The organism is Glycomyces albidus (genome assembly GCF_009451885.1).
Lineage (GTDB): Bacteria > Actinomycetota > Actinomycetes > Mycobacteriales > Micromonosporaceae > Glycomyces > Glycomyces albidus.
The window spans coordinates 1-55,664 of sequence record NZ_WIAO01000022.1 but is presented as its reverse complement, the minus strand read 5'-3'; the positions used below and the strand labels follow the sequence as shown (position 1 = coordinate 55,664).

The 55,664-nt window shown below is 71.7% G+C and carries 48 protein-coding genes, 2 tRNA genes and 2 pseudogenes (1 of these 52 running past the window's edge); 26 read left to right on the top strand and 26 right to left on the bottom strand.

What is annotated here, in order from left to right:
- A protein-coding gene (locus GFD30_RS17290; protein WP_153026443.1) for a CarD family transcriptional regulator crosses the window boundary here: on the bottom strand, positions 1–282 show its 5' portion. Its footprint begins 216 nt before the window's first position; only the first 282 of its 498 coding nucleotides appear in the window; its start codon is at positions 280–282; its stop codon lies beyond the left edge, outside the window.
- Between the two features lie 406 nt (positions 283–688).
- Here GFD30_RS17290 and GFD30_RS17285 point away from each other — a divergent pair, with 406 nt between their 5' ends.
- Positions 689–1,450, top strand: coding sequence for a hypothetical protein (locus tag GFD30_RS17285; protein WP_153026442.1), 762 nt, complete (start codon positions 689–691; stop codon positions 1,448–1,450).
- 65 nt (positions 1,451–1,515) lie between these two features.
- Here the strand turns inward: GFD30_RS17285 and GFD30_RS17280 are convergent, their stop codons facing one another.
- Positions 1,516–2,193 (bottom strand): exonuclease domain-containing protein, encoded by a 678-nt coding sequence (locus tag GFD30_RS17280; RefSeq protein ID WP_153026441.1) that lies wholly within the window; start codon positions 2,191–2,193, stop codon positions 1,516–1,518.
- 133 nt (positions 2,194–2,326) lie between these two features.
- Between GFD30_RS17280 and recD2 the strand changes: the two genes are divergently transcribed.
- Positions 2,327–4,543, top strand: coding sequence for an SF1B family DNA helicase RecD2 (recD2, locus tag GFD30_RS17275; RefSeq protein ID WP_153026440.1), 2,217 nt, complete (start codon positions 2,327–2,329; stop codon positions 4,541–4,543).
- 14 nt (positions 4,544–4,557) lie between these two features.
- Here the strand turns inward: recD2 and GFD30_RS17270 are convergent, their stop codons facing one another.
- Positions 4,558–4,746, bottom strand: a complete 189-nt coding sequence (locus GFD30_RS17270) for a hypothetical protein (RefSeq protein ID WP_153026439.1) — start codon at positions 4,744–4,746, stop codon at positions 4,558–4,560.
- A complete protein-coding gene (locus GFD30_RS17265) occupies positions 4,747–5,238 on the bottom strand; it encodes a YajQ family cyclic di-GMP-binding protein (RefSeq protein ID WP_153026438.1) in 492 nt (163 codons plus the stop codon).
- 266 nt (positions 5,239–5,504) lie between these two features.
- Between GFD30_RS17265 and GFD30_RS17260 the strand changes: the two genes are divergently transcribed.
- Positions 5,505–5,589: transfer RNA gene (locus tag GFD30_RS17260), tRNA-Tyr, on the top strand.
- Between the two features lie 86 nt (positions 5,590–5,675).
- Here GFD30_RS17260 and GFD30_RS27585 read toward each other — a convergent pair.
- Positions 5,676–6,884 carry a sensor histidine kinase gene (locus tag GFD30_RS27585; protein WP_153026437.1) on the bottom strand — a complete coding sequence of 403 codons (1,209 nt, stop codon included), beginning with the start codon at positions 6,882–6,884 and terminating at the stop codon, positions 5,676–5,678.
- A 224-nt stretch (positions 6,885–7,108) separates the two neighbouring features.
- On the opposite strand from GFD30_RS27585, the gene GFD30_RS17250 reads away from it, so the two are divergent.
- The 4 genes from GFD30_RS17250 to GFD30_RS17235 all read left to right on the top strand — a co-directional run bounded on the left by GFD30_RS17250 (position 7,109) and on the right by GFD30_RS17235 (position 11,767).
- On the top strand, positions 7,109–7,912 hold the full coding sequence (locus tag GFD30_RS17250; RefSeq protein WP_153026436.1) for an ABC transporter ATP-binding protein: 804 nt from the start codon (positions 7,109–7,111) through the stop codon (positions 7,910–7,912).
- Positions 7,909–9,876, top strand: coding sequence for an FtsX-like permease family protein (locus GFD30_RS17245; protein WP_153026435.1), 1,968 nt, complete (start codon positions 7,909–7,911; stop codon positions 9,874–9,876). The genes GFD30_RS17250 and GFD30_RS17245 overlap by 4 nt, the downstream gene beginning before the upstream one ends.
- Positions 9,877–10,442: 566 nt before the next feature.
- Positions 10,443–11,291 carry a siderophore-interacting protein gene (locus GFD30_RS17240; protein WP_153026434.1) on the top strand — a complete coding sequence of 283 codons (849 nt, stop codon included), beginning with the start codon at positions 10,443–10,445 and terminating at the stop codon, positions 11,289–11,291.
- Between the two features lie 218 nt (positions 11,292–11,509).
- The gene (locus GFD30_RS17235) at positions 11,510–11,767 is read left to right on the top strand and encodes a hypothetical protein (RefSeq protein WP_153026433.1); all 258 of its coding nucleotides are present in this window, start codon (positions 11,510–11,512) and stop codon (positions 11,765–11,767) included.
- Between the two features lie 207 nt (positions 11,768–11,974).
- Here the strand turns inward: GFD30_RS17235 and GFD30_RS17230 are convergent, their stop codons facing one another.
- The 4 genes from GFD30_RS17230 to GFD30_RS17215 form a co-directional block, all read right to left on the bottom strand.
- Positions 11,975–13,084, bottom strand: a complete 1,110-nt coding sequence (locus GFD30_RS17230) for an LCP family protein (protein ID WP_153026432.1) — start codon at positions 13,082–13,084, stop codon at positions 11,975–11,977.
- Between the two features lie 114 nt (positions 13,085–13,198).
- Positions 13,199–14,320 (bottom strand): LCP family protein, encoded by a 1,122-nt coding sequence (locus GFD30_RS17225; protein WP_153026431.1) that lies wholly within the window; start codon positions 14,318–14,320, stop codon positions 13,199–13,201.
- A 75-nt stretch (positions 14,321–14,395) separates the two neighbouring features.
- On the bottom strand, positions 14,396–15,547 hold the full coding sequence (locus tag GFD30_RS17220) for an LCP family protein (protein ID WP_153026430.1): 1,152 nt from the start codon (positions 15,545–15,547) through the stop codon (positions 14,396–14,398).
- A 183-nt stretch (positions 15,548–15,730) separates the two neighbouring features.
- Complete coding sequence (locus GFD30_RS17215; protein ID WP_153026429.1) at positions 15,731–16,663, bottom strand: hypothetical protein; 933 nt, start codon at positions 16,661–16,663, stop codon at positions 15,731–15,733.
- Between the two features lie 162 nt (positions 16,664–16,825).
- Here GFD30_RS17215 and GFD30_RS27995 point away from each other — a divergent pair, with 162 nt between their 5' ends.
- On the top strand, positions 16,826–18,448 hold the full coding sequence (locus GFD30_RS27995) for a GGDEF domain-containing protein (protein WP_153026428.1): 1,623 nt from the start codon (positions 16,826–16,828) through the stop codon (positions 18,446–18,448).
- Here the strand turns inward: GFD30_RS27995 and GFD30_RS17205 are convergent.
- Together GFD30_RS17205 and GFD30_RS17200 are read right to left on the bottom strand one after the other, a co-directional pair.
- Positions 18,376–19,317 carry an endo alpha-1,4 polygalactosaminidase gene (locus tag GFD30_RS17205; RefSeq protein WP_227996519.1) on the bottom strand — a complete coding sequence of 314 codons (942 nt, stop codon included), beginning with the start codon at positions 19,315–19,317 and terminating at the stop codon, positions 18,376–18,378. The genes GFD30_RS27995 and GFD30_RS17205 overlap by 73 nt on opposite strands.
- 44 nt (positions 19,318–19,361) lie before the next feature.
- Complete coding sequence (locus GFD30_RS17200; protein WP_153026427.1) at positions 19,362–20,186, bottom strand: P1 family peptidase; 825 nt, start codon at positions 20,184–20,186, stop codon at positions 19,362–19,364.
- Positions 20,187–20,510: 324 nt separating this feature from the next.
- Here GFD30_RS17200 and GFD30_RS17195 point away from each other — a divergent pair, with 324 nt between their 5' ends.
- Positions 20,511–20,729, top strand: a complete 219-nt coding sequence (locus GFD30_RS17195) for a hypothetical protein (RefSeq protein WP_112134239.1) — start codon at positions 20,511–20,513, stop codon at positions 20,727–20,729.
- A 288-nt stretch (positions 20,730–21,017) separates the two neighbouring features.
- Here the strand turns inward: GFD30_RS17195 and GFD30_RS17190 are convergent, their stop codons facing one another.
- Together GFD30_RS17190 and GFD30_RS17185 are read right to left on the bottom strand one after the other, a co-directional pair.
- Positions 21,018–22,589, bottom strand: coding sequence for an LPXTG cell wall anchor domain-containing protein (locus GFD30_RS17190; protein WP_153026426.1), 1,572 nt, complete (start codon positions 22,587–22,589; stop codon positions 21,018–21,020).
- A 194-nt stretch (positions 22,590–22,783) separates the two neighbouring features.
- Positions 22,784–24,058, bottom strand: a complete 1,275-nt coding sequence (locus tag GFD30_RS17185; protein ID WP_153026425.1) for a serine hydroxymethyltransferase — start codon at positions 24,056–24,058, stop codon at positions 22,784–22,786.
- A 190-nt stretch (positions 24,059–24,248) separates the two neighbouring features.
- On the opposite strand from GFD30_RS17185, the gene GFD30_RS17180 reads away from it, so the two are divergent.
- Positions 24,249–25,538 (top strand): hypothetical protein, encoded by a 1,290-nt coding sequence (locus GFD30_RS17180; protein ID WP_153026424.1) that lies wholly within the window; start codon positions 24,249–24,251, stop codon positions 25,536–25,538.
- Between the two features lie 48 nt (positions 25,539–25,586).
- Here GFD30_RS17180 and GFD30_RS17175 read toward each other — a convergent pair whose 3' ends face one another.
- Complete coding sequence (locus GFD30_RS17175; RefSeq protein ID WP_153026423.1) at positions 25,587–27,083, bottom strand: glutamate-cysteine ligase family protein; 1,497 nt, start codon at positions 27,081–27,083, stop codon at positions 25,587–25,589.
- 254 nt (positions 27,084–27,337) lie between these two features.
- Here GFD30_RS17175 and GFD30_RS17170 point away from each other — a divergent pair, with 254 nt between their 5' ends.
- Positions 27,338–28,039, top strand: coding sequence for a CDP-alcohol phosphatidyltransferase family protein (locus tag GFD30_RS17170; protein ID WP_322633352.1), 702 nt, complete (start codon positions 27,338–27,340; stop codon positions 28,037–28,039).
- Between the two features lie 107 nt (positions 28,040–28,146).
- Here GFD30_RS17170 and GFD30_RS27990 read toward each other — a convergent pair whose 3' ends face one another.
- Positions 28,147–29,307 carry a glycosyltransferase family 4 protein gene (locus tag GFD30_RS27990; protein WP_322633351.1) on the bottom strand — a complete coding sequence of 387 codons (1,161 nt, stop codon included), beginning with the start codon at positions 29,305–29,307 and terminating at the stop codon, positions 28,147–28,149.
- Between the two features lie 229 nt (positions 29,308–29,536).
- Here GFD30_RS27990 and GFD30_RS17160 point away from each other — a divergent pair, with 229 nt between their 5' ends.
- From GFD30_RS17160 to GFD30_RS17145, 4 genes are all read left to right on the top strand, one after another.
- Positions 29,537–31,108, top strand: coding sequence for a sugar transferase (locus GFD30_RS17160; protein WP_407649082.1), 1,572 nt, complete (start codon positions 29,537–29,539; stop codon positions 31,106–31,108).
- An 82-nt stretch (positions 31,109–31,190) separates the two neighbouring features.
- A complete protein-coding gene (locus tag GFD30_RS17155; RefSeq protein ID WP_153026422.1) occupies positions 31,191–32,159 on the top strand; it encodes a UDP-glucuronic acid decarboxylase family protein in 969 nt (322 codons plus the stop codon).
- Between the two features lie 69 nt (positions 32,160–32,228).
- The gene (locus tag GFD30_RS17150; protein ID WP_153026421.1) at positions 32,229–33,389 is read left to right on the top strand and encodes an LCP family protein; all 1,161 of its coding nucleotides are present in this window, start codon (positions 32,229–32,231) and stop codon (positions 33,387–33,389) included.
- Between the two features lie 208 nt (positions 33,390–33,597).
- Positions 33,598–34,416: an SAM-dependent methyltransferase gene (locus GFD30_RS17145; protein ID WP_153026420.1), complete on the top strand. Its 819-nt coding sequence runs from the start codon at positions 33,598–33,600 to the stop codon at positions 34,414–34,416.
- Positions 34,417–34,548: 132 nt separating this feature from the next.
- Here the strand turns inward: GFD30_RS17145 and GFD30_RS17140 are convergent.
- A pseudogene (locus GFD30_RS17140) lies at positions 34,549–35,425 on the bottom strand (helix-turn-helix domain-containing protein).
- Positions 35,426–35,539: 114 nt separating this feature from the next.
- Complete coding sequence (locus tag GFD30_RS17135) at positions 35,540–35,785, bottom strand: DUF397 domain-containing protein (RefSeq protein ID WP_153026419.1); 246 nt, start codon at positions 35,783–35,785, stop codon at positions 35,540–35,542.
- 470 nt (positions 35,786–36,255) lie between these two features.
- Here GFD30_RS17135 and GFD30_RS17130 point away from each other — a divergent pair, with 470 nt between their 5' ends.
- A complete protein-coding gene (locus GFD30_RS17130) occupies positions 36,256–36,609 on the top strand; it encodes a hypothetical protein (RefSeq protein WP_153026418.1) in 354 nt (117 codons plus the stop codon).
- A 231-nt stretch (positions 36,610–36,840) separates the two neighbouring features.
- Here GFD30_RS17130 and GFD30_RS17125 read toward each other — a convergent pair whose 3' ends face one another.
- The 3 genes from GFD30_RS17125 to GFD30_RS17115 all read right to left on the bottom strand — a co-directional run bounded on the left by GFD30_RS17125 (position 36,841) and on the right by GFD30_RS17115 (position 41,251).
- Positions 36,841–38,106, bottom strand: coding sequence for a helix-turn-helix domain-containing protein (locus GFD30_RS17125; protein WP_153026417.1), 1,266 nt, complete (start codon positions 38,104–38,106; stop codon positions 36,841–36,843).
- Between the two features lie 5 nt (positions 38,107–38,111).
- A complete protein-coding gene (locus tag GFD30_RS17120; protein WP_153026416.1) occupies positions 38,112–38,411 on the bottom strand; it encodes a hypothetical protein in 300 nt (99 codons plus the stop codon).
- Positions 38,412–39,112: 701 nt separating this feature from the next.
- Entirely contained in the window at positions 39,113–41,251 is a 2,139-nt protein-coding gene (locus tag GFD30_RS17115) for an MMPL family transporter (RefSeq protein WP_153026415.1), read from the bottom strand.
- A gap of 112 nt (positions 41,252–41,363) precedes the next feature.
- Here GFD30_RS17115 and GFD30_RS17110 point away from each other — a divergent pair, with 112 nt between their 5' ends.
- Both GFD30_RS17110 and GFD30_RS17105 read left to right on the top strand, forming a co-directional pair.
- Positions 41,364–42,068: a response regulator transcription factor gene (locus tag GFD30_RS17110; protein WP_153026414.1), complete on the top strand. Its 705-nt coding sequence runs from the start codon at positions 41,364–41,366 to the stop codon at positions 42,066–42,068.
- Positions 42,068–43,138 carry a HAMP domain-containing sensor histidine kinase gene (locus GFD30_RS17105; protein WP_153026413.1) on the top strand — a complete coding sequence of 357 codons (1,071 nt, stop codon included), beginning with the start codon at positions 42,068–42,070 and terminating at the stop codon, positions 43,136–43,138. Before GFD30_RS17110 ends, GFD30_RS17105 begins: the two co-directional genes overlap by 1 nt.
- A 122-nt stretch (positions 43,139–43,260) precedes the next feature.
- Here the strand turns inward: GFD30_RS17105 and GFD30_RS17100 are convergent, their stop codons facing one another.
- The 3 genes from GFD30_RS17100 to GFD30_RS17090 all read right to left on the bottom strand — a co-directional run bounded on the left by GFD30_RS17100 (position 43,261) and on the right by GFD30_RS17090 (position 46,780).
- Complete coding sequence (locus GFD30_RS17100; RefSeq protein ID WP_153026412.1) at positions 43,261–43,656, bottom strand: hypothetical protein; 396 nt, start codon at positions 43,654–43,656, stop codon at positions 43,261–43,263.
- Between the two features lie 1,261 nt (positions 43,657–44,917).
- Positions 44,918–44,993 (bottom strand) — tRNA-Arg (locus tag GFD30_RS17095).
- A 14-nt stretch (positions 44,994–45,007) separates the two neighbouring features.
- Positions 45,008–46,780: a glycerol-3-phosphate dehydrogenase/oxidase gene (locus GFD30_RS17090; RefSeq protein ID WP_153026411.1), complete on the bottom strand. Its 1,773-nt coding sequence runs from the start codon at positions 46,778–46,780 to the stop codon at positions 45,008–45,010.
- Between the two features lie 69 nt (positions 46,781–46,849).
- On the opposite strand from GFD30_RS17090, the gene GFD30_RS27075 reads away from it, so the two are divergent.
- The 6 genes from GFD30_RS27075 (at position 46,850) to GFD30_RS17065 (ending at position 51,743) form a co-directional block, all read left to right on the top strand.
- Positions 46,850–47,533 carry a hypothetical protein gene (locus GFD30_RS27075; RefSeq protein WP_227996517.1) on the top strand — a complete coding sequence of 228 codons (684 nt, stop codon included), beginning with the start codon at positions 46,850–46,852 and terminating at the stop codon, positions 47,531–47,533.
- A gap of 68 nt (positions 47,534–47,601) precedes the next feature.
- On the top strand, positions 47,602–48,000 hold the full coding sequence (gene folB, locus GFD30_RS27070; RefSeq protein WP_322633349.1) for a dihydroneopterin aldolase: 399 nt from the start codon (positions 47,602–47,604) through the stop codon (positions 47,998–48,000).
- Positions 47,997–48,530, top strand: coding sequence for a 2-amino-4-hydroxy-6-hydroxymethyldihydropteridine diphosphokinase (gene folK / locus GFD30_RS17080; RefSeq protein ID WP_153026410.1), 534 nt, complete (start codon positions 47,997–47,999; stop codon positions 48,528–48,530). The genes folB and folK overlap by 4 nt, the downstream gene beginning before the upstream one ends.
- A 12-nt stretch (positions 48,531–48,542) precedes the next feature.
- The gene (locus GFD30_RS17075; RefSeq protein WP_153026409.1) at positions 48,543–49,100 is read left to right on the top strand and encodes a DUF3180 domain-containing protein; all 558 of its coding nucleotides are present in this window, start codon (positions 48,543–48,545) and stop codon (positions 49,098–49,100) included.
- 125 nt (positions 49,101–49,225) lie between these two features.
- Complete coding sequence (locus GFD30_RS17070; RefSeq protein ID WP_153026408.1) at positions 49,226–50,458, top strand: hypothetical protein; 1,233 nt, start codon at positions 49,226–49,228, stop codon at positions 50,456–50,458.
- Positions 50,459–50,525: 67 nt separating this feature from the next.
- Positions 50,526–51,743, top strand: a complete 1,218-nt coding sequence (locus tag GFD30_RS17065) for a hypothetical protein (RefSeq protein WP_153026407.1) — start codon at positions 50,526–50,528, stop codon at positions 51,741–51,743.
- A gap of 108 nt (positions 51,744–51,851) precedes the next feature.
- Here the strand turns inward: GFD30_RS17065 and GFD30_RS17060 are convergent, their stop codons facing one another.
- A complete protein-coding gene (locus tag GFD30_RS17060) occupies positions 51,852–52,448 on the bottom strand; it encodes a TetR/AcrR family transcriptional regulator (RefSeq protein WP_322633348.1) in 597 nt (198 codons plus the stop codon).
- A 69-nt stretch (positions 52,449–52,517) separates the two neighbouring features.
- On the opposite strand from GFD30_RS17060, the gene GFD30_RS17055 reads away from it, so the two are divergent.
- On the top strand, positions 52,518–52,892 hold the full coding sequence (locus GFD30_RS17055) for a nuclear transport factor 2 family protein (RefSeq protein ID WP_153026405.1): 375 nt from the start codon (positions 52,518–52,520) through the stop codon (positions 52,890–52,892).
- 81 nt (positions 52,893–52,973) lie between these two features.
- Here the strand turns inward: GFD30_RS17055 and GFD30_RS17050 are convergent, their stop codons facing one another.
- Complete coding sequence (locus GFD30_RS17050; RefSeq protein WP_322633347.1) at positions 52,974–53,759, bottom strand: DeoR/GlpR family DNA-binding transcription regulator; 786 nt, start codon at positions 53,757–53,759, stop codon at positions 52,974–52,976.
- Positions 53,760–53,954: 195 nt separating this feature from the next.
- On the opposite strand from GFD30_RS17050, the gene GFD30_RS17045 reads away from it, so the two are divergent.
- Positions 53,955–55,073: an N-acetylglucosamine-6-phosphate deacetylase gene (locus GFD30_RS17045; RefSeq protein WP_153026471.1), complete on the top strand. Its 1,119-nt coding sequence runs from the start codon at positions 53,955–53,957 to the stop codon at positions 55,071–55,073.
- 49 nt (positions 55,074–55,122) lie between these two features.
- On the opposite strand, the pseudogene GFD30_RS17040 reads toward GFD30_RS17045, so the two are convergent.
- Positions 55,123–55,664, bottom strand: a pseudogene (locus tag GFD30_RS17040) (hypothetical protein); the annotation flags it as partial.

Below are 55,664 nucleotides of genomic sequence, written 5' to 3'. Positions count from 1 at the left end.
CTCGACATTCGCCTTGTACCGCCGGGACCAGTTGGTGGGTTCCTCGGTGTGCGGGGCGCGCAGCACGTCGAAGACCTCGCTGAGGCCCTCCGCGCCGACGACTTCCCGGACGCCGACGAGCTCGACGTTCTTGGCTGGAACCTTGACCGTGAGGTCACCCTGTTCGACGCGCAGTACGAGGTATTCCTGTTCGATACCGCCGACGACGCGAGTCTCTACAGCTTCAACGAGTGCGGCCCCGTGGTGGGGGTAGACAACGGTCTCGCCGACACTAAAACCCATAGGATCGAAACCCCTTTCGCTGTGTCTAGCCTAACACGGGATCGGGGTTTTCCCCGACAGCGGATCGCCACGAATTCCCTGGTCAATTGGTATGTGACTGATTACTCTACGGCACCTTGGAGATTCGGGCGGCCTCCGGATGAGGCGAATGAGGCCCAGGTCGCTCCCGGATGCGGGGCGACTCCGCGGGGCCCGCGGGCGCGGCCGGACCCGCACCATCTGACCGGGCCGCGCCGCTCCGCGCCCGGCCGGCCCCCGCCCGCCCGGCCGGATGCCGTTCGCCCGCAACGGCTCCCGCAGCGCCGTGAGACCCAGGTTCCACCGCCGCACCGGCCCGGGCGAGAGGTGAGAGCGAGTCGTCTACGCTGTCGTCAGCATTCCTGTCGGAACTCGGAGAGGACCAGCAGTGGCCAAGGGGATCAGGACGGCGACCACGACCCGCCGCGCGGCCGCCATCGCGATCGCGGGCGCCGCGGCCGCGGCGCTGTCGGCGTGCGGCGCGGGCCAGGAGACCCAGACCGACATGAAGGTGTCGGCGATCGCCGGGGTGAACATCGACGAGGGCGACCTCGCGCTGCGCGACCTCCAGGTCGAGTTCGACTCCGCCGAGGGCTACGAAGCCGGCGACGACGCCGCACTGCGCGCGTGGATCGCCAACGAGGGCACCGACGAAGCCCGCCTCACCGGCGTCTTCGCCTACGCCACCGAAGAGGACGCGCTCGCCGACCCCGACGAGAACCTCGCCGAGACCTGGGCCGGCACCGTCACCTACGTGGACCCCGCCGCCCCCGACACCGAGACCCCCTCCGAGAGCGCCGCCGAGACCCCGTCCGGCGACGCCGCCGAGACCGGGACCGCGGCCGAGACGCCCTCCGGCGACGCCTCCGAGTCCCCCTCGGCCGAAGTCCCCGCGTTCGAGGGCGACACGGCCATCGACGTCCCGATCGCGCCCTCCGAGTACGTGCGACTCGACCAGGGCGTCGAGGACGGCGCCTACCTGCTCGTCGAAGACCTCGCGATCGACCTCCCCGTCGGCGCGCAGCTCTGGGTGAAGTTCGTCTTCGCCGACGGCACCGAAGCCCTCGCGGCCCTGCCCACCGGCCAGGACCTCACCGGCGACGAAGAGCGCGAGTACTACGAGCCCGAGGAAGAAGCCGAAGGGCACTGAGCGGCACTCCGCCGCCCCAAGTCACATCGAGGCCCCGGTCCCGCTCGGACCGGGGCCTCGCCCGTTCACCGGCACAGCGGCCAGCGCCGGTCCACCGTCTCCTCGCGCCCCTTCCGCTTGAAGTACGCCTCCAGGCTCGCCGCGTCCTCGGCGTGCCACCGGATCTGCGACACGTGCAGCTCCTGCGGGGTGAGGTCGCCGACCTCCGGGTAGAGCGCCCCGATCGCGCGCGCGAGCGCCACCGTCGCGGCCGCGTCGCCCGCCGCCGAGTGCGCCCCGTCGTGCACCACGCCGTAATGCAGCGACGTCGCCCCCAGGGTGCGCTTGCCGCGCCGGTACCGGTCGACGCGCTTGTCGAGCACCGACGGGTCGATGATGGACATCCGCTCCCACGCCGGCTGCTCGATGCCGTGCCGCTCCAGCTCGTGCGACAGGAGCGTGCAGTCGAACGCGGCGCGGAACGCCACCACCGGGGTGCCGACGTCGACGGCCGCCCGCAGCGCCGCCGCGACCTCCGCGAGCGCCTCCGCCGCGGGCCGCCCCTCGGCCTTGACCCGCTCGTCGGTGATGCCGTGGACGCGGGTCGCCCCCGGCGGGATCGGCACCCCCGGATCGATCAGCCACACCAGGTCGCCGGTGCCGGTCACCAACGCGGCCTGCACGATCCGGTCGTGCTCGACGCTGACACCGGTCGTCTCGGTGTCGAACCCCAGCAGGGGCCCCTCAAACCATCGCTCGCTCATGGTCCACACCGTACCGGCGGGCTCCGACATTCACGCCGATGCGCCTCCACCCGCGATGAACGGCCACGAACGACGCATACCCGACCCGGTGTTCGAAAGGGCGGTTGACGGACCCGCCGTCTACCGTTGCCGCATGGCGGACAACCGAGGCCCCGCGGCGGCGGGCACCGTCCTGGAGGCGGTGCTCGAACGCGTCACGTACGCGAACGAGGAGACCGGGTACACGATCGCCCGCGCCAGCCCCGCCCGCGGCGGCCAGGACCTGGTCACGGTCGTCGGGCCGCTCCTGGGCGCGCAGGTCGGGGAGTCGCTGTCGCTGACCGGGCGCTGGTCGAGCCACCCCAAGTACGGCCGCCAGTTCGAGGTCTGGTCGTACCGGACCGTCCTGCCCGCCACCGTCCAGGGCATCGAGCGGTACCTCGGCTCCGGCCTGGTCAAGGGGATCGGGCCCAAGACCGCCGCGAAGATCGTCGCGCACTTCGGCACCGACACCCTCGACGTGATCGACGCCGACGCCTCCCGGCTCGCCGAGGTGCCCGGGCTCGGCCCCAAGCGCACCAAGGCGATCGCGGCCGCCTGGGAGGAGCAGCGCGCGATCAAGGAGGTCATGGTGTTCCTCCAGTCCGTCGACGTCTCCACCTCGCTCGCGGTCCGCGTCTACAAGCAGTACGGGGACGCGTCGATCGGCGTGGTCAAGAACGAGCCGTACCGGCTCGCGAACGAGGTGTGGGGCATCGGGTTCAAGACCGCCGACGCGATCGCCCGCGCCGTCGGCATCCCCGAGGACTCGCCCGAGCGGATCAAAGCGGCCCTCCAGTACACGCTGTCGCAGGCCTCCGACTCCGGGCACTGCTTCCTGCCCGCCCCGAACCTCGTCGCCGACACCGTCGAGCTCCTCGGCCTCCCGGCCGGGCCCGTCGCCAGGGCGCTCGCGGAGCTCGCCGAAGCGGGCGAGCGCGTCATCGCCGACGACGTCCCGGTCGGCGGCTCCACCGTGCCCGCCCGGTACCTCGCGCCGTTCTTCCACGCCGAGCGCGGCCTCGCCGCCGGGCTCCTCGCCCTCCTGCGCGCCGACGAGGACCGCCTCGCGGCCTTCCGCGGCGTCGACTGGGACAAGGCGTTCGCGTGGCTGCGGCGCCGCAGCGACGCCGAGCTCGCGCCCGAGCAGGCCGAGGCCGTGCGGCTCGCGCTCACCGAACGGGTCGCGGTCCTCACCGGCGGGCCCGGCTGCGGCAAGAGCTTCACCGTCTCGTCCATCGTGGCGCTCGCGAGGGCCAAGGGCGCCAAGGTCATGCTCGCGGCCCCCACCGGTCGCGCCGCGAAGCGCCTCGCCGAGCTCACCGGGTTCGAGGCGCGCACCCTCCACCGGATGCTCGAACTGCGTCCCGGCGGCGACGCCGCCTACGACCGCGACAACCCGCTCGACGTCGACCTCCTCGTCGTCGACGAGTCGTCGATGCTCGACACGATCCTCGCGAACAAGCTCGTCAAAGCCGTCCCGCCCGGCGCCCACCTGCTCCTCGTCGGCGACGTCGACCAGCTCCCCAGCGTCGGCGCCGGCGAGGTCCTCCGCGACCTCCTCGCCGCCGAGGCCGTCCCCCGCGTCCGGCTCACCCGGATCTTCCGGCAGGCCGCCGAGTCGGGCGTGGTCGCCAACGCCCACAAGGTCAACCAGGGCCGATTCCCCGACCTCGAGGGCTACCAGGACTTCTTCTGGTTCGCGTGCGACGACAACGACCTCGTCGCCGACCGGGTCGTGGAGATCGTCGCCCGCCGCATCCCCGCCCGCTTCGGCCTGCACCCGGTGCGCGACGTCCAGGTCCTCACCCCCATGCACCGGGGCGGGCCCGGCGCCGGGAACCTCAACGCGCGGCTCCAGGAGGCGCTCACGCCCGCCCGCGACGGCCTGCCCGAGCGCCGCCACGGCGGCCGCGTCTTCCGCGTCGGCGACAAGGTCGTGCAGATCCGCAACGACTACCAGAAGGGGAAGGCCGGGGTGTTCAACGGCACCGGCGGCATCGTCCACGGGATCGACGCGGTCGCCCAGACCGTGACGGTCCGCACCGACGAGGACGAGGACGTCGAGTACGAGTTCGCCGAACTCGACGAGCTCCAGCACGCGTACGCCGTCACCGTCCACCGCTCGCAGGGCTCCGAGTACCCCGCCGTCGTCATCCCCGTGACCACCAGCGCGTGGACGATGCTCCAGCGCAACCTCGTGTACACGGCGATCACGCGCGCGAAGCGGCTCGTGGTCCTCGTCGGCTCGAAGCAGGCGCTCGGCGTCGCCGTCCGCACCGCCGGGACCGGGAAGCGCCACACCGGGCTCACGCACCGGCTCGACGCCTAGCGGCCCGGGGCGCCCTAGTCCTCCTCGAGCGCTTCGGGCGGTCGGGGGGCGACCGCCTTCTCGCCCTTCGCGGTCGGGTACACGACCCAGTACTCGGAGCGCTCGTCCTTCTTGTACGAGCGCTGCGTGACGACGACCATGAGCGCGACCAGGAGCCCGCCCACGACGAACAGGGCGAGCGCGACCTGGTCCGAGACGTCCACCTAGCGGTAGTTCGTGAACTGGAGGGCGACGTCGAGGTCCTTGCCCTTGAGGAGCGCGATGACCTCCTGCAGGTCGTCGCGCTTCTTGCCGGTGACCCGCAGCTTGTCGCCCTGCACCTGCGGCTTGACGCCCTTGGGGCCCTCGTCGCGGATGATCTTCCCGATCTTCTTCGCGTCCTCGGTGGAGATCCCCTGCTTGAACGCGACGTCGATCTTCGTCTCCTTGCCGGACTGGCGCGGCTCGGACGCGTCGAGGGCCTTCAAGGAGATCCCGCGCTTGATGAGCTTCTCCTTGAGGACCTCCAGGGCCGCCTTCGCGCGGTCCTCAGTCTCGGCGGAGATCACGGCCGCCTCGTCGCCGCTGCGGTCCACCTTCGCGCCGGTGCCGCGGAAGTCGAACCTGGTCCCCAGCTCCCGCTGGGCCTGGTTGATCGCGTTGTCGAGCTCCGCGAGATCGATCTCGGAGACGATGTCGAACGAGGCGTCGGCCATGGCGTCCGGTCCTTCCAGTGTCGGTTGCGGCTCAGCGTCGGCGCGCGGCGTCGAGGGCGCTGCGGTCGAGGGGCACTGTGACGGAGCACAATGCAAGGGGCGCGACCGCCAAGCTTAGTCCGGACCCGCCGACGCGCTCGACCGCGCCCGGGACCACGGCCGCCGCCGGGGCGGCGGGCGCGGCAGTGAACGCGGTCTCAACGGGGGAGAACCCGCTTGCGGACCCCCTGGGAGGGGACGCTATCCTTGCTCTCGCTACACGCCACGGCAGGTTACCCAAGTGGCCAAAGGGAGCTGACTGTAAATCAGCCGTCATCGACTTCGCAGGTTCGAATCCTGCACCTGCCACCAGTAGCGAGCGGCCCTCGTCCGGATCCGGACGAGGGCCGCTCTGCTCGCGCGTCGCGCTCACCGCGTCGCGCTCACCGCGCCGCCGCTCAGACCTCGACCGGCGCCGCCTCCCGCGGCAGCCACGCCGCGGTCTCCCAGCCGCCCTCCGGGCGCTCCTGCGCCCGCAACTGGCCCCCGACCGCCTCGATCCGCTCGCGCAGGCCCACCAGGCCCAGGCCCGCACCCGACTGGGCCAGCGACTCGCGGCCGAACCGGCCGCGCGGCGCCCTCCCGTCGTCGCGCACCGACACCTCCAGGCCCTGACCGCTCGCCGCCGCGACCACCACCCGCACCCGGGTCGCGCCGCGCGCGTGCTTGCGCACGTTCGTCAACGCCTCCCGCACCACCCGGTGCGCCGTCGCCGCGATCTCCGGCGCCACGGCGCCGCCGGCGAGCTCCGGCGAGATGAAGCACGTCGCGTCCGTCCCCTCCCGGCTGAACCGGTCCACCAGGTCCTCGATCTGCGACAGGTCCCCGAGCGGGTTCACCCCGCCGCCCGTGTCGTCGGCGCGGAGCATCCGCACCATCCGCCGCATCGACGCCAGCGCCGCCAGACCCGCCTCCTCGATGTCCGCGAACGCCTTCCGCGGATCCGTGTCCGTCACCTGGCCCGCCTGCGCGAGCACGACCATGCCCGTCACGTGGTGCGCCACGAAGTCGTGCATCTCCCGGGCCAGTTCGAGGCGCTCGGCCCGGCGGACCTCCTCCTGCGTCTCGCGGCGCAGCTTGTCCATGCTCCGCAGGTAGGCGCCGAAACCGATGACGCTGAGCATCGCCATCACGACCATCGCGGTGCCGCCGACGTCCGAGCCCTCGTATGTGAACAGCCTGACGCCGCCGATCAGCAGGATCGCCGCGCCGAGCACGAACGCCACCCACCTGCCCGGCGCCGCGTCCCAGTGGCGGATCGCGAACAGCAGCAGCAGCCCCATCGCCAGCAGCTCCGCCGTGCCCACCCCGCGCACGACCTGGTCGTACACCGCGTCGATCCCGGTCACGACCAGCGACGCGACCGCGACCGCGGCGATCCACCGCTTGCGGCCCGGCCGGTACCAGGCGTACACGGCGATCGCGAGCATCGAAGTCGCCCATTGCACCCAGGCCAGCCACGAGAACATCGGGGGCTTCTCGCCGCTGTTGTGCGACAGCATCTCGGCGAGGAGGATCACCAAGAGCACCGACACCAGGCCGAACTTGAGCAGGCGCATCAGGAGCCGGTTGAAGCGGCCGCTCATCGCCGCCTTGGGTGCGTTCATGAGCTCGAAGGTAGCCCGGATTCGGGCGCCCTCGGTCGAACGGCCGACCCGCGGCGGCCCGAACCCGTCGCCGAGCCGAAGCAGGACAGTGCCTGCGCGGGCGAAGCTGGCGTCATGAACGGATTCTTGGAGATCGGCACCGCCCTGGGCGTGGTGCTCACGGCGGTGTTCCTCATTGCGGGCGTGGCCCTGCCCTTCCTTCCCGACCACCGAAAGGTACGCCGATGAGGCCCCCCATGCTCAGCGCCCGCGCCCTCGTCAAGCACTTCGGGACCGCCCCCGCGCTCGACGGTGTCGACTTCGCCGTCGCACCGGGCGAATCGGTCGCCGTCACCGGGCCCAGCGGCTCCGGCAAATCGACGCTCCTGCACTGCCTCGCCGGGATCATGCGCCCCGACTCGGGGGAGGTGCGCCTGTTCGACGAGCGCATCGACACCCTCTCCGAGCGGGCGCGCAGCCACCTGCGGCGCACCCGGTTCGCGTTCCTGTTCCAGTTCGGGCAGCTCCTGCCCGAGCTGCCCGCCGAGGAGAACGTGGCGCTGCCGCTCATGCTCGACGGCACCCCGCGGCGGGCCGCGCTCGAACCGGCCCGCGCGCAGCTGCGGCGGCTCGGCCTCGAAGGCAAGGAAGGGCGGCGACCCGGCGAGCTGTCGGGCGGTGAGGCCCAGCGGGTCGCGCTGGCGCGGGCCCTGGTCATCTCGCCGGCGGTGGTGTTCGCGGACGAGCCGACCGGGGCGCTCGACCAGGCCACGGGCGACCAGGTGATGGGCGTCCTGCTCGACACGGTCGCCGCGCTCGATGCGGCGCTCGTCGTCGTCACGCACGACCCGCGCATCGCGGCCCGGTGCACGCGCACGATCGAGCTGCGCGACGGGCGCGTGCCGCGCGGCGACGACCGCCTCTCCGCCGCCCCGCGCGCCGGCTTCGACGGGTTCGCGCCCGCCGGGAGCCAACCGGCCGGGCAGCGTCCCGCGGTCTCCGGTGACGGCCGGTTCGGTCCCGAGCCGGCCGCGGAGGTGCGGCGATGACCGAGCTCGCCTGGCGCCTGACCCGGCTGGGCGGACGCAGCGCCCTGCTCAGCACCGGTCTGACCGCGCTCGCCGTCGCGGTCGCGACGCTGCTGCTCCAGTTCGCGGTCGCCGGGAACTTCGCGTTCGACACCCGCGCCGACCGGACGTCGTGGCGCGACGCGCCCGCCGCCGACGGCAGCGGTACGGCGGTCCTCGCGACGGCCGTCGACCACCTCGGCGGGGAGTCGATCACCCGCATCGACCTCGCGGCGCTCGACGGCGGCGCGCCCGCGCCGCCCGGCATGGACGCGTTCCCCGCGCCCGGTGAGGTGTGGCTGTCACCGGCCGCGGCCGACCTGCTCGAGGGCGTGCCCGAGTCCGAATTCCTCTCCCGCTACGGCGATGTGAAGGTCGCCGGCGAGCTCGGCGAGGAGGCGCTCGCGCACCCGAACGAGATGGTCGCGGTCGTGGGCCGCGCCGCGGACGACCCGGCGCTGAGCGCCGAGCGGTTCAACGCGGACGCGGTCTCGCCGCGCGAGATCGACGGCTTCGACGGGGGCCAGGCGGACGCGGTCTACGGCTTCTACATGATCCTCATGATCCTGGCGGCGATCCTCATGGCGGTGCCTGCGGCGGTCTTCGGCGCCGCGGCGGCCCGGCTCACGGTGTCGCGCCGCGACGAGCGGCTCGCGACCCTGCGGCTCATCGGCGCGACCCCCGGGCAGGTGATGCGGTTGACGCTCATCGAGACGGTGCTCGCGGCGGCCGCCGGGTCGGCGGTCGGCACCGTCGCGTGGATGCTCGCGACCCCGCTGGTCGCGCTCATCCCCATCGACGGCGGGCGCTGGTACGTCGCCGACCTGTGGGCCGGCGCCCCTTGGATGCTCGCGGTCGCCCTCGCGGTGCCGGTCCTCGTCGCCGCCTCGGCCCTCATCGGTCTCCGCGGCGTCGTGATCAGCCCCCTGGGTGTGGCCCGGCGAGTCAAACCCAAGGGCCTCAAAGCGATCCGCGCTCTCGTCTTCGCGGGCCTCTCGGTCGCGTTCCTGATCGCGACCCAGCTCGCCGGCGGCAGCATGATCGCGGTCGCGATCCTCGTCGTGCTCTTCGCCGCGACCCTCGCCGCGGTGAACCTCATCGGTCCCTGGACGGTGCAGCGCCTCGGCCGGATCCTGGCGCGCACCGCGAAGGGCCCTGCCCGGCTCCTCGCCGCCCGCCGCCTCGCCGAAGACCCGAAGGCCGCCTGGCGCACCGTGTCGGGCGTCGCGATCGCGGGGTTCGTCGCCGGCTCGGTCGCGCTCTTCCCGATGATCGTGGCCGACACGAGCATCCAGTCCACTGAGACCATCGCCGCGGTCGTGCCCGAAGCGGACGCCGAGGCCCTCGCGGCGACACTGTCCACCGAACTCGGCGGCAGGGCCGAAGTCGCGGTGGTCGACAGCAGCGGGTTCCTCACCGCGGACGAGGGCGCGGCCGTCATCGAGGCGACCACTTCGGGCGCGGAACTCGAGTCGGTGCGCAGCACCATGACCGCGCTCCTCCCCGGCGACCCGCCCGAGCGGGAGATCGACTCGAGCATCCTGTCGAACCGCCTCGTGGGCTCGGTCCGCACCGGGGTGACCGTGGTCCTCGCGGTGGTCTTCGTGACCGCGGCCGTCTCGGCCGCGATCAGCGCGGTCGGCTCGGTGCTCGACCGCCGCCAGACGTACCGGCTCCTGCACCTCGCCGGCACCCCGCAGCGGGTCCTCGACCAGGCCCGGCGGCAGGAGACCCTGCTGCCGTTGGCGTTCCTCGGCGGGGCGTCGGTGCTGACCGGGATGCTCTTGACCGCCCCGGTGATCGGCGGCATGGGCTTCGACGTCAGCGGGGCTTTGATCCTGGCGGCGACCCTGGCGGTCGGGACCGCTTCGGTGATCGCCGCAGGGGCCCTGTCGCGGCCGCTGCTTCGGTCGGTGATGCGGGATGTGAGCCCTCGGCCCGACTGATGCGCTGTCGGGGCGTCGGCGGTCCTCTCGGTTCTGCCGGCGCTTCGTGGTCCGGCCGGTCGGTGGCCTCGGTTTGTTGGTGCGGGCGCGTCGGCTGGTCGCCGACGCGCCCGCGTCTTGTTCCTCGCGAGGTGTTCTGGCAGGAGCCGCGCGGGAGTGCACTCCCGCGCGGTCTTCGGGGGCGGCCCCCGGGGTATCCCACATTCGCCGCCAGTCCTGCCAGAACCGGCACCACCTCCCTCCTCCTCCAACCACCACCAGGAGGAAGGTGTTTTTGCTACTAACGATCACAGATCAGGCAACCCCTGTACAGGAGCGATTCCGCGCCTGTGGATAACTTTCATTGCGGCTGGTGACGGGCGTTTTCGGGCGTGAGGTCCGATTAAAGGCGGGGCGGACCGGTTGGATTCGAGCGGGTCGGGGTAGGCGGAGTAGTGAGGTGACAAGGTACAACTGAGGGTGTGATGGTTAGGGGAACCTAACCGTTCCCGTCTTGACGAGGCCGACCTCGCGGCTCGAGGGCTTCGCCGAGGGGACGTGTGAGCCGCTTGATCGAAGGAGCCGGTATGGCTGAACGCCGTGGACGCAGGAGCCCGAACCTGACGACCGCCGAGGTGGTGCGGACCGAGCGGGTCACGCCGCACATGATCCGGGTGGTCCTCGGCGGGGCGGGGTTGGCGGACTTCGCGTGCGGCGAGTTCACCGACCACTATCTGAAGCTCCAGTTCCCCGTCGAGGGCGTCGAGTACCCCGAGCCGTTCGACCTCGGGAGGATTCGCGAGGAGTACCCGCGCGAGCAGTGGCCGGTCACCCGCACCTACACCGTGCGCCGCTGGGACGCCGCGGCCCGGGAGCTGTGGATCGACTTCGTCTACCACGGCGACGAGGGCGTCGCCGGCCCGTGGGCCGCGAACGCCGAGCCGGGGGACCTGCTGCGGTTCGCCGGGCCCGGCGGCGGGTACGCGCCCGCGTCGAGCGCCGACTGGCACCTGCTCGCCGGGGACGAGAGCGCACTGCCCGCGATCGCGTCGGCCGTCGAGCGGCTCTCGCCCGGCGCCCGCGCCCACGTGTTCCTGGAAGTCGAAGGGCCCGAAGAGGAGCAGCAGCTCAAGTCGGTCGGGGACGTCACCGTGACCTGGCTCCACCGGGGCGGCGGGCCGGTCGGCTCGAAGCTGGTGGACGCCGTGCGCGGCTTCGAGTTCCAGCCGGGGGACGTGCAGGCGTTCGTTCACGGCGAGGCAGGGTCCGTCCGCGAGATCCGCCGCTACCTGCGCTTCGAGCGGGAGGTCCCGCGCGAGCGGCTCTCGATCTCCGGATACTGGCGGGTCGGGCACAACGAGGACGGCTGGCAGTCCGCCAAACGCGAGTGGAACGCCGTCGACGAGGCCGAAGAGGCCCGGGCGGGCCGCGAGTAGGCGGAGCGCAGCCTCCAAAGGAGAGCAGTCGGCGTCGGCGGGTGAGACCGCCGAACTCGCGGTCGGCGGAACGCGGGTGCCCGCGGCGGGCGTCCCGTCCGTCCATCTTGGGCGCGCGCGTTGGGGGCTGCGCCCTCGGCCGGATTCGGGTAGTGTCGCCGGTGCTGAACGTGCGCAACGCGGGCGGCGCCCGCGACCCTGAGAGAAAGGCCCCGACAGTGGCGAGCATCGATGAAGTCCTCACCTCGATCAGCGCGAACGTCGATGCGGTGAACGAACTCCAGGGTCAGATCGAGGCCAGCAAGGCCCAGGTCGACGAAGTCCTCGGCCAGCTCCAGTCCCTCGGGATCGAGGCGGCCGCGAACGCCCTCAACGTCGGCAAGGAGCAGCTCGAGGAGTCCAGCGCCATGGCCGCCGCCCTCGTCACCAAGCTCGAAGAGGCCCGCAACTCCGCCGAAGCCGCCAAGCACTCGTAGCGCGGCGCGCGCCCGGGCCTACCCCGGGCGCTACGGACCTGTTGCGCGACGCGCTTCGGCCCTTCCGGCCGCGGACATCCGCGACGCACCCCGAGTCTCCTACCTCGGGACACCCGCGGCGCACCCGACCGGTCGTGCCGGTCGCCGACCTGATCAGGCGACTTCGCGGGGCCGGTCCTTCAGGGCCGCCCCCGCTCCGTTCCACCTTCAGTCGGCCGCGGTCGACGCCGTCTCCGCGGGGTCGGCCACGGCATCCGGGTTCGCGGCGTCGCTCTTGACCCACTGGGGGTTCGCGGCCATCCACGCCGCCATCGTGTCGTTCTGCAGCGCCTCCCACAAGGACGCGGCCGCTTCGGCCTCGGCGCCCTCGTGGATCAGTTCGATGTCGCCCCATTCGGTCTCCGGCTCGGAGCTGGCCGGGACCCGCACCGTGGTCATCGATTCCGGGTCGATGTCGCGCAGGTTCACCACCAGGTCCGCGATCGACAGGTCCTCGGGGCGGTGCAGGGTCACCTTGTCGCCGAAGCCCTCCAGGAGCTCGCTGAGCTTCGTCGGGTCCTCGAGGAACCCCTGCTCCTTCGCCTTCTTCAGCAGCGACTTGATGGCCTGCTGCTGGAAGTTCTGCCGCGCGTAGTCGCCATACAGGCCCAGGTCGTAGTCGATCTCGTCGTAGAACTGGTAGCGCTGGCGCACCAGGTCGAGGGCCGCCTCCTTGTCGTACTCGTGGCAGCCCTCCTCGAAGACCCGCTCGGTGTGGTGGGACTGGAACTCCTTCCACGTGCAGATCTCGACCGTGCCGACCAGGTCCACCATCTCGACGAACCCGTTGAAGTCGGCCGTGGCGCCCAGGTGGAAGTCGAGGCCGGTCAGGTTGTGGACGGTGTCCACGACGTTCACGCGCGTCACCTCCCAGTCGTCGGAGATCGACGCCGCGTGGTTGAGCTTGTTCTGGCACGGGTTGTTCGAGTACCCCGGCCCGCAGTCGGGGATCTCGACCAGGAGGTCGCGCGGCAGCGAGACCATCGTGGCCTCGGTGAGGTCGCCGTTGATGTGGACGACGATCATCGTGTCCGACCGGGTCGAGCCGCCCTGCTTGTCGGTCCCCAGGACCAGGATGTTCAGGGGCCCTTCGATGTTGTCGACGTCGAGCTCGGCCTGGTGGTCGCCGAGGATGTCCTCCTCGGCGATCGTGTTGTCCGCCGTGTGGACCGCGTACTGCGCCACCGCCGCGGTCGCGCCGGCGACCACCAGGGTCACACCGCCCGCGTACGTCATGACGTGCGCCCACCAGGGCGCGCCGCCGCTCTTGCCGGCCATGCAGCTCCAAGGGTCGGTTCGGGTTCGTCCGAGTAAGGGCGCCCCGGGAAGCCGGTCCGGTTGCACGGAGACGGGGCCGCCCGGAAAGGGCGGCCCCGCTGCACGGTTCGGGCGTCAGTCGGTGGTGGGCTCGGAGGCCCCTTCGCCGGCCGGCTCCTCGCCGGCCGGCTCCTCGGCGGTCGTGTCGCCGCCGGTCTGCTTGACCCACTCGGGGTACTGGGCGATCCACTCGGTCATGGTGTCGTTCTGGAGCGCGGCCCACAGCGCGTCGGCCGCGATCTGCTGCTCGCCCTCGGCGATGACCTCCGAGGATCCGACCTCGGTCTCCTGCGAGGTCGCGGGGACGCGGATCGACGTGATGTCCTCCGGGTTGAGGTCGCGCAGGTTCAGCGCCAGGTCGATCGCGCTCAGGCCTTCGGGCAGGTCGAGGGTCAGCTTGCCCTCCAGGCCCTCGAGGACGTCGTTGAGGCGCGTCGGGTCCGAGGCGTAGCCGTCGGCCTTGAGTTCCTTGATGAGGGCCTTGATCGCCTGCTGCTGCATCGCCTGGCGGCCGTAGTCGCCCCACAGGCCGCGCTCGTAGTCCTCGGGCTCGTCCCACGGGTAGCGCTGCCGGATGAGGTCGAGGGCCTCCTCCTTGTTGTAGTAGTTGCAGCCCTCGGGGAAGACGCGGTTGTCGCCGTGGATCGAGGTGATCTCGTGCCAGGGGCACAGCTCGATCTCGCCGACGAGGTCGACCAGGTCCATGAACCCGTTGAAGTCGACGGTCGCGCCGATGTGGAACTCGACGCCGGTGAGGTTGTAGATCGTGTCGACGACGTTCGCGCGGGTGACGTCCCAGTCGTCGGAGATCGACGCGGCGTGGTTCAGCTTCTGCATGCAGGTGTTGTTGCCCCAGTCGGGGCCGCAGTCGGGGATCTCCACGTACAGGTCGCGGGGGAGCGACACCATCGAGACCTCGGTGAGCTCCTTGTTGATGTGCACCATGATCATGGTGTCGGAGCGGGTGGAGTCGCCCTGCTTGTCGATGCCGAGCACGAGGATGTTCAGGGGGCCCTCGATGTTCTCGACGTCCATCTCGCCCCGGTTGTTGATGATGTCCTCTTGCTCGATCGTGTTGTTCGCCGTGTGGAGGGCGTACTGGGCGATCCCCGCGGTCGCGCCGGCGACGACCATGGTCACGCCGCCTGCGTACATCATGAGGTGGGCCCACCAGGGTGCGCCGCTCTTCACTGCCATGCTTCTCCCAGCGTCAGGTCGGCATTATCCCGTCTGATAACGCTTCGGCAACGCCCCCGAGCGCCCCGATCCAGGCTAATCGGCGGTCTCCGAGGATCCGTCGGTAGGGGTCTCCGCAGTGGCGTCCGCGGTGGCGCCGCCCGTGACCGCCGTGCAGTCCGGCGCGGAGTCCCCGCTCAGCCAGTCGGGGTGCTCGCACGCCCACTGCTCGACCGTGTCGGTGGCGATCGCCTCCCACAGGGCCTCGGACGCGACCTCCTCGTCCGTGCCCTCGTGGATGAGGACGTACGAGGTGCCGTTGATGCTGCCCTCCGAGGACGGCGTGCCGATCGACAGGATCTCGTTCGGGTCGATGTCGCGCATCTGCGTGATCATGTCCACCAGGTTGTACCCGCCGACGTCGACCGTAAGCGCGTCGCCGAACGAGCCGAGCAGCTCCACGGCCTTCGCCGGGTTCGTCGCGTAGCCGTTCTCCTTGGCCCGCTCGAGGATCTTCTTGATCGCCTGCTGCTGCATCTTCTGGCGCCCGAAGTCCCCCCATGTGCCGTTCGCGTAGTCCTCGTCCCAGTCCCAGCCGTACCGCTGGCGCACCAGGTCGAGCGCGTCCTTCTTGTCGTACTCGGCGCAGCCGGCCGGGAACGTCTTGTCCGTGTGGATCGAGGTGATCTCGTGCCAGGGGCACAGCTCGATGCTGCCGAGCTCGTCGACCATGTCGAGGAAGCCCTCGAAGTTCGCGATCGCGCCGCCGTCGAACTGGATGCCGGTGAGCTCGGTGATCGTCTCGGCCGTGTTCTGGAACGACTCGCCCCAGTCCTCGGAGTACGCGAACGCCTCGGTCAGCTTCGTCTGCTCCGCCGGGACGCCCGAGGGGACGTCGACCAGCAGGTCGCGCGGCAGCGAGATCATCGACACCTGCGTCAGGTCCGCGTTGACGTGCACGATGATGTTCGCGTCGGTGCGGGCCTCGCCGCCCGCGTCCACCCGCTCGTCGGTGCCGAGGACGAGGAAGTTCATCGGCCCCTCGATCGCGGCGCCCTCCTCGGTCTCGACGCGCTGGTCGCCGAGGAGGTCCTCCTGGTTCACCGAGTTGTTCACCAGGTTCAGGCTGACCTGTGCGGCGACGGCGCCGCCGCCGGCGACCACCATGACCATCGAACCGCTGATGACCATCGCCTTCGCCCACCAAGGCGAGGTCGCCTTGGCGGCATGCTTGCGCGGGTTGCCCATGAGTCTTCTCCCGGGAACAACGTCAGGTGGGGTGTCGCGGCGCAGCCGGGGGAGGCTGGCCCGCTCTGCGGTGAACACGCGTGGTCCACCGGCGCGGTTGCGTTCACCAGACAGTAGTTCATGTTCACCGGGTAGCCGCCTCGCATACCATCCCGCCCGGCCGTCGGTGAGGAAGTACGCGAATCAGCCGAGCGAAAAGAACATGATGCTCGCCACAATCGCGGCGATCGCGAGCGCGGCCGCGAGCTTCGGCCCGCTCCACGGGCGCCCGGCCACCACCCGGCCGGTCTCGCCGTGCACCGCGACCATCCGCCGCCGGCCCCGGTGCGGGTACGACGCCAGCCACACCGGCAGCAGCACCAGCCGGTAGGACAGGCCCGTGTACGCGGTGTCGATCACCGGCACGTGCTGCGCGTCCCCGCCGATCCGCTCCCGCACCTCCCGCTCCACCTCGGCCGCCATCCGCGCCTTCGCGAGCGCCAGCCCGACCTCAGGTTCGAGGTCGTACCGCTGCACCCACCGGCCTTCGAGGCGGCCGGGCGCGAACGGGACGGCGGCGCCGAGGTCCCAGTCCCGCATGAGGTCGGCGAGCATGCGCGCTTCGAGGAGGACCGTCGCCGGGACGGCGATGTCGGCGAAGGCGCGGTCGACGGCGCCCGCGGCGGGGCGCCAGAGCATGGCGCGCACGCGGGCGCCCTGGGCGGTCTGGGTCCAGTGGACGTCGCCGCGGGCCGCGCGGTACCGCGAGTGCGTCCAGGCGCTCCACACCCAGTACGGCAGGTAGGCGGCCCGGAACGAGGGCGATTGGTCGACGCGGCGGAACGCGGCGGGGGCGAACCAGCGGCGGCGGGCGCGTTCGCGCAGGAGGCGCCGGGCTTCGCGCCGTTCGACGTTGAAGGGGACCACGGCGTCGGGGACGATGACGGCGTCGGGGGTGTCGTCGGCGTAGCGGGCCGTGGCCTTGGGCGGCAGGGCGGCCCAGTCGGGGTCCACGAGGCGCCGCGCGGCGGGGCGGCCGTGGTGGGCGGTGCCGCACGCGTCGCAGGCGAGCACGGTCGCGCCGGGGGCGTCGGGCAGCGGCTCGCCGCAGGCGGTGCATGGACACGCTGGGACCAAAGCGCACCATCCTTCCATTTCGGGCAATGCCCCAACTGTAAGGGCCGAAGCCGCGCGGCGGAGGAAAACGGTTCGGGCCCATGCGCATCCGGGGGACGGGCGGTCCGGGGCCGGCACCTGCGGCACTGGATATATCGCCGCGGCGGTGGCAGGATAGAGCGCGTGACGCCACGGAGGGAGCTCACGTCAGCGCGTGATTATGCCGACCAGTACCGGCGTCTGCGCGGACTCATGCGGTCCGGCCAGGTGGCCGAGGCCGTCAGCGAGGCGACCTGGATCGTCTACAACTCCGAGACCGCGCAGCAGCGGGCGCAGGCGTGGCTGTTCATCCTCCAGGGCCAGATCAACCAGCGGGCGATCGACAAGATCCCGAACACGATCGACCAGGCCGGGACGGCGGTGGCGCGCTGCCGGGACCCGCGGCTGGACGGGAAGTACCACGCCCTGGCGGCCTGGTACTACCACCACCACATCAAGTCGCTCGACTTCACGGCGCAGCGGCTGGTGCTGTCCTCGCGCGCGCTGCGGTCGATGACCGAGTCGAGCCAGGCGGCGGTGGACGCGTGGTACGACCTGGCGGTGATCCTCTCGAACTGCGGGTACCAGCAGCAGGCGGCGGGGGCGCTGGACCAGTGCCACACGCTGGCCGAGCGGGCCGGGGTGATGCGGTCCTCTGTGGAGGGCGTGGAGATCCGGGTGCGGGACGCGCTGCTGCGGTACTACACGGGCGATCCGCGGGCGTGCACGGGACAGCTGCGGCAGGAGCTGCGGCGCGTGAAGCCGAACCTGCACGACCTGGACACGCGGGAGCTGGAGTGGGTGCACTACGCGCTGGCGCGGCTCTCGCTGCTGGGTTTCAGCGAGCAGTGGTCGGTGGAGCACCTGCTGCCGGAGGAGACGTCGTCGGTGGAGGCGATGGACCTGCGGACGATGGCGCGGGCGTCGCGGCTGATCGCGCAGGCGCGGGGCCTGGAGGCCCTGGAGGTGCTGGAGGCGCGGGAGATCGGGGACGAGACGCTCGGGGTGATGGAGCCGCAGCACCTGCGGTCGCTTGCGCTCGTGGCGAAGGGCGACCACGCGGCGTCGATCCTGGCGGCGCACGCGACGACGTACGCGCTGTACAAGCAGATCAACGAGTTCCACACGATCTACCTGGCGTCGGCGGCGGCGCTGGTGGACCACGACCAGTTGCGGCGGGCGGCCGCGGGCTGGGCGGACCGGGCGAACACGGACGAGCTGACGGGGCTGCCGAACCGGCGCCGCCTCGACGCGTTCCTGGCGGAGGTCGACGGGGACGGGATGATCGCGGTGCTCGATCTGGACGGGTTCAAGGCGGTGAACGACACGCACGGCCACCAGGCCGGGGACGCGATCCTGCAGCGGCTGGCGGCGCTGCTGTCGAGTGTGGTGCGGTCGGGGGACCTGTTGGCGCGCACGGGCGGCGACGAGTTCATCATGGTGCTGCCGGGCGCGACGGAGTACGACGCGGACGCGGTGTCGCAGCGGATCCGGGTGGCGGTGGCGGCGGAGAACTGGGAGTACTCGGTGCCGGGGACGCCGGTGGACGTGTCGATCGGGTGGGCCCGGCTGGCGGCGGGCGGGAACCCGGCGCAGACGCTGTGGGCCGCGGACCAGGCGATGTACCAGATGAAGCGGTCGCGGAAGGGCCTTTTAACGCCGGGTCCCCTCAAGGCGCGGTCGGTCGGCGGGGTCTACTGGCAGGGCTCGTGGACGGCGTCGAGGTCGACGCCGGCGACGGCGCCCGCGAAGCCCTCTTCGGCGTAGTGGGCGCAGGCGGCGGCCCGGTTGGCGGGGTCGGCGGCGTAGTCGACGGCGAGGACGGTCTTTCCGGCGTCGCGGACGGCGCGGGTGTTCGCGAGGTTCTCGGCGCACCACTCCTCGGTGCAGGGGATGTCGGTGTCGAGGAACCAGAGGTCTTCGATGCCGATGCCGTCGATGGCGTCGAGGTACCCGGTCTGCTCGATGAGCTCGGGGGAGTTCTGGGGGAGGATCGCGAGCCGGTCGGCGGTGTAGGCGTCGGCGGCGATGACGAGGTCGGCCATCTTGCGGGCGAGGGTCTCGCGGGTCTCGCCGGGGACGAGGGCGAGGTCGATCTCCTCGTAGGCGTTGGTGACGTCGAGGTAGACGCCGTCGAATCCGGCGGCGAGGGCCTGGTCGAGGCGGGGCTGCATGACGAGGTCCCACCAGCGCTGGTCCCAGTACCGCACGAAGTACTCGTCGGGCCAGTCGCCCCACTGGTTGAGGACGAGGTCGGTGCCGGCGACGGCGCCGTACTCGGGCCGGTAGGTCTCGATGGAGCCCATGGAGAAGTAGGCGTAGACGGTCTTGCCGGCGTCGTGGAGGGCGGCGATCTCGTCGGCGGTGAAGTAGTCCTCGCCGCCGTCGCGGGCGAGGTCGATGACGACGGTGGGCTGGGGCGCGGCGGCGACGGCGTCGAGCGCGTCGTTCTCGTAGCCGGTGAGCTGGTAGAGCCAGCTTTCGGGCGCTTCGGCCGCGGCCGTATCCTCGGTGCCGGGCCCGGCGGTGTCCTCGGCGGCGGGTTCGCCGGCGTCGGACTCCTGCGTGCACGCGGCGAGGGCGCCGGCGGCGAGGAGGAGCGGCAGTGCGAGCATCGCGGCCCGGGAACGTCTCATGTCCGGCAGCTTAGGGCCGCGGCGCCACCGGTCGGGGCGGCCGCTCAGTCGTAGTCGGCGATCGCCTCGGCGACGGCCTCGACGGCGAGGGCGCGCACGACGTCGACCGAGGCGGGGACCGTGCCGCAGGAGGCGGCGATGAACGCGTCGCCGTCCATCCGGGTGTGGACGGGGCTGATCGCCTTCGCCAGCCCGTCGTGCGCGCCCTGCGAGACGAGCGCGCATTCGACCTTGTCGAGCCTGGCGTTCGTGGCGACGACGCCGATGGTGGTGTTGCGGCCGAACGCGCCGGCGGCGAAGCCCTCGGGCTGGAGCAGGTCCCGGTCGAGCGGCCCGGGCTCGCCGAAGGCGTTGACCGCGGCGAGCGCGGTGACCACGACCGGTCCGGCGTTCACGGTGGCGGTCCGCAGCCCTGACGGGAGGGTGGCCCCGCGCCACTGGCCGACGGTGGCGCCGCGGCCGGCGCCGATCGGGCCGTCGAGGGCGGGCTCGAACGGGGCCATGGCGGCGTCGCAGGCTTCGTAGCCGTGGGCGGCGGCGGGGACGTTCCCGGATCCGTCGAGGTCGTAGAGGCCGAGGGCCGGGACGATCGGGACGGTCCCGCCGGAGGTGGGGACGCCGCGGCCGCGTTCGGCGAGCCACTGCATGACGCCGTCGGCGGCGGCCAGGCCGAAGGCGGAGCCGCCGGTGAGGAGGACGGCGTCGATGCCGGTGTTGGAGCGGAGGGGGTCGAGGAGCTCGATCTCGCGGCTGGCGGGGGCGCCGCCGCGGACTTCGCCGGAGGCGAGCACCGCCTCCTCGAACAGCAGCACCGTGCAGCCGGTGTGCTCGCCGGTCCAGTGACCGACGCGAACTCCCAAGTCCCGCATCAGGACAGCGTACCGCCACGGGCCCGAAACCTGCTCGTCGAATTCGATAACCGAACGGTAACTAAGTGCTTTGTAGACAGTGTCGCGGGCCACCTGTGACCCACGCGAAATCGCTGGATTTCCCTCGTCAGGCGGGCTTAACATTGATGCAGAGGCCCAGAGAGGCGGAGCCGGAACGGCGAACCCGAACCGATTCCGCGAGCGGCCTCCCGAAGCGGTCCAAGGCGATCGCAACGGTTCCCCGCCGTCGACAATGGCGTCATCGACGAGCGGTTCCCCCTTCAGAATCCACGATCCGGCGCACCCCGCCGGGAAGGAATCATCATGCACGAATTCGTAGGTGCTTACCTCGCAGTCGACGCCGCCAACACCGTTGCCACCTCGGCCCTGCCGAACGCCCCGGTCGTTGACGACGGTCGGGCTGACAAGCCGTATGCCTTCGGCGTCACCCGTCCCGAGAAGGTCCGCCTCTCGACCGCCGGCGTCCTGCGCCGCGTGGCCGACCGCGTCGAGGGCCGCGCCCTCGCCGGCCTGGCCCGCTAGGTCCGAGCGGCGAGCGCGCCCACAAGGCGCCGAGCCGAGACTGCACAATTCCAACACACTGACGGCGACGCGTCGCGGCCTCCGGGCCCGGCGCGTTTCGTCCGCCCGGACACGGGCAAGGGCCCTGGCCGCCCCGCGGCCGGGGCCCGCTTCGTCGTCCCTGACGGCGTTCGACCGTCCGGCGAAGCCGGGAGTCCGCCGGCGTTTCCGGGGCCGCGGTATGCGACGAGCGCCCGTCCGGCAGGACGGGCGCTCGCGGGTGTTTCCTGGTGAGGGTGGTTCGTGCGGCTACTCGGCCGGGGCGGCCTTGCGGCGGCGGGTGGCGATGAAGAGGACGACGCCCAGGACCAGGGCGGCGGCCGCGCCGGCGAGGATCCACGTCATCGACGAACCGGTCGTCGGGAGTTTCCCGGAACCGGAGCCGGTGCCGTTGAGGACCAGGTCGGCCCGGTTGTCGTCGAGCTCGACCTCGATCGCGCCGGGGTAGCCCTCGTTCTGGAACGCGACGATCTGGAGGACGCCCTTGGCGTTCGCGTTCTCGTCGGTGACCTTGACCTTCAGCTCGACCTCGTACGAGGCGTCCTTCGGGATACTGGTGAAGATGCAGACGAAGTCGGCCGCGTCGCGGTCCTCGATCGCGGGGAGGGTCTCGCCGACGAATTCACCGGTGAACTCCCGGCAGTACGCCGAGTCGTCGGAGGCGACCGACACGAACTCGGTGCCCTTCGGCAGCTCGCCGACGAGTGCGTACGAGCCGGGGCCGTCGAAGAAGCTCCAGGCGTCGGCCGGGCCGGCGTTCTCGACCGGGATGGTCACGGTGACCTGGTCGCCGTTGTCGCCCTTGATGTTCGCGTCATCGACGGCGAGGTCGTACGGGTGGTTCGGGGAGGTCGTGATCTCGATCGAGCCGTACTCGTCGAAGTCGTCCGGGTCGTGGGACCCGTCGGCGATGCCCAGACCGAACAGGTCGCCGGTGGAGGGCACGTCGCCGAACTCGGCTTCGAGCTCCTCGGCGTTCACCGCGCGGACCTCGAAGAAGCAGCCGCAGAGCTCGACCGGTCCGGGGACCTCCTTGAACACGGTGAACGAGATCGGCTGGGTGGTCACCATCGCGGCGCCGGCCTGGTCCGGGAAGTCGGTGACGACGCACGTGACGCCGGGGCCGCCGGCGAACCCGTCGAAGCAGTTGTCGTACGGCGCGGTCACCTCGGCCGTGCCGCTGAGGATGTAGTCGGGGGCGGAGACCCCGTAGACCAGCGCGGCCGTGTCGGCCGGGAGATCGCCGTCCTGGAGGTACATCGGGCCGGCGTCGACGGTGCTGCCGGACTCGATCTCGAGCGACAAGGGGGCGTAGCGGAACGGCGAGTCGCCGGCGTCGGGGGAGACGACCTCGACGGTGCCGCTGACCGGGTCGAGCACGGCGTCGTCGACGGCGACCAGCAGGGACCAGTCGTACTCGCCCGGGGCCACGTCGGCGGTGGTGTAGTCGAACGCGAACTCGATCTCGGCGTCGGCGGCCTCGGCGGTGCAGTTGACCGCCTGGGGCGGGACCATCTCCATCAGGCAGGCGCCGTCGCCGGTCTCGCCGTCGGCGAGCTCCCAGCCGTTCCCGTAGACGCTGAGCTGCGCGAAGACCTCGTGCTCGCCGGGGGTGAAGTCGTCGCCGAACTCGAGCACGATCGAGCCGGTCGCGAAGTCGGCGCCGGCTTCGACGGGCTCGCCGAACACGACGGTCGCCTCGGGTTCGGGCGTCTGGGCCTGGGCGGGGAGCGCGAACGCCCCGGCGCCGACGGCGGCGGCGCCGATGAGGGCGGCCAAGCGCGTCGGGACGCGCTCGACCAGGGACTTGGGTGCAGGCATGGCGGTTTCCTTGAATGGTGTGAGTAGACAGTCCCTTGTGGTTTTCACTCTCGGGACCCGATGACTACTAGACGCACCTCGGTCCGCACCTGATGCACCCGATCCGAAGATTTTTTCTCTATGTAGCGCAGCGCACACGGAAGGGGCGCCCCTCCGGTGGAGAGACGCCCCTGTTCGTCCGTGCTCGTACCGCTTTAGGCGTGCCACCCCGGGATGGGGAACGCCTTCGTGTACTCGCGGATCTCGCCCGCGATCTGGTCCAGCTCGGCGTCCTTGCCGTCCTTCGCGGCCGACACGGCCCGGTCGATCCAGCCCGCGATCGCGTCCATGTCGCCCTCGGCCATGCCGCGGGTCGTCACCGCGGCGGTGCCGATGCGCAGACCCGACGGGTCGAACGGCTTGCGGGTGTCGAACGGGACCGTGTTGAAGTTCAACTCGATGCCCGCGATGTCCAGGGCCTTCGCCGCCGGCTTGCCGCCGATGCCCTTGCTCGTCAGGTCCGCGAGGATCAGGTGGTTGTCGGTGCCGCCCGAGACGAGGTCGAAGCCGCGGTCGGTGAGCGCCGACGCGAGCGCCTTCGCGTTCTTCACGATCTGCGCCGCGTAGTCCTTGAACGACTCCTTCGCGGCCTCGCGCAGCGCGACCGCGATCGCCGCGGTCGTGTGGTTGTGCGGGCCGCCCTGGAGGCCGGGGAACACGGCCTTGTCGATCGCCTTCGCGTGCTCCTCGTTCGCGAGGATCATCGCGCCGCGCGGGCCGCGCAGGGTCTTGTGCGTGGTGGTGGTGACGACGTCGGCGTGCCCGACCGGCGTCGGGTGCGCCCCGCCGGCGACGAGCCCGGCGATGTGCGCGATGTCGGCCATGAGGACCGCCCCGACCTCGTCCGCGATGGCCTTGAAGCCCGCGAAGTCGATGGTGCGGGGGATCGCGGTCCCGCCGCAGATGATGAGCTTCGGGCGCTCCCGGCGGGCGATCTCGGCGACCTCGTCGAGGTCGATCAGCCCGGTGTCCTTGCGGACCCCGTACCGCGGGTTGTTGAACCACTTGCCCGTCGCGGACACGGCGTGCCCGTGGGTCAGGTGCCCGCCCATGTCCAGGGCCATGCCCAGGACGGTGTCGCCCGGGTTCAGGAACGCCAGGTAGACGGCCAGATTGGCGGGGCTCCCCGAGTACGGCTGGACGTTCGCGTGGTCGGCCCCGAACAGCTCCTTGGCCCGGTCGACGGCGAGCTGCTCGATCGGGTCGATGAACTGCTGGCCCTCGTAGTAGCGCTTCCCGGCGTACCCCTCGGAGTACTTGTTGGTCAGGATCGAGCCCGTCGCCTCCATGACCGCCTGGGACACGTAGTTCTCGGACGCGATGAGGCGGATCTTCTCGGACTCGCGGCGACCCTCGGCCTCGATGAGCCGTTCGATCTCGGGGTCGGCGGCCGCGAGTTTCGCGGTGAGGGCCTCGTAGGCGTCGGACATGCAATGCTCCTCGCTGATCGGCATGATCTCGCACGGCGACCGGGCAGGTGGCCTTGGTGATGCGAGCATAGCCCGGGGGACCGGCCGGGGGCCGGGACGTTTCCCTGCGTGTGAGACGGCCCGAGGCCCTCCGCGCTCACCGGATCGGCCGTTCGAGACTCCATTGCGTACACGCAGTACGGTGCGACGTATGTCACCTAGATCCGCCGCGAAGACCGTCGGCGCCGGGTTCGCGGTCGCGGCGCTCGCCGCGCTCGCCCAGCTCGGCCTGGCCTACGGCTTCGGGCTCCTCTCCTGGGCCGACGCGGCCCCGGGTGCCGCCGACCCCGTCCTCGACTACCGCTGGAACGCCAACCGCGCCTGGGTCGCGTGGTTCTCGGCCGTGTCCTGCATCGTCGGGGGCCTCGCCTCCGGCGCGATCGGCTCCCGCGCCGCCGCGAACGCCACCCCCGCGACCCGCGTCGCCGCGGTCGTCGCGAGCGCCGCCGGCGCCTTCGCCGTCGGCCCGCTCGTCGCCCTCTCCGCCGAGCAGGGCGCCGTGTCCTCCGGACTGCCCGCCGGGCCGCTCGTCGCGGCCGGGCTCGGCGCGGCCGTCGGGTTCGCGCTCGCCCTCATCGGGCTGTCGTCCCGGTCGGTCGCCGTCAACGTGGGCGCCTCCGCCGCGCTCGTGTGGCTCCTGGCGGTCCTCGCCGTGTTCTGGGACGTCGGCGAGCGCGTCACCCCCGTCACCGAACTCGCCGTCTGGGGCTCGTGGGCCGGCGCGGACACGTTCCTGGGCACGAGGGGGCTCTCCATCGCCGTCCCGTTCGTGACCGGATCCCTGCTCATCGGGGCCGTCGTGGCCGCGTGCGCCCGCCGCAGCCACATCTCCAGCTCGGGGTACCGGATCGCCGCGGCCTCGGGGATCGCCGGGCCGCTCATCGTCACCGTCGCCCACCTGGTCGCCGGGCCCTCCCGCGTCGACAACGCCGAATCGCTCGCGATCATCCTCGTCGGCCCGTATGCCGCGATCGCGGGGCTCCTCGGCTCCCTCGTGGTCTGCGCGCTCCCGAAGGCCGGGGGCCAGGTCGACGACCGCGCCGACGTGCCCGAGCACCGGGAGCCCCCGGAGGGCCTCGTCGAGTCCGCCCCCGGCTGGACGGTGCCCGCCCCGGCCTCCGCGTTCGACGACGACGAGACCCGCGACCTCCCGGCCGCGCCCGCGAAGCCGAAGCGGCCGACGCGCCGCGAGCGGCAGATCGCGAAGGACAGCGAGCGCGCCGCCAAGCAGGAGGCGCAGAAGCGCGCCGAATGGGAGCCGCAGGCCGGCGACGACGCGCCGAACCCGGACGTCGACTGGGTGCAGGAGCTCAAGGCCGTCGACGCGGCCGAGCAGCCGGAGGAGCCGAAGCCGGACCCGAAGCCGGCCGCGAAGCCGCGGCGCAAGACCGCGGCGAGCCGCCGCAAGCTCACCGGCGGCCAGGACGGGACGCCGTCCTAGACCGAACGGAGGCGGCCGGGCCCCGGACGGGCCCGGCCGCTCACGCGTTCAGACGTCCCATTCGTGGACGGGCCGGCCGTCGGCCGAGCGGGCCGCGTAGTCGAGGACCATCGCCCGCAGGGCGTCCCGCCGCTCCAGCCGCTGCCGGTGCTCGCCGACCTGGACCCGCGCGACCTGCCAGGTCGCGCCGTTCACGCCCCGGCGGCACCGCGCCTCCACGACCCCGAGGTAGCGGTCCACGTCCCGGCCGCCGACCCCGAGCGACGCCAGCCCCTCGGCGGCCTTCGGCAGGAGCGCTTCGAGCACGAGCCGGCGCACCGGCACCAGGCCGAGCCCGGGCCACTCCTGGTCGGCGTTGATCCCGTGCCGGGCCGCCGCGCGGAAGTTCGCCGCCGCCGTCGCGAACGGGAACCGCTCGCTCAGCGGCACCCGCGCCTCCGCGAAGTACGCGACCAGGCCGTAGAACAGGGCCATGTTCGCGCAGATGTCGACCGCCGTCGGGCCCGCCGCGACCACGCGGTTCTCCACCCGCACATGCGGGCGCCCCCGGTGCACGTCGTACACCGGCCGGTTCCAGCGGTAGACGGTCCCGTTGTGGTACCGCAGTTCCTGGAGGGTCGGGACGCCGCCGACGGCCATGACCGCCTCGGGGTCCTCCTCGTCGCACAGCGGTAAAAGGGGCGCGAAGTGCCGGTAGTTCTCGTCGAACAGGTCGAGGACGCCGGTGATCCACCGGTCCCCGAACCAGGCGCGCGGCTTCGCGCCCGCCGCCCGCTGCTGGGGCCGGCGCGTGTCGGTGCCCTGCTCGAACAGGATCACCCGCGTCTCCGCCCAGAGCTGCCGCCCGAACAGGTAGGGCGAGTTCGCGGCGGTCGCGACCTGCACGCCGGCGACGGCCTGCGCCGCGTTCCAGTACCGCGCGAAGTCCTCGGGCGACACCTGGAGGTGGAACTGGACCGAGGTGTTCGCCGACTCGGGGGCGATCGTCGAGGACGTGAAGTCCACCGACTCCGCGCCCTCGATCTCGATGCGCAGGTCCTCGCCGCGCTGGGACATGATCTCGTCGTTGAGGATCCGGTACCGCCGCGCCCGCGACAGGGCGTCCACGCCCATGTGGTCGGTGAACAGCGTCGGCATCGTCCCGATAGGACAGATCTGGACGCCGGCCTTCCCGGCCGCCTCCCGCACCTCGGCGAGCACCGCCGCGAGGTCGCTCTCGTACCAGGACAGCCCGGCGCCGTCCAGGAGCCGCGGCGGCAGGTTCAGCTCCAGGTTGAACGCGCCCAGTTCGTGCTGGGCGCCGTAGAGCGCGTCCTCCTCGCCGGAGGTGTGCAGGTGCTCCAGCACCGCGTCGTTCGCGAACGCCGGATCCCCGTCCGGTTCAACGAGGTCCAGCTCCAGTTCGAGTCCCGTCATCGGTCTGCCGCGGTCGAGCCGCTCGTCCGCCAGCAACTGCGCGAGGGCCGCTCGACCCGCCTGGAGCCGCGCCGCGTACGCGGGGTGATCCCAGTGCTTCAAGGCGGAGCCGGTCACCTCGTCGCCCATGTGTTCCCTCCCCAGGAATCGAACGTTTATCAACTCTAGGACTCTTGGTCATGCGCCGGCTACCAAAGGAGCAGTTGTTTCGTCCCGATTGGTGTAGGTCGCGCTCATATTAGGGAGCCGCCCTGGTCGGTGGTGTCGGGATCTTGACACAACGGGGTCCCGTCCCGCGACGCACCGTCGCGGAGCGGGTCGAAATGCGTTGCCGGACCGGTCGCCGCGGGAGCCGCCCGAGCCCGCCCCGATAGGATCGCCGCGTGTCCTCACCGCGCCCGCGCCACCGGCCCGCCGACTTCCTCGCCGCCAACCGCGGCGGCGGCCTCGCCACCCTCCTCGACCAGCGCGGCGGCGCCGTCTTCGCTTACGCCGCATGGCGACTCGGCCTGAAACCGACCCACCTGACGCTGCTCAACCTGGTGATCGGCCTCGCGGCCGGCGCCGCCGTCATCGCCTACATCCCGGTGGCGCGGGACGGCGCGCCCTGGTGGCCGGTCGCCCTCGGCGCGCTCGTCCTGTGGCACGTGGCGTACATGCTCGACTGCGCCGACGGCCAGCTCGCGCGCGTCACCCGCACCGGCTCCGACGCGGGCGCCCGCGTCGACATCCTCTGCGACATCGCCATCCAGGCGTCGGTCGTCGCGGTCGTCGCCGCCGTCGCGCACGCCTACACCCCGTGGCTCCCCGCCTGGTCCGGCGCCGCCTTCGCCGCCCTGTGGATGACCAACCTCGTCACCGCGGTCATGGCCAAAGAGGACGCGTCGGTGTCGATGGTGACGAGCACCGGCCTCGCCGTGCGCGTGGTCAAACTCGTCCGCGACTACGGCTTCATCGTCACCGTCATCGCGATCGCCCTCGCCGTCCCCGAGTCGATGGCCGCCGTGATGCTGTTCTTCGGCGCCGTCAACGCCCTCTTCCTCCTGGCGAGCATCGCGGTCAACGCCCGCGCGACCCTGCGCTGAACCGCCCGGGCGACGAGTTCCGTTGGCACCGGTCCGGTGTGCGGGGTCTCCGCGTCCGCTCTCCTTCGCCCGCACGGCATCCGGCATGCGGCCCGCACCCGGCCCGGTCAGCGTTCGGCGAGGAGCTCCTCGTAGATCTCGATCTGGCGGCGGAGGGTCACCTCGGGGGCGAAGACCGACTCGTAGCGGGCCCTCGCGTTCGCGGCGTAGGACGGGTCCTTCGCGACCTCGTTGATCGCGGCCGCCAGGGCGCCGGCCTCCGGCGGGGCCACGACGCCGGCCGGGGCGGGGGTGCCCTCGCCGGCGATGAACGGGGCGCCGCCCATGCGGGTGGCCACGACCGCGCGGCCAGCGGCGAGGGCCTCGATGCCGGAGGTCGGGAGGATGTCCTGCCAGATCGACGGCACGATCACCGCCGCGGACGCGGCGACGGCGGCGTCGCGCGCCACCGGGTCGAGCTGGCCGAGGTAGTGGACCTCGGGGTTCGCGGCGGCCGCGTCCTCGACGACGCCGCGCAGCGGCCCGTCGCCGGCGATGCGCAGCGGCACCGCGGGCCGGGCCCGCCGCCACGCCTCCAGCAGCAGTTCGACCCCTTTCTCGGGGACGAGCCGGGCGCTGAACAGGAACCCCTCGCCGAGCGGCGACACGCCCGGGTCGGCGACCGCGTTCGGCTTCACCCGGATCTGCGAGTCCTTCATGCCGATGCTCTTGAGGTACCCGGCCATGGCGTCGGTGAGCGCGATGAACCGGTCCACCGACCGCCACGTGTCGCGGTGCACCCCGAGCGCGACGGCCATGACCGCGCTCTGCGGGCGCGAGCCCCGGTAGCAGGCGTGCTGCACGCCCGGCGCGTTCCAGCGCCTCCCGTGGCAGTCGCGGCAGTCGTGCCCGTCCCTGAAGTAGAGCCCGTTCATGCAGTCGTGCCGGTAGTTGTGGATCGTCTGGACCACTTTGACCCCGGCGCGGTGTGCGGTGTGGACCACCGACGGCGACAGCAGCGGGTACGGGTTGTGCAGGTGCAGCAGGTCCGGGCGCTCGCGCTCGAGGAGCTCGGCGAGGCGCCGCTGCGTCCCGGCGGCGTGCACCGGCGAGGCCGCGAGCAGCGCCTTCTTCTGCGGCGGAAGGGAAGCGATCTCGTCGGAGGAGCGCAGGAACGGGACGACCTCCACTCCGGCCTCGCGGAGCGCGCCGATCTCGTAGTCCACGATGACGTTCTCGCCCGAGGGCTGCGCCGAGGAGTACCGGTTGTGGGCGACGACGATCTTCACTGGGTGGTCCTCACAGCGCTGCTTTCCTCACTGGGGTCTTCCTCACACGGGGTGGCGGGAACGGCTTTCAGCTCGGCCGAAGATACCGCAGGAGCCGAATAGGTGTAGGTTGTCGGGTACCGTGTCGGCGGGCCGCCCGGTGATGAGCGACGCAGCTCAGCGACGCAGCGTCGATCTCCGCCCGCGGACACTCACCTCCACCGTAAGCTGACGACCGCAGGGATGTGCAGTGGCTACGAGCCTGGAACGTCCAGCAAATAATCTCCACGGACGTGGAAGTGTTCCGTACGGACGGACGGGGACGCAGGTGGCCGGTGCTCGCGTGGGCGGTGACCCTCAACTGGTCACGAACGGCGCCACCCGCCGCACATGGCGCCGGCTCGTCCGCGCCTCCAACTGGCACCGCTACTACCAGGCCGCCCTCGTCGGCGCCGACGTCCTCGCCGCCCTCCTCGCCAGCGTCATCGCCGTCAACCTCACCCACTCCCCGAGCGCCGGCTTCGACACCGACGACCAACTGCACTTCTTCTACCTCACCGTCTGGCTGCTGCTGCCCCTCGCGTGGCTGCTCGCGCTGTGGGGCACCGGCTCGTACGACCGCCGCTACTTCGGCATGGGCAACGAGGAGTTCAAGCGCGTCATCCGCGCCTCCATGTTCATGCTCGCCCTGGTCTCCTTCGCCGCGCTCACCTTCAAGGCCGACGTCTCGCGCGTCGCGGTCGCCGTCATCCTCCTCGCCGCCGCCGTCCTCGTCATGGGCTTCCGGTACGCCGCCCGGTACGGCCTGCACAAGATGCGCCTCGCCGGGAAGGGCGTCCAGCGGGTCCTCCTCATCGGCGCCTACCCCGAGGCGCTCGAGGTGTACCGGACCGTGCGCCGCGCCCCCGCCGCCGGGCTCGTCCCCGTCGGCATATACGTGACCGAGGGCGCCTCCTCGGTCCGCAACCTCGACACCCCGGTCCCGGTCTTCGCCGGGACCGACGTCGTCACCTGCGCCGAGAAGCTCGAAGCGGACACCCTCGCCGTCTGCGGCTCCGCCTCCGCCGACGCCGCCGACCTGCGCCGCCTCGCCTGGCAGCTCGAGGGCACCGGACGCGACCTCGTCGTCGCCCCCGCCCTCACCGACATCGCCGGCCCCCGCGTCCACATCCGCCCCGTCGAGGGGCTCCCGCTCCTCCACGTCGAAGAGCCCAAGATCTCCGGCATCGGCTGGCTGATCAAGAACATCCTCGACATCTCCTCCTCCGTGTTCGGCCTGATCCTGCTGTCGCCGCTGTTCCTGGCCGTGGCCATCGCGATCAAGTCCGACAGCCCCGGCCCGGTGTTCTTCCGCCAGAACCGCGTCGGCCGCGACGGCGAGACGTTCTCGTGCTGGAAGTTCCGCACCATGTACATCGACGCCGAGGAGCGCCAGGCCGCGCTCATGATGCACAACGAGACCGACGGCCTCCTGTTCAAGATGAAGGACGACCCGCGCATCACCAAGGTCGGCAAATGGCTGCGCCGGACCTCCATCGACGAGTTCCCGCAGCTCATCAATGTCGTCCGCGGCGAGATGAGCCTGGTGGGCCCCCGGCCGCTCCCGGCCGAGAACGGCGACTTCCTCGGCGACGTGCGCCGCCGCCTCCTCGTGCGCCCCGGCATCACCGGCCTGTGGCAGGTCTCGGGCCGGTCCGACCTGTCCTGGGACGACGCGGTCCGGCTCGACCTGTACTACGTCGACAACTGGTCCCTCACGACCGACCTCCAGATCCTTTTCCGCACCGTCGCCGTAGTATTGCGCCGAAAGGGCGCGTACTGACGCGCACAAGGGCGTGTATCGAGCGAATCCACAGCCTGCGCCCAGGTGAACGCCAGGCCAACCCTGATAATCTTGGATCTTGATGACTACTTACGGAACCGGCAGCCGCATCCTCGTCACGGGCGGCGCGGGCCTGGTGGGGAGCCACCTGGTCGACGCGCTCCTGGCGAAGGGCTGCGACGTGACCGCTGTCGACAACTTCTCCACCGGCTCCCGCGACAACCTCGAGCCCCACGAGCGGCTCACCGTCGTCGAGGCCGACGTCACCGAGGGCCTCCCCGTCGGCGACGCGCCCTTCGACGCCGTCCTGCACTTCGCGTGCCCGGCCAGCCCGGTCGACTTCGCGACCCTCCCGGTGGAGATCCTCCGCGTCGACTCGATCGGCACCCTGCACGCGCTCGACCGCGCGCTCGCCGACGGCGCCCGCTTCCTCATGGCCTCGACCTCCGAGGTCTACGGCGACCCGCTCGTCCACCCGCAGCCGGAGTCCTACTGGGGCAACGTGAACCCGATCGGGGTCCGCTCCTGCTACGACGAGGCCAAGCGCTTCTCGGAGGCCGCGGTCGCGGCCTACCACCGCCACAAGGGCCTCGACGCGGCGATCGTGCGGATCTTCAACACGTACGGCCCGCGGATGCGCCCCGACGACGGCCGCGTCGTCCCCAGCTTCATCACCCAGGCGCTCGCCGGCGAGCCCCTGACCATCCACGGCGACGGCTCCCAGACCCGCTCGCTGTGCTACGTCGACGACCTGGTCGCCGGCCTGGTCCTGCTGCTCGAGTCCGGCGAGTACGGCCCGGTGAACCTCGGCACCGAGTACGAGCTCACCGTCCGCGAGATGGCCGAGGTCGTCCTGCGCCTGACCGGCTCGTCCTCGACGATCGAGTACACCGACCGGCCCTCCGACGACCCCGAGCGGCGCCGCCCCGACCTCACCGCGGCCCGCGAGCTGCTCGGATACGAGCCGCAGGTCCACTACGAGTCGGGCCTCAAGGCCACCATCGACTACTTCGCGGCGCGGCGCGACGCGGGCCGGCTCACTGCCATCTGAGCGTTCTCCGATGTCCGACCCCGCGTGCGCGGTCCCGTTGCGCGGGCGGACACCACGTAAGCTGGCCCCATGACGTATTCCGGTTCCAACTACCGCGGCAGCGCCTCGGTGCCGCCCGCCGGTGGCGGCGGAGGCGCGCGCGTCGCCGCAGCGGCGGCCGGCGGACCGACCCGGCGGGGCCTCATCGGCTCCGGGATCGGCCTCGTGGCCTCCATCGCGGCCACCGGCGGCGGTTTCGCGATCTGGTCGACCGCCAGGACCACCGACGCGGACCTCGAGCGCCCGTTCGACCTCGAGGCGATCCCCGAGGACGACCGCCCCGACCGGCTCAACGAGGCCCTGAACATCCTCGTCATCGGCTCCGACCACCGCGAGGGCAACTCCGAGGAGGACGCCCGCTCCGACACGGTCATCCTCATGCACGTCAACGAGGACGGCACGGAGGCGTACGGCGTCTCGATCCCGCGCGACCTGTACGTGCACATCCCCGAGTACGCCGCGGCCAGCAACTACCCCGAGTACACCGGCTCGAACGCGAAGTTCAACGCCGCGTACCACTGGGGCGGCATCCCGCTCACCGTGCTCACCGTCGAGGGCTTCACCGGCGTCCGCATCGACCACGTGGTCGAGATCGACTTCGCCGGCCTCGTCCAGGTCGTCGACGCCCTCGGCGGCGTCACCCTGGACATCGAGCCGGCCGACGCCCCCGACTACTACGACGAGACCGGCGTCACCTCGATCCACGGCGACCACCGGTTCTTCCCGGCGGGCCCGACCGAGCTCGACGGCGAGGCCGCGCTCGACTACGTGCGCCAGCGCTACCAGTGGAACCGCGGCGACTTCGCCCGCATGCAGCACCAGCAGCAGCTCATCAAGGCCATCATGGACTCCGCGCTGAGCGCGGGCGTCCTCACCAGCCGCAGCAGGCTCACGAGCTTCATCGAGTCCACCTCGGACGCGGTCAAAGTGGACACCGAGTTCAACGTCGTGTCGACCGCGATCAGCCTCATGGACCTGCGCAGCGACGACCTGGTCTTCATGACCACGCCGAACCTCGGCACCGACACGATGGACGGCGAGTCCGTCGTCGTCTACACGTACGACCTCGAGAACCCCGAGAACGACAACCCGGAGGCGACGACCCTCTGGGACGCGATCCGGGAGGACACCGTGAGCGCGTGGATCACCGAGCACCCCGACCTCGTCGGCGGCGAGGCCGCGGAGGAGTAGGCGTCGTCGAGCGCAGGGGCCTGGCCTTTCGGCCGGGCCCTGCGCTGTTGCCTCTGCGCCCGCAGCCGTCGACAGTGGTTGATGAGCCGGTTGGTTCTTTTGCGCTGCAATGGTTCTTCTGTGGCTGGAGGAGTCCATCCCGCAGTGCGGCATTGTGATCAAGGTCGTACCATGTGCTCAACGTACCTTCGACGACGAGGCGGAGCCGATGGCAGACAACGACGAATACGTGCCCGATTTCGACATCTCCAAGCCCACCATCGCCCGCGTCTACGACGCGACCCTCGGTGGCAAAGACAACTTCGCGGTCGACCGTGAAGGGGCGGCCGTCATCGCGCAGCACGTTCCGCGGATCAAGGAGGCGAGCCAGGACAACCGCCTCGGCCTCAAGAAGGGCGTGGAGTACGTCGCCCGGCAGGGCATCGACCAGTTCCTCGACATCGGCGCCGGCCTGCCGACGATGGAGAACACGCACCAGGTGGCCCAGCGCATCAACCCGGACGCGAAGGTCGTGTACGTCGACAACGACCCGATCGTGCTGGCGCACGGCCGGGCCCTGCTGGCGGACAACAAGAGCACGACCATCGTGACCGCCGACCTGCGCGAGCCCGAGTCGATCCTGGGCGACGCCGAGGTCAACGAGATGATCGACTTCTCCCGCCCGGTCGGGCTGATGATCGTCGGCCTGATGATGCACTTCCACCCCAGCGAGGACCCGGGGTCGTGGATCCGGACGCTGCTGGACGCCTGCCCGAGCGGGTCGTACCTGCACATCACCGACTTCGCCGACACCGGCTGGCCGGAGCAGAAGGCGATGGAGAAGTCCTGCGTCGAGGTCCTCGGCAACGGGTGGGCCCGCACGCCCGAGGAGATCGAGGCGCACTTCCAGGGGCTGCCCCTGGTGCCTCCGGGGATCGAGTTCCCCGCCCGATGGGTCGGCGGCGTCGAGAACCCGGACGTCCCGGCCGTGGAGGATCTCGAGGACTACCAGCGCATCATCATGATGGGCGTCGGGTACAAGGAGTAGCTCCCACACGCACGAAAGGCGCGCACCGGGCCGGATGCGCGCCTTCGTCGTGTTCGGGTCAACGATAGGGATCACTCGATCGAGTGAACTTGTTTCACCTGGGCGAGAGCGTCCAGGCGCCGGCGCCGGTCACTAGGAGTAGTGGTCCCGGATGATCCGGCGAATGATGTCGGGCGTCTCGCGCGGCTGGGCGGCCTGGACGCACAGGTGCTCCATCGCCGCCTGGTAGGCGTCCACATCGGCGTCGCGGTCGAGGTACAGGCCGCCGGTGAGGTGCTCCATGTAGATGACCGTCCTTCAGCTCCGGGTAGGCGAAGCGCAGCCAGGTGAACGGCGTGCCGGCCCCGGAGTGGGCGCCGCTCGTGAAGGGCACGATCTGGATGCGGACGTTGGGCCGGTCGCACGCCTCGATGAGCGAGTTGAGCTGGTCGCGCATGACGCCCCGCCCGCCGAAGGGCCGGTGCAGCGCGGCCTCGTCGATGACCGACCACAGTGTCGCGGGCTCGCGCTCGCGGTCGAGGATCTTCTGCCGCGCCATCCGCACGTCGATGCGGTGGTCGATCTCCTGGAGTGGGGTGTGCCCGTAGCCGAGCATGAGCAGGGCGCGGGCGTAGTCGCGGGACTGGAGCAGGCCGGGGACGAGCTGGACCTCGTAGGTGCGGATCGTGGAGGCGGCGGTCTCCATGTCGAGGTAGGCGCTGAACCAGTCGGGCAGGGCGTCGCCGTACCGGTGCCACCAGCTCGGCCGGTTGGCTTCGCGGCACAGCGACACGACGCGCTCGATCTCGGCCTCGTCGGTGACGCCGTACATGACCATGAGGTCTTCGACGTCCCTGAGCCGGAAGGAGACCCGGCCCAGCTCCATGCGGCTGATCTTGGATTCGGACCCGCGGATCTCGTAGGCGGCCTCACCGCGCGTGATCTTCGCGGCCTCGCGGAGCCGGCGGAGCTGCCCGCCGATCATCATCCGCAGGGCCGTGGCCCCGGTGGGATTGTCCTCTTTCGCCATTCCGGCCGCCTCCTCTCCGATGATCCGCCGGTAACGAACTCACCCTGACAGGGTAGCCGGTGCGGCCGTTCCTGCCAGGGTGAGAGTGCGGCCCTTGGGCTTCCGCCGTGCGTCCTAGACGATCAGGTCGTCGAACTCGCCGTCCTTCGCGCCCTCGACGAGCGCGCGGATCTCACCGACCGTGTAGATGAGGGCCGGGCCCTCGGGGAAGCGGGAGTTGCGCACCGCGATCTCGTCCCCGCCGGGCAGCGCGGCCAGCTCGACGCAGTTGCCGCCGTTGGGTCCACTGCGGCTGCTCTTGCGCCATGCCAGCGACGAAGGGAGTTCCCCTGCCGGGATTCCGTTGCGTGCCTTGTCCATAGAGATTCCTTCCACCAGTGGCCGGTACGTCCGGCCGGACTCTCCTGTTCCAAGACCGACGCCGGAGGAGCTGGAATCGGTTGCCGCGGGCCTATCAGACGGTGCTTGCGGCGGACGTTTCCGACATCCCTGCCGTCGATCGGGTTCAGTGTTGCACATTACAGACAGTGACTGCACATGAGGATGGACGCGCAGATGCACGTGCATCCGCCCGGTGTCGATGCATGTTACGATGAATGTGACAATGCACATAGACATGGCCGTGCAAGGTGTGCGACCGTAGTCACGGACTCAAATGCCGCTAACCGACGCTTCGGGCAGCGACAGGCGGAACCGGCCGAAACCTCCGGGGCGGCGGGCAATCGCCTTCGCGAAGGCGCGTCGCGCATCGCACAACTGAAGATCCAGTCATCGTCATGGGCCCGCTGCGGTGAGGCCCCATCGTCGCCCGGAGAGGGGTGGGGTTCCATATGGAACGTCTCGAGGCGCAGACGTTGCTGCAGGCGGCCGCGGCCGGGAAGCTGCGGAGCTCTATGTGCCAACAGGTGATGGCGATCGAGTACGACCGCAGCGGCCAGGTGCTGTACCGCTGCGCCCGCTCCTGCGGGAAGCACACCGCGGACGCCGCCCAGGTCCAGGCAGGACTCCTGTGGCACTACCGCGGACGCAGCCTCGGCGAGCACTACGGGCTCCCCGACGAGGACATCCTGGACGACATGTTCGCCTCGCTCCAGCTCGCCTGGATCCGCGACGGCAACATCTACACGGCGCGGTTCCGCTTAGGAGCACGCGCTCCCGAAGACCTTGCTCCATTGGTGGGATAGAGCTTCGGGGAGGCCGGTGGGGGCCTCCCCGAGCTCTTCACCAGACACCGAGACCGAGAACAACGCGAACAGTGCTGACACACTGAAACGGGCGGGACCGCGTAGGCCCCGCCCGTTCTCGGCGCCGTCCGGACGCCGGACCGCCTCGCCCGCGACGGCCGGCGGACCCGGGTGCGGCGGGCGCAGACATCGGCGCGGCGCGGTCGCACCCGCCCGCGAACCGGCCCGGCCTCAGGGAAGGCGCGACACCGTCACGTCGGCGCGCTCCCTTCGGAGCTGTTCCGCCCGGGCCCGGTTGCGTTCATGCCACCGCTGCAGTTCCTGCTCGCGCCCGCGGTACACGGGCGCTTCCCGCTTCGCGGCGTCGGCGCCGCCCGTCCGGCCGGCGCGCTGCTCCTGGGCCTGCGCCTCCCGGGCCGGGGCGTCCGTGCGGGCGGCGCGGAGTTCGCGTCCGCGGTACTGATCGCGCTCGCGGTCCCGCGCCGACTGCGACCGTTCGAGGTGCTGCTGGAACGAGGCCACCACCCGGTGGATCGCCAACTCCAGCGCCAGCGGCGCTCCGCTGCTGGACAGGCGCCCCTCCGTCATGACCTTGTGCATCGTCTGGTCGACCTGCATGACGAACGTCGAGGAGTAGGTCGGGCTCTGCGCCAACTGGTTCGCGGTCCGCTCGTCCACGCCGAGTCCTTGCAGGACACGCGCGACCCGGGGCGGTGAGGACGCCTTCCCCGGGCTGGCCAGGTCCTTGCGCAGCCGGCGGAACCGCGCCAGGAGCTGCTGACCGGGGTCCACGACGCTCTCGCCGGCGGCCGTCGGCACCACCACCGGCTTCGCCGACGAGACGCCCAGGGGCAAGCGCTGCGGCTCTTCCAGGTGCGGGTCCTGCTTCGCCGCCAACTGGTTCCGGGCGGCGAGCCACCGCTCGATCGACCTCGGTTCGGCCTCGACCGCCTGCAGGAACCCGTGGAGGGTCCGCCGCCGCGGTACGCGGACCTGGTCGGGATTGCACAGCTCGCTGATCGTCGAGACGCCGATCCCGTACTCCCCGGAGATCGACCGGAACATCTTGGTGCGTTCGGAGATCTCCCGGAGGGTCAGACCGGACGCGACCCACAGGCGCCGCATCTCCTTGCGGAGCGTCTTGACCGTCGGCGGCGGCGCGGGCTTCGCCTGGTCGAAGTAGTCGCGCCACGGCACGAAGACCACCGGTTCGGCGGTGTCGCTCCCGTTCAGGCCCAGCATGAGGTCGTGGTGCTGCTCCTCCCACAACTGCTGGTCCCCGTCGCAGGCCTCGACATAGGCGATCGTGGCGAGCAGGGTCGGGTAGCTGTCGCCGGACTCGGCGCGCCACAGCGTGGCCGCGCTGACGCCGGTGCGGCGGCTCATCGCGCGGAAGGTCGGCAGGCCCGCCCGCTCGCGGAGTTCACGGAGTGCGCCCGTGAACTCCGCGAGCAGGTGCTGGGCCAGCCGCGGGTAGAAGCGCCCCGGGGCGGCCATCGGTGCTACTTCCTCCGGCGCCAGACCAGGATGCCGAGCGGCACGACCAGGGCCTCGACGACGGCGATCGCCTCGTGGACCGTGGCTCCGAGCAGGTGGAGCCCGATGACGCCGGCCAGCATCGCCACGAGCGCCCAGACGTAGTTGCCGGGCAGCGGCGGCAGCCCCGCGGCCGCGGCCGGCGAAGGCGGCGGGGGAGGGGGCGTCGCCCCGGCCGCCGGGACCGGGAGCTTCGGCATCCGGAGCGTGACGGGTCCGGTCTCGGCGACCGGGGAGGTGCGGGCGCGTCGGTGCGCAGACGGCATGGAGGCCATGGTGTGCGTTCGTCCTCTACTTCTCGTAGCCCCCGTGCCCTGACGTGCGGACACGTCAGGGCACGGGGTGGTAAGCGGTCAAAACATCACCTTGCGCGGCGGCCCGGGACGAGTCCCGGGTGGTCTCCACCGCGCGAGATACGCACAAGAGTAGGCGGCGCCTCCGCCGAAAAGTAGGGGTCTGGGCCTCGCCTGACACCTGGTCCGCGTTGCGCCCCAATTGGAAGCGATCCCATCAGCTTGCTGTTTCGTATTGAATTGCACTATCCACTGTGTTTCAGCAGGTCCGGACCGTGCGATAAACCGTACGGGTTGTATCTATTTCGTTGGTTTCGAGAGCGGGTCCGGGCACCGTTGATAGGACGTGCATCCTGGTTTGGAGCCATAGCGATTCCCCTGGTATTGCGCAAGAGTTTCGCGGAGTTCGGGCTTGGTGATTCACCTCACGAAGCGACCGGTATCGGTCACGATCTTCGTAAGCGCACCAGGGTGACTCCTAGTATTGGTGAAGAACACCGAGAGCGTCCTGGTAAGCGGTACAAACTCGGTTGAGCGGGTCCCCGTTGGTCTCGGGGACCCGCTCGTTTCGTTCCCGGTCGCTCATACGGAGGCGCCGGCCGCCCCCGGCCGCACGCGACGGACCGCGACCCGGGCGACGACAACGGCCCTTGACCGGGGGACCTCCTGGTCGCTCAGCGGCCGGTCGCCGCCGACGCCGTGCGGCGCCCCAGCGGCGGGAACCACCAGTTCCAGCGCCCGAACGCCGCGATCAGGGCGGGGACCAGGAGGCCGCGGACGAGGGTGACGTCGAGGAGGATGCCGAGGGCGACCCCGCTGGCGAAGACCGCGACGTCGAGTTCGCGGGTCATCGCCATCGATGCGAACGAGCAGAACAGGATCACCGCGGCGGCGCTGATGAGCCGCCCGGTGCGGCCGAGGGCGCGGGCCACGGCGGCCTCGGTGTCCCCGGTCCGGTCGTGCTCCTCCGCGATGCGGGACAGGAGGAACACCTCGTAGTCCATGGTCAGGCCGAACAGGAACGCGAACACGGTCACCGGGACGAAGGTCCCCACCGACCCGTCCGGGACGACCCCGAGCACCGCTTCGGTGCCCCAGCCCCACTGCCAGACGATCACCAGTGCCCCCAGCACGGCGCCGAGCGAGAGCAGGTTGAGCACGATCGCCTTGAGCGCCAGCAGGACCGAGCGGAACGCGAGCGCCACCACGGTGAACGTCGCGAGGCACACCAGGGCCAGCATCCACGGGAAGGCGCCGTACGTCGCCGAGACGTAGTCGAGCTGCTGGGCCGCGTTGCCGCCCACCGACACGCCCGCGGGGACCGCCTCGCGGACCCGCCGCACCGTCTCGGTCCCTTCGGGGCCGCCGCTCTCCGCCACCGGGATCACGGTGAGCAGCACGTACTCCTGCGACCGCCACTGCGGAGCCCGCACCGAGACGACCGCGGACACGCCGTCCACTCCGAGGATCGCGTCCCGCGCCTCGTCCTCGGCGCCCGCCGGGGCCAGCACGTCGAAGGCGCTGACGACCCCGGTCGCCACTCCGGCGCCCTCCAGGTCGGCCAGCGCGTCGTGCGCGGAACCCTCTTGCGCGAGCCGGTCGGTCACCGGGGTCGACAGGTTGATGGTCGTGGCGACGCCCGCGAGCGCGAGGAGGAGGCCGCCGGCGACGGCGATCACGGGAACCCGGCGTCGCATGCTCCAGCGGGCCAGGCGCTCCCAGCCGCGGCCGTCCCCGACCGGACGCGGCGCCGCGCGGCGCCTGCCGATCGCACGCAGCAGGAGCGGCAGCGCCGTCAGCGTCACCAGGGCGCCGGCGGCGGTGGTGACCGTGCCGCCCAGGCCGAGGCTGGTGAGGATCGGGATCGGCAGCACGATCATCGTCGCCAGGCCCGCGGCGACGGCCAGGGCGCTGACCGCGATCGCCCGTCCGGAGGTGCGCATCGCTTCGCGGACGGCCGCCTCGGCGTCGAGCCCGGCGGCGCGGGCCTCGCGCCACCGGCTGGTGACGATGAGCGCGTAGTCGACCGCGATGCCGATCGCGAGTACCGGCGCCATCATCAGGGTCGTCTCGTGCACGGTGGTGAACAGGCTCAGGGCCCAGATGCCGAGCGCGGCGATGGGCATGGCCAGCAGCGAGATCAGCAGCGGCAGGGCCGCGAGGGCGGAGCGGAAGAACCACAGCAGCACCACCAGCGCGAGCGCGGCGGCGACGCCGATCTTCAGTCCGACGTTCAGGCCGCCCTCGTCGCGGTTCGGCGTGAGCGCGTCCAGGCCCGTCTCGCGCACGGCCGTCCCCGGCGGCAGCGCGTCGGTCAGGGACGCATGGATCGCCGGCCCCAGGTCGGCGACCTCGCCGAGGGCGCTCCCGGGCATGCCGCCTGCGGGCGCGTAGGGCGGGAACACCAGGAGGTAGGTCAGGTCCGCTCGGTCGGTGCGGAACGCCGGGTCGGCCTCGTCGGCGTATCCGACGACCCGCGCGCCGGTCGCGGCGGCGATGTCCGCCGAGGCCTCCGCGAGTCCTTCGAGGACGGCCGGGTCGTCCACGGCCGACCCGTCGGGCAGGTCGACCACGGCGATCCGCGGGCGCTCGTACCCGCCGGTCCCGAACTCGGTGTGGATCGCGTCGTTGGCCTCCCAGGCCGCGAGGCCGGGGTACCGGTTGGACTCGGTGACGCGGCCGGCGAGGTCGAACGCCGCCAGGCCGCCGAGGGCGACGAGGGCGAGCAGTGCGGCCGCGACGAGTCGCGACCGCTTGAGGACGGCGGCGGTGACACCGCGGGTCCCGGCCGGGGGTGATTGGAGTGTCGTCATGCGCCCCAGTCCATCCCGGCGGTCTTCCGGCGCTCATCGGAAGTTCTGTGAGAACGATCAGAAACCGTCCCGCGAACTGGAGACCGCCGTCTCCGGTTGAGAGAATCGCGGCATGGCAGCACGCGCGAAGGTCCTGGTGGTGGACGACGAGGTCTACCTCGCCGAGCTCGTGGCGACCGCGCTGCGCTTCGAGGGTTTCGCGACCGCGGTCGCCCACTCCGGGCCCGTCGCGTGGCGAAGCCTGCGCGACGACCGCCCCGACCTCCTGGTCCTGGACGTCATGCTCGGCGAGACCTCCGGATTCGACCTGTGCCGCCAGATGCGCGATGCCGGGATCGACGCCCCGGTCGTCTTCCTCACCGCCCGTGACGCGCCCGGCGACCGGATCTCGGGTTTCGTGGCGGGCGGGGACGACTACGTGACCAAGCCGTTCAGCATCGAAGAGCTGGTGCTGCGGGTCCTGGCCGTCACCCGCCGGCTCAAGGGGCCCGGCCGCCCGCACGTCCTGCGCGTCGCCGACCTGGTCCTGGACGAGGCGGCGCACGAGGTCCGCCGCGCCGGACGCCGCATCCAGCTCACCCCCACCGAGTTCGCGCTCCTGCGCCTGCTGATGGCCCACCCCGGGCAGGTCCTGACCAAGGCCCAGATCCTCGACCGCGTCTGGCAGTACGACTTCGGAGGGAACGCCTCCGTGGTCCAGACCTACGTCTCCTACCTGCGGGCCAAAGTAGACCGCGTGCCCGATGGGCCCGATCCGGTCCCGTTGATCCACACGGTGAACCGCGTCGGCTACATGATGCGCGCGGAGCCCCGCTGATGCTCCGGCGCAGACTCACGATCACGGTCCTGGCCCTGCTGCTCGCGGCCCTCGTCCTCACCGTCGGCGCGACCGTCGGCGCGGTGCAGGACTGGCGCCAGGACCTCGTGCGCGACGGCCTCGACGCCGCCGCGGCCGAACGCCAGCTCCTGCAGCGCGTGGCGGCGGCCTCGGGCAGCTCCGCCGCCGCGGCGCTCCTGCTCACGGGGGTGCTCGCCTGGATCACCATCGGGCGCCAGCTGCGGGGCGTCACCGGTCTGGTCCCGCTCGCTCGGCGGTTCGGCGGCGGCGATCTCGACGCGCGGATGCCGGTGCGCCCCGGCACCGAGGCCGGCGCCCTCGCGGAGGCGTTCAACACCATGGCGGACGATCTGCGCACCGAGCTCGAGCGCCGCCGCCGCGCCGAAGCGGACCTGCGCCGGTTCCTCGCCGACGCGTCCCATGAGCTGCGCACCCCCGTCGCAACCGTCCGCGGCTACGCCGAACTGTTCCGCCGCGGCGCCGCCGACGACCCCGGCACGCTCGCGACCGCCATGGCCCGCATCGAATCCGAGTCCGCCCGCGTCGGCGAACTCGTCGAAGGCATGCTCGCCCTCGCCGGCTCCGCCCAGGCCGCCGCCCACCGCCCCGAGCCCGTCGTGCTCCGCGACATCGCCGCGGAGGCCGTCGACGCCGCCCGCGTGCGCGACACCGAACGCCGCTGGCTCGTCGAGGACGGCCCGGACCTCACCGTCACCGGCGACCCGTCGGGCCTCCGTCGGCTTCTGGACAACCTCCTCGCCAACGGCACCGCCCACACTCCGCCCGCGACCACCGTCACCGTTCGCATCGCCGCCGAGCACGGCGCGGCCCTCATCGAAGTCGCCGACGACGGCCCCGGCCCGTCCTCGGCGCTGGCCGACCCGTTCGCCCGCTTCACCCGGGCCGACCCGCAGGCCCGGACCGGCGCCGGCCTCGGCCTCGCCATCGTCCGCGCCGTCGCCGAAGCCCACGGCGGCACCGCCGAGATCCCCGACACCCCGAAGGGCCTGACCGTCCGGGTGCGCCTGCCCACCGCGGACCACGGGTGAGACGCCGCCGAGGTCTATCGCGCCGGCGTGCGACAGCCGGTACCGGCCGAGCGGTACGGGATCGAACTGACCAGCGGCAAGAAGCCGATTCGCGCCGCCTCGCAGGGGCGGAGCGAAGACGGTTACTTCTCGGAGTAGTAGTCGAAGACGGCCTTGTGCTGGTCGATCCAGAACTTGAGCCGGTCCTGCTTCTGTTTGAGCAGGCCCAAACCGATCGCCTCCTTGTAGAAGCCGGGGCCGACGTCGTTGTGGTTGAGGTAATAGACGAGCGAGGAGATCATGAACGGCTGGCCGGTCTCCGCCATGTGCTCCTTCGAAATCTCGCCGAGGAGCTGACCCATCGCGAACCGGTCGGCGTCTTGGTCGAAGTCGAACCCGAGCCCGATTCGGCGCTCGAGGACGGCGTTGAGTTCGGTGTAGCTGGTGAAGTTGGCGAGCTTGGCGCGCTCGATCAGGAACTCTCGCCCGGCTTCGAGGAGCCTGGACCAGTCCTCATCGTCTCGCCCGAACTTGGGCATTGCGTGACCTTCCGTCGAGGGGTCCGCGCGGGCCGGCCCGCGCAGTGAGGCAACCACGTTAGCGCTGGTGCCCGTGCAACTCCATAGGCGGTGACGCAGATGGGAACAGACCGAGGCGACCGCGATGGCGGCCCTCTGTCTCCCGGTTCAGCACAGAATCGCGTGAGGGCGCCAGCCAGGAGCCTTATCCGTTTGCTCGCCGTCGAGGGTCTCGGCCTCGCCCCGATCGCCGAGTGGCGCAAGGGACGGATCGATGAGGTCGTGCCTGGTGCCTCGGCGTGGACAACTGCGGTGAAACCGGGCCTTTAAACGCTTGCGGTCATCTCTTGGCAAGCTCGTCGACAATGGAGCTTCACAGAATTATGTGACCGTGGTAACATTCCCGGACTGCTTTCGATGGGAACCCCTCCATGGCAAAGACACCTTCGTCGCGACCGGTCGACCGCTACTGCGTGCAGTGTGAGGCGCTGGTGCTGTTCCCCGACTGGACTGCCTGCAGATACTGCGGCGGCAGACTGACCGCGAACCGACCGCTGCGTGGAGCGCTGTCCCGGGCAGGCACGCTTGAGCGGAAGCAGCGCGCCGCGCGCGAACGGAACCCGGGCAGCGGAGCAAAGACGGTCCGGACCCAGTCGCGCAATCGGGCCACTGCCGTGGCTCGTCGGGCGCCGAGTGGCTCGGCCTCGCCGTTCTGCGAGCTCTGCGGGAAACGCGCGAAGAAGAACAGTGCGCGCTGTCGGCCCTGCGAAGGCGAGCCGGGGGCGGCTAAGCGGTCCCGGTCCAATGTTGTTGCTCAACCGGCGAACCGGAAGCAGCGTGCGAAAGCGCGGAAGACCACCCAGCAAGCCAAGACGAAGCGTGAGATCCGGGCGCTGGGTCTGTGCGAATGCTGCGGATTCAACGCCAAGACCGGACGGCGGTACTGCGAAAGATGTACCGACCTGCTCCGCTCCGGAGCTCGTGCCATTGCGGTCCAGGTGGTCCCCGCCCCGCGGAAGCCGCCACGCTCGGGGCGTAGGACCACGGGTCCCATCAAGACTCGCATCTACACCCCTCCCGAGAACGACCCACGGATCACCAATGACTACGCGAGGGGAATGCGGGGAAGGCCGGCCGGCGAGTTCGGGGATTGAACTCCGTTCCGTGCTGCTCCGGGGCTGCGCTCGGCCGGGCGACTCGACCACCAGGCTGGCAGCGACGCCGCGCGAATCGAACGTCAGGTCGCCGGGGAAACGACCGAGAGGTTCACATATTACAGTTTTGGTGCCCCAGGCAGGATTCGAACCTGCGACGCACGGTTTAGGAAACCGACGCTCTATCCCCTGAGCTACTGGGGCGACGGAAGCCGAGTCTAGCCGATCTGTCGGAAGCGGGCGAGGCGGCGCAGGTCGACCGCGGCGAGCCTGGCGGCCTCGGCGGCGTCGTCGTCGGGCTGCTGCTGGGAGCGGCGCTCGGCGTCGACGCGGTGCAGGTAGGTCTCGACTTCGAGGGTCCGGCGGGACTCCTGCCAGTCGAGGACCGCGCCCGCGAGCGCGGCCGCGTCGCTCGCGGCCTCGGTGCCGCGGTCGAACGACTCGATGGACAGGCGGAGCCGCCGCGTCAGGATGTCGTCCAGGTGCAGCGCGCCCTCGTACCGGGCCGCGTAGACGACCTCGGCGCGCAGGTAGTCGTCGCCGCCGGCCAGCGGGCGGCCGAGCTGCGGCAGCTCGGCGACCATCCGCAGGAGCTGCGGCGCGAGGTTCCCGTAGCGGCGCAGCAGGTGCTCGACGGTCTCGACCGGCACGTCGAAGCGCTTGGCGATCCGGTCCCGCGCCTCCCAGTACACGCCGTACCCGTCCGCGCCCAGGAGCGGCAGCAGGTGCGTGCCGCTCGCGGGGACGCCGGGGCCGAGGCGGGCCGCGGCGGCGTCGACCGCGTCCCGCGCCATGACCCGGTAAGTGGTGAGCTTCCCGCCCGCCACGAAGAACAGGCCCGGCTCGGGCTCGGTGACGGCGTGCTCGCGGCTGAGCTTCGAGGTCGCCTCGGTCTCTCCGCGCAGCAGCGGCCGCAGGCCCGCGTACACGCCCTCTACTTGGGACACGTCGAGGCGGTGGCGGAGCACGTCGCTCGCCTGCTGGAGCAGGTAGGCGACATCGCTCGCGGACGCGGCCGGGTGCGCCAGGTCCAGGTCCCACTCGGTGTCCGTGGTCCCGATCAGCCAGTGCCGGTCCCACGGGATGATGAACAGGACGCTCCACTTCGTCCGCGAGATGATCCCCGCCGAACCCCGGATCGCCGAACCGGGCAGCACCAGGTGCACGCCCTTGGACGCCTTCACCGCCATCCCGGGCCGCTTCGGGAGCATCCCCGCCAGGTCGTCGCTCCACACCCCGGCCGCGCAGACCACGGTGCGCGCCTTGACGGTCCGGCGGGTGCCCGACTCGACGTCGAGGACCTCCACGCCGGACAGGCGACCGCCCTCGCGGGTGAACCCGACCGCCTGCGCCGACGTCACGACCGCCGCGCCGAGCGACGCCGCGGTCCGCGCGAGCGCGACGACCAGGCGGGCGTCGTCGACCTGCGCGTCGAAGTACCGGATCGCTCCGCGCACCCGCGGGTCCAGGTCGGGGAACGCCCGCAGCGCCGCCGTCCGGGACAGGTGCCGGTGCCACGGGAGGCCGCCGCGGTCGCGGCCGGCGCCCGCGCTCCGGGAGCGCAGCGCGGTCGCGAGGACGTCGTAGGCCGCGACGCCCGCGCCGTAGTAGGCGCGTTCCCAGATCCCTTTGAGCGGCAACAGGAACGGCACCGGCCGCACCAGGTGCGGGGCGAGGCTGCCGGCGAGCAGGCCGCGCTCGGTCAGCGCCTCGTGGACGAGGCCGAGCTCGAGCTGCTCGAGGTACCGCAGGCCGCCGTGGACGAGCTTGCTCGACCGCGACGACGTGCCCGAGGCCAGGTCGCGGGCCTCGACGAGGGCCGTCCGGAGTCCGCGCGAGGCCGCGTCGAGGGCCGCGCCCGCGCCGGTGGCGCCGCCGCCGACGACGACCACGTCGAACTCCTCCGCGCCGAGCCGCCGCAGGTCCGCCCGCCGCCGCTCCGGAGAGAGGCGGCCGGCCTGCGATCGGGTCCAGGACACGGGCGTGCGCATGCGTTCACGATACGTGCACCGAGCTGGGCTGACATGCGTCTGCGCGCACTCGCCGCGTAAATTGGAGGAGTGAGCGACCACCCCCCTGCGCGCCCTGACAAGCTCACCGTCTTCGCCCGGTTCCTCCAGTTCAAACTGCGGGTCCCGGTCATCGTCGCGGTGTGCGCCTCCATCCCCGCCGTGTTCCTCACGGTCTGGACCGACGGCGACCTCGCCTTGGCGGGCAAGGCGATCGGCTGGGCGGCCGGGGCCGTCCTCTGGTTCGAATCGGTCGTGCTCCTGCTCGCGGCCGAGCACAAGCGCGAATGGCTGTGGCGGCACAAGTGGATGCTGCTGGTGTGCCTGCTGACCCTCGCGAGCCTCGTGCTCGCCGCCGGCGGCGCCCAGATCCTGCGGCTCGCCTACCTCATCGGGACGATCAGGGTGCTGCGCGCCAAGCGGATCCTCGACGTCGCGCAGATCCTCGCCCGGCGGCTGAGCCTCGGCCTGTGGTGGAAGTCCGGCCTGTTCACGGGCGCCGGCGTGGTCGCCGCCGGGATCGCCGCGGTCCTCCTGTTCGACCCCGACGCCGAGTACCGCGAACTCCTGGACTGGTTCGACGCGAACCTGCGGCTGCTGCCGATCCTCCTGGCCGGGGCGGTCCTCGCCGCCGCGACGTGGTACTTCGTGCGCACCCGCGGGGACTCGCGGCGCCGCGCGGCCGCCGTGCCCGAGCCGCGCGCCGAGACCGTCGAGGCCGCCGAGACGCCCTGACGGGACCGCGGCCGGCCCGCCACCCGAGCCCCCTGACCGGCCGCGCCCGTTCGAGTAGGCTCAGGCGCGTGGATACCGACGTGATCACCCTGACCGGACTGCGCGTCCACGGACGCCACGGCGTCTTCGACTTCGAGCGGGACACCGGGCAGGACTTCATCGTCGACGTCGCCCTCCGCACCTCCACCGCCGAGGCCGCCGCCAGCGACGACCTCCGGGACACCGTCGACTACGGCGCGCTCGCCGACGCGCTCGCCGCGATCGTCGCCGGCGAGCCGGTCAACCTCATCGAGACCCTCGCCGAACGCCTCGCCGACGCGTGCCTCGCCATCGACGGCGTCGGCTCGGCGACGGTGACCGTCCACAAGCCGCAGGCGCCGATCGCCCAGCGGTTCACCGACGTCGCCGTCACGATCGAACGGGACCGGTCGACCGCTCGCCGGCTTCGCGGAAAGGAAGCCCCATGAGCAGGGTCGTCTTCAGCATGGGATCGAACCTCGGCGACCGCGAGGCCGCCCTCCGGTCCGCCATCGAGGCCGTCGCGCCCGAGGCGGTGTCCGACGTGTACGAGACGCCGCCGTGGGGCGGCGACGACGAGCAGCCCGCCTACTACAACATCGCCGTCATCGCCGACGACCCCGCGCGGACCGCGCGGGACTGGCTCGCGCTCGGACAGCGGCTCGAAGCCGAGTCCGGCCGCGTCCGCGACCCCGCCCGCCCGTACGGGCCCCGGACGCTCGACGTCGACCTCATCGCCGTGTGGGACGCGGACGGCCCGGTCCGCTCCGACGACCCCGAACTCCGGCTGCCGCACCCGCTCGCGCACCTGCGGGCGTTCGTCCTGGTCCCGTGGTTCGCGATCGACCGCGACGCCGAGCTGCCCGGGAAGGGCCGCGTGAGGGACCTGCTACGCGACGAGACCGTCGCGGCGGACGCGCGCGCACTGCGCCGCCTCCACCAGATATGGTCGGAACACGGCGACGCTCGCGAGCCGTGAACAGGGGGCAGCATGAGTGACGGGAAGCACGGTCCTACACCGAGCCTTCGACCCACCGCGCCGTCCACCCTCGCGGTGGCGGCACTGGTCGGGGCCGCCCTGACGCTGCTCCTCGTCGCCCGCTACTACCAGCAGGCCCCCGACCTCGCCTGGTACAACTCCGTGGTCGTCCTCGCCCTCGCCGTGCTCCTCGCATGGATGGCCTGGACCACCCGGAAGGCCCTGCGCCCCAGCAAGAAGCGACTCCAGGCGGCCGCGGTCGACGGGACCGGCCCGTCGCCCGCCCCCGGACGGCTCGAGGGCCCGGAGCACGCGCTCCAGATCGCCCGCTACGCCGTCCTCGCCAAGGCCGCCTCGATCGCCGGGGCCGTGTTCTTCGGCGCGTACCTGGGCTTCACCATCTGGCTCGCGGTCCAGGCAGGACGCCTGACCGCCGCCGCCGACGACCTGCCCGCGGCGGTGCTCGGCACCGTCGCGTGCGCCGCCCTCACCGCGGCCGCGGTCTGGCTCGAGCACTCCTGCCGCATCCCCCCGCAGGACCGCGACGACGACCGCCCCGACCGACCCTGACGCCTACCCACTGCCGGACCCACCCCCGATATCCCCAATATTCCGCGCGTTTAGAGGTGCGCCCCATGAAATTCGAATCCCCATCCCGAAGCGGCGACCGCGATTCGACCTCGAGTCTGAAGGCCGTGAACGCCGACCCTGTGGGCGACGACGAGACCCCCGCGGACCGCATGGCGGTGCACGTGGTCTGGGAGATCGGCCTGCTGCTCCTCGGCGGCGGCGTCCTGTTCGCCCTCACCCAGTCCGACGCCGGACCGTTCGCCGACGGCTCCTGGACCGCGTTCGCCTCCGCGCTCGCACCCCTCATCATGCTGGCCTGCGCGATGGCCGTCTCCCTGCGCGTCGGCGCCGTCAACCTCGCCGTCGGGCCCGTCGCGCTCCTCGCCGCGTGGATGTTCGTCGACGCCTCCGGCTCCGGCTCGGCCATGGCGCTCGCGGTCGGCCTCGGCGCCGCCGTGTTCACCGGCGTCGTCCTCGCGACCCTCACCGCGTGGCTGCGCGCCCCCGGCTGGGCCGCGAGCGGCGCCGTCGGCGGCGCGATCGGCCTGTGGGCCGGATCCGCCGGCGACCCGGGCGCCTTCTCGCTCGCCGAACTCCCCGGCACCGCCGTCCTCGCCGCGCTCGCGGGCGCGATCGGCCTCTCGCTGTTCCTGGGCCTGGTCGGCGCGTTCGCCGGAGTCCGCTCGCGGCTCGCCCCGATCCGCCGCACCCCGGTCGGCGAGCCGCACGGCCGCGGCGCTCTGGTGTTCCTCGGCATCCTGCTCTCCTGCTCCCTGGCCGGCGCCGCGGGCGTCGTCGCCGCGTGGACCTCGGTCCCCGACGCGGGCGCGGCCGGGCTCCCGGACCCGATCCTGCTGACGGTGCTCGCGCTCGGCGCGGCGCTTCTGGGCGGGACGAGCCTCATGGGCCGCCGCGGCGGCGTGTGCGGCACCGTGTTCGCCTCGCTCCTGGTACTGGCCCTGATGTGGCTGGCCCAGTCGCGGGGCTGGAGCTTCGATCCCAGCTGGATCGCTTTGAGCGCCATCGTCGCGGGGTTCCTCGTGACCCGCCTCGTCGAGGCCATGAACCAGGTCGACGAGGTCGAGGCCGCCTCAACGAGCCGCGCCGGATCCGTCGAGGACCTCCGCGAGGAGGACCCCCGCGCCTCCGCCGACACCGGCCAGTACGAGCGCTACGACGACGACCTCGCCGACCTGGGCGCCGGGGGCGACCCGTGGGTCGCCAACACGGGAGGCATCCGGACCACCGGCGGCATCCCGAAGGCCCCCGCGGACCCGTTCGGGGCCTCCGGGGTCTTCGACGACCTGCGCGACACCCCCGGGACCCGCTTCGACACCGACCGCCGCTTCGGGCGCTGACCGCCTCCATCCCCCATAGAGGACAGACATCATGACGTACGTACCGCCAGAGCGAGACGAACAGCCCATGGACCAGACCCAGCGGCTCGAGTTCGCGGCCGCGCCGGCCGAGCCCGTCGACCCGTTCGCGGGGCGGCCCGCGGTCACGGTCGGGTACGCCGAGACCGAACCGGCGCCGAAGGACCGCGTGGGCTTCCAGTTCATCTGGGAGGCCATCCTCCTGCTGCTGACCCTGAACGCGCTGTTCCTGGTCTACCAGCGCCGGGACGAGATCTTCTCCGGCGGCCTCTCCGTCGACGCGCTCGGGCCGGACTTCACGGTCCTCGCCTCGCTCCTGCTGATGGTCACCGGTTTCGGCCTCACGCTGCGCCTCGGCGCGGTGAACCTCGCGGTCCCGGCGATGCCGATGCCGGTCATCGCCGCATCGACGCTGTTCGTCGGCCCGGACCCGCTCGTGGGCCTCGCCTTCACGGCCGGGCTCGCGGCCGCGGTGGCGATCGTGTTCACGGTGCTGACGGTCGTCTTCCGCATCCCGCCCTGGCTCGCGGGCCTCGCGTCCCTCGTGGTCCTGGCCGGCTCGCTCCCGGCGCTGCGGGAGCTCGACGGCGCGGTCGGCGGGGGCGCGGCCGGCACCTGGGCCGACCCGGGCGGCCTGTGGCTGTTCCTCGGCGCGGCCGCGCTCTCGGTCGCGGGCGGCCTCCTCGGGCTCCTCCCCGGTGTGCGGGACCGCTTCAGCAAGGTCAAGGGCGCTGCCGACGGCACCGGCGACCGCGAGGCCGGCTCGGTCGTCGCGCTGCTGGGCGGGAACTTCCTGGCGCTGCTCCTGGCCGCCGGCGGCGGGTTCCTCGCCGTCGTGTTCCGCCAAGGCGAGGACCTCCTCGGCCTGCCCGGCGCGTTCGCCGTGGGCGCCGACGCCGGCGTCGTGCTCACCGCGTACGTGTTCATCGTGGTGTTCCTCGCCGGAACCAGCCCGTGGGGCCGCCGCGGCGGCGCCTTCGGCACGGTCCTGGCGCTCATCGCGGTCTGGGCCCTCGGCCTCTTCTGGCAGACCCTCGAAGGCCCGGCCTCCGACCCGGATCGCTACCGCGACTGGACCGGCGCGGTCTACGCCGGCCTGCTCCTCCTCGGCCTCTTCGTCTCCTTCGGACTCGACCGCCTCGGCCGACCCAAGGAACCGACCGAACCCGACGAGTCCACCGCCGAGATGACCGCATACGACACCGCCGACCCCGGCACCGGGCTCTTCGAACCGACCCTCCCCGACGCGGCAGCCGCGAACCGGTAGCAGACGCCCGCATCCAGGAGTATCGCGGTGGCCTCCATGCGGAGGCCACCGCTGTGGTTCGGGCCGGGCGCTGACCGCCGGCAAGCCCGAACCGACGGCGAACCGGCTTCAAGCGCGACCTGCTCCGTAGACGCGGAGGACGCTGTGGCGCAGTGACTCCGACGCCTCCTCAGCGGTCATGCGGCCGGCGGCGACCTCCACGCCCGCTGCATGTCCGAGCGCGACGGTCGCGGATACCAGCCATGCCGGGCTGAGGTCGCGGTCGAACTCGCCCGCGGTCTGGCCGTTGACGATCAGCCGTTCCAGGCGCTCGGCGACCGGGGCGTGGTGCTGATCGGAATCCGACCGGTCCATGCCGGTCACCGACGGGTGCTGCAGCAGCGGGTAGCGGTCGAACAGGCGCCAGGTGACCTCCAGCCAGGCCAGCAGCGCGCCGGTACTGGTGCCGCTGTCGAGAGCGGCGGCGTCGAGCGCGGTGACGGCTTCGGCGGTGATGCGGTCGACGACCGCGGCGACCAGCAGCGGCCGGGACGGGTAGTGCGCGTACACAGTCTGGCGGGTGACGCCCGCGGCCTCGGCGACCTGCTCCAGCTTCGCGTCGGGTTGGCGCCCGAGCACCTCGACGGCGGCGTCGAGCACTGCCGCGGCGCTGTGCTCGGCGTCCGAACGCCGCTTGCGAGGACGAGGGCGTGTTGTCTTTGACACGTTGTCCAATTTACCGCGAAGGTTTAATCTTTACATCATGTCAAAAATAAATCGACACCAGGAGGCCGCATGACACCCGGAACCGACCTGACCGGCTATCTGACCCGGTACCCGCAGGAGGCCGGCCTGAGCGAGGAGGACCCGGCCGCGGTCCTCGACCGATACCACACCGAGGACTACGAGCTGGTCAACGACGGCGTGCTCCTGGACCGCACGCGCCTGCTCGACCACATCCGGCCCGTGCGCAAACGGGCCGCCGGCCTCCGCGTCGAAGTGGAGCAGGCCCTGGTCGACGGTGATCAGGTCGCCGCGCGGTACCGGCTCATCGCCGAGATGAGCAAGGGCGACATCATCACCACGGAGGTCTACATGTTCGGGGAACTGGCTCCCGACGGCCGGCTGCGCCGTGCCGTCCAGGCCACCCGGCCCATCGCCTCGACCTAGCTGTTCTGTCCTGGGAGGCTGTGAACACCCCGATCGCGCCCCGACGGGCGAAGCGGGCAGGTGTCCGGGCGAGAGCGGCGGCTAGACGACGATGACCCGGATGCCGGCCTCTTCGAAGCCGCGGAGCTGGTCGGCCGGGGCGTTGGCGTCGGTGACGAGCGTGTGGACGCGGTCGGTGGGGCAGATCCGGGCGAAGGCGTGGCCGCCGATCTTGGAGCCGTCTGCGATGACCACGACCTTGCGGGCGCGGGCCGCCATGAGGGCGTTGATGGCCGCCTCGCCTTCGTGGTGGCTGGTCGCGCCGAGCTTCATGTCGATGGCGTCGACGCCGAGGAAGGCGATGTCGAGGGTGATCTCGCGCAGGATCGGCGCCGCGAGGGGGCCGATCAGCTCGTAGGACTGCGGGCGGACGACGCCGCCCACGACCACGACTTTGAGGTGGGGCCGGACGATGAGCTCGTTGGCGATGTTGAGCGCGTTGGTGACGATCGTCAGGCCCGTCGAGCCTGGGGTCGCGACGAGGTCCGTCCGCGTGGCGAGGGCCCGGGCCACCTCGGTGATCGTGGTGCCGCCGTTGAGCGCGATGACCTGGCCGGGGCTGACCAGGCCCGCCGCGGCGGTGCCGATGCGGTGCTTCTCCTCGACGTGGCGGGCGGTCTTGTAACGCAGGGGGAGGTCGTAGGAGATGCCGCCCGCGACGGCGCCGCCCCGGGTGCGGGTGATCATCTGCTGCTGCGAGAGCTGGTCGAAATCGCGCCGGATGGTCGCCTGCGAGACGCCGAGGCGCTCGGCCGCCTCCTCCACGGTGATGCGTCCGGTCTCTGCGAGGATCTCCAGCAGGGTGTTCCACCGGGCATAGCGGTCCACGTCGCTCCTCGTCGTTCAGAAGTACTGGGTCGGGACAGCGGCGGGCCGCCGCTGTCTGCACGATAGTGTTCGAAGTATGCTCTGTGGCGCTCGGGCCGTGCTCAAGCGGTGCTCGTGCGCTCACGGTCATTGTGCCGCACCGGAGTGCGGGGGCGCACGCCGGATCGATTGGAAGGAGCGCCGGTGGACGGCGTCATGCTGCCGGCCGTGGGCCGGATCGTCACCCCCGACGGTGTCGTCAACGGGACGCTGGTCGTGGACGGGGACCGCTTCGACGGCGTCCTGGAACGCGACGGCGAGCCCGCCGGGTGGGTCCTCCCGGGCTTCGTCGACGCCCACTGCCACGGCGGCGGCGGGTTCTCGCTCGCGAACGGCGACCCGGACTCGGCCCGCGCCGCGGCCGGCTTCCACGCCTCGCGCGGCACCACGACCGTCGTCGCCTCGCTGGTCTCCTCCTCCCACCGGTTCCTGCTGGACGCGACCGAGTCGCTCAGCCCGCTCGTCGCCGAGGGCGTCCTGGCCGGGGTCCACTTCGAGGGCCCGTACATCTCCGCCGCCAAGTGCGGCGCGCACGCCCTCGAGGTGCTCCGGGACCCGGACCTCGGCGAGCTGACCGAGCTGATCGAGGCCGGGCGGCTCGATGACGGGTCCGGCGCCGTCAAGATGGTCACCATCGCCCCCGAGCTGACCGGGGCCCTGGAGGCCATCGAGTTCCTCGACGGGCAGGGCGTGGTGCCCTCGATCGGGCACACCGACGCCTCCTACGAGGAGACGCTCGCCGGGATCGACGCGGGCGCGCAGGCCGCCACGCACCTGTTCAACGCGATGCGGGCCTTCAACCACCGCGACCCCGGCCCGATCCCCGCGCTCATGAACGACGAGCGGATCTTCTCCGAGGTCATCGCCGACCCGGTCCACCTGCACCCGGGGACCATGCGGTTCGCGTTCGACCTTTCGCTGCCCGCCTGGACCCTGCTCGTCTCGGACGCGATGGACGCCGCGGGCCTCGCGGACGGGCACTACGTCCTCGGCCGCCACGAGGTGGAGGTCAAGGACGGCACCGCGACCGTCGCCGGGACCGACGTCATCGCCGGTTCCACGATCACCCTCCTCGACGCCTTCCGCAACGCGGTGCGGCTGGCCGGCCAGTCCGTCCAGGCCGCCTCCCAGATGGCCTCCGCGACGCCGGCCGAACTCCTGGGGCTGCGCGACGTGGGCGCCATCGAAGCGGGGAAGTACGCCGACGTCGTCGTCCTGGACGACGACCTGAACCTGGTCTCGGTCATGCGCCGCGGGGCCTGGATCCAGGTCTGAGCACGCGGACGGGGCCGGAGGCGTCGCGCCCCCGGCCCCGTCCGCGTTCCTACATGTTGTAGTCGTACGTCGTGCTGGTCGCTCCGATGAGGAGGTAGATCAGGCAGAACGTGAAGAACGAGGCGATGCCGAGCACGAGCCCGGCGATCGCGATCGGCTTGTTCGTCGCCTGGCCCTTGTTCGCGCGCGCCCATCCGATGGCGCCGAACACGATCGCGAGCACGCCCAGCGGCCAGGTGAACACGTTGAGTCCGGGCACGAACGACAGCGCGACCGCGATGATCCCGAGGATCAACGCGGCCTTCCCGAGTCCGTTGCGCTCCTGCCGGGCCGGGGGCGGCGCGCCTTCGCGGCCGTGCGGCGGCGGGGGCATGGGCGGCGGCGGGACCGGCCCGGTCGCATACGGGCTGTAGCCCGATCCGGGCGGCGGTGGCGGCACGGGCGGGACGTGCCCCGGTCCGCCTCCGGGAATGTGGGTCCCCGGCGGCCGGGGGACGCCGCTCGGCGGCTCCCCGGGCGGGCCGTGCGGCGACCGCTCGCCGGGCCTCGCGAAATCCGCGGGCGTCGTTTCGGCGGGCTCGCCGCCGGGAC

What these genes read in the sequence shown, in the direction of transcription:
- GFD30_RS17280 (WP_153026441.1), bottom strand. Translation starts at nt 2,193, where the DNA reads ATGAGCGAGCGATGGTTTGAGGGGCCCCTGCTGGGGTTCGACACCGAG.
- GFD30_RS17220 (WP_153026430.1), bottom strand. Translation starts at nt 15,547, where the DNA reads ATGGGCAACCCGCGCAAGCATGCCGCCAAGGCGACCTCGCCTTGGTGG.
- GFD30_RS17125 (WP_153026417.1), bottom strand. Translation starts at nt 38,106, where the DNA reads ATGGCCGCCCCGGGGCGCTTCTACCCGCGGCTGGCCCAGCACCTGCTC.
- GFD30_RS17230 (WP_153026432.1), bottom strand. Translation starts at nt 13,084, where the DNA reads ATGGCCGGCAAGAGCGGCGGCGCGCCCTGGTGGGCGCACGTCATGACG.
- GFD30_RS17120 (WP_153026416.1), bottom strand. Translation starts at nt 38,411, where the DNA reads ATGCCGTCTGCGCACCGACGCGCCCGCACCTCCCCGGTCGCCGAGACC.
- GFD30_RS17240 (WP_153026434.1), top strand. Translation starts at nt 10,443, where the DNA reads ATGGCTGAACGCCGTGGACGCAGGAGCCCGAACCTGACGACCGCCGAG.
- GFD30_RS17190 (WP_153026426.1), bottom strand. Translation starts at nt 22,589, where the DNA reads ATGCCTGCACCCAAGTCCCTGGTCGAGCGCGTCCCGACGCGCTTGGCC.
- GFD30_RS17135 (WP_153026419.1), bottom strand. Translation starts at nt 35,785, where the DNA reads ATGGACAAGGCACGCAACGGAATCCCGGCAGGGGAACTCCCTTCGTCG.
- GFD30_RS17205 (WP_227996519.1), bottom strand. Translation starts at nt 19,317, where the DNA reads ATGAGACGTTCCCGGGCCGCGATGCTCGCACTGCCGCTCCTCCTCGCC.
- folK (WP_153026410.1), top strand. Translation starts at nt 47,997, where the DNA reads ATGAGCAGGGTCGTCTTCAGCATGGGATCGAACCTCGGCGACCGCGAG.
- GFD30_RS17065 (WP_153026407.1), top strand. Translation starts at nt 50,526, where the DNA reads ATGGACCAGACCCAGCGGCTCGAGTTCGCGGCCGCGCCGGCCGAGCCC.
- GFD30_RS17250 (WP_153026436.1), top strand. Translation starts at nt 7,109, where the DNA reads ATGAGGCCCCCCATGCTCAGCGCCCGCGCCCTCGTCAAGCACTTCGGG.
- GFD30_RS17225 (WP_153026431.1), bottom strand. Translation starts at nt 14,320, where the DNA reads ATGGCAGTGAAGAGCGGCGCACCCTGGTGGGCCCACCTCATGATGTAC.
- GFD30_RS17075 (WP_153026409.1), top strand. Translation starts at nt 48,543, where the DNA reads ATGAGTGACGGGAAGCACGGTCCTACACCGAGCCTTCGACCCACCGCG.
- GFD30_RS17115 (WP_153026415.1), bottom strand. Translation starts at nt 41,251, where the DNA reads ATGACGACACTCCAATCACCCCCGGCCGGGACCCGCGGTGTCACCGCC.
- GFD30_RS17130 (WP_153026418.1), top strand. Translation starts at nt 36,256, where the DNA reads ATGGAACGTCTCGAGGCGCAGACGTTGCTGCAGGCGGCCGCGGCCGGG.
- GFD30_RS17150 (WP_153026421.1), top strand. Translation starts at nt 32,229, where the DNA reads ATGACGTATTCCGGTTCCAACTACCGCGGCAGCGCCTCGGTGCCGCCC.
- GFD30_RS17145 (WP_153026420.1), top strand. Translation starts at nt 33,598, where the DNA reads ATGGCAGACAACGACGAATACGTGCCCGATTTCGACATCTCCAAGCCC.
- GFD30_RS17090 (WP_153026411.1), bottom strand. Translation starts at nt 46,780, where the DNA reads ATGCGCACGCCCGTGTCCTGGACCCGATCGCAGGCCGGCCGCCTCTCT.
- GFD30_RS17200 (WP_153026427.1), bottom strand. Translation starts at nt 20,186, where the DNA reads ATGCGGGACTTGGGAGTTCGCGTCGGTCACTGGACCGGCGAGCACACC.
- GFD30_RS17110 (WP_153026414.1), top strand. Translation starts at nt 41,364, where the DNA reads ATGGCAGCACGCGCGAAGGTCCTGGTGGTGGACGACGAGGTCTACCTC.
- recD2 (WP_153026440.1), top strand. Translation starts at nt 2,327, where the DNA reads ATGGCGGACAACCGAGGCCCCGCGGCGGCGGGCACCGTCCTGGAGGCG.
- GFD30_RS17265 (WP_153026438.1), bottom strand. Translation starts at nt 5,238, where the DNA reads ATGGCCGACGCCTCGTTCGACATCGTCTCCGAGATCGATCTCGCGGAG.
- GFD30_RS17195 (WP_112134239.1), top strand. Translation starts at nt 20,511, where the DNA reads ATGCACGAATTCGTAGGTGCTTACCTCGCAGTCGACGCCGCCAACACC.
- GFD30_RS17100 (WP_153026412.1), bottom strand. Translation starts at nt 43,656, where the DNA reads ATGCCCAAGTTCGGGCGAGACGATGAGGACTGGTCCAGGCTCCTCGAA.
- GFD30_RS17175 (WP_153026423.1), bottom strand. Translation starts at nt 27,083, where the DNA reads ATGGGCGACGAGGTGACCGGCTCCGCCTTGAAGCACTGGGATCACCCC.
- GFD30_RS17055 (WP_153026405.1), top strand. Translation starts at nt 52,518, where the DNA reads ATGACACCCGGAACCGACCTGACCGGCTATCTGACCCGGTACCCGCAG.
- GFD30_RS17180 (WP_153026424.1), top strand. Translation starts at nt 24,249, where the DNA reads ATGTCACCTAGATCCGCCGCGAAGACCGTCGGCGCCGGGTTCGCGGTC.
- GFD30_RS17185 (WP_153026425.1), bottom strand. Translation starts at nt 24,058, where the DNA reads ATGTCCGACGCCTACGAGGCCCTCACCGCGAAACTCGCGGCCGCCGAC.
- GFD30_RS17105 (WP_153026413.1), top strand. Translation starts at nt 42,068, where the DNA reads ATGCTCCGGCGCAGACTCACGATCACGGTCCTGGCCCTGCTGCTCGCG.
- GFD30_RS17245 (WP_153026435.1), top strand. Translation starts at nt 7,909, where the DNA reads ATGACCGAGCTCGCCTGGCGCCTGACCCGGCTGGGCGGACGCAGCGCC.
- GFD30_RS27585 (WP_153026437.1), bottom strand. Translation starts at nt 6,884, where the DNA reads ATGAACGCACCCAAGGCGGCGATGAGCGGCCGCTTCAACCGGCTCCTG.
- GFD30_RS17155 (WP_153026422.1), top strand. Translation starts at nt 31,191, where the DNA reads ATGACTACTTACGGAACCGGCAGCCGCATCCTCGTCACGGGCGGCGCG.
- GFD30_RS17045 (WP_153026471.1), top strand. Translation starts at nt 53,955, where the DNA reads ATGCTGCCGGCCGTGGGCCGGATCGTCACCCCCGACGGTGTCGTCAAC.